The organism is Streptomyces sp. NBC_00154, from assembly GCF_026342835.1.
Lineage (GTDB): Bacteria > Actinomycetota > Actinomycetes > Streptomycetales > Streptomycetaceae > Streptomyces.
Map to the genome: position 1 here is coordinate 4,963,390 of NZ_JAPEMI010000001.1, position 57,123 is coordinate 5,020,512.

At 69.6% G+C, this 57,123-nt stretch carries 56 protein-coding genes and 1 riboswitch (2 of these 57 cut by a window edge); of the genes, 37 read left to right on the forward strand and 19 right to left on the reverse strand.

All coding sequences use genetic code 11. The annotated features are described in order from the left end of the window. Positions 1–92, reverse strand: partial view of a DUF3043 domain-containing protein gene (locus OHA03_RS22225; protein ID WP_030933626.1) — the beginning only. Its footprint begins 508 nt before the window's first position; 92 of the gene's 600 nt are visible here — the first part of the coding sequence; it begins with the start codon at positions 90–92; its stop codon lies off the left edge, out of view. A gap of 295 nt (positions 93–387) precedes the next feature. On the opposite strand from OHA03_RS22225, the gene OHA03_RS22230 reads away from it, so the two are divergent. The 5 genes from OHA03_RS22230 to OHA03_RS22250 all read left to right on the forward strand — a co-directional run bounded on the left by OHA03_RS22230 (position 388) and on the right by OHA03_RS22250 (position 6,930). Next, a complete protein-coding gene (locus tag OHA03_RS22230; protein ID WP_267005550.1) occupies positions 388–1,170 on the forward strand; it encodes a PspA/IM30 family protein in 783 nt (260 codons plus the stop codon). 10 nt (positions 1,171–1,180) lie between these two features. After that, entirely contained in the window at positions 1,181–1,459 is a 279-nt protein-coding gene (locus OHA03_RS22235) for a hypothetical protein (RefSeq protein ID WP_267005551.1), read from the forward strand. 189 nt (positions 1,460–1,648) lie between these two features. Beyond that, positions 1,649–2,881: a sensor histidine kinase gene (locus tag OHA03_RS22240; protein ID WP_267005552.1), complete on the forward strand. Its 1,233-nt coding sequence runs from the start codon at positions 1,649–1,651 to the stop codon at positions 2,879–2,881. Positions 2,882–2,913: 32 nt separating this feature from the next. Next, a complete protein-coding gene (locus OHA03_RS22245) occupies positions 2,914–3,609 on the forward strand; it encodes a response regulator transcription factor (protein ID WP_267005553.1) in 696 nt (231 codons plus the stop codon). Between the two features lie 165 nt (positions 3,610–3,774). After that, the gene (locus OHA03_RS22250; RefSeq protein ID WP_267005554.1) at positions 3,775–6,930 is read left to right on the forward strand and encodes an efflux RND transporter permease subunit; all 3,156 of its coding nucleotides are present in this window, start codon (positions 3,775–3,777) and stop codon (positions 6,928–6,930) included. 112 nt (positions 6,931–7,042) lie between these two features. Here the strand turns inward: OHA03_RS22250 and nadA are convergent, their stop codons facing one another. Beyond that, complete coding sequence (gene nadA, locus OHA03_RS22255) at positions 7,043–8,230, reverse strand: quinolinate synthase NadA (protein WP_267005555.1); 1,188 nt, start codon at positions 8,228–8,230, stop codon at positions 7,043–7,045. Between the two features lie 297 nt (positions 8,231–8,527). On the opposite strand from nadA, the gene OHA03_RS22260 reads away from it, so the two are divergent. After that, positions 8,528–8,884 (forward strand): iron-sulfur cluster assembly accessory protein, encoded by a 357-nt coding sequence (locus OHA03_RS22260; protein ID WP_030933606.1) that lies wholly within the window; start codon positions 8,528–8,530, stop codon positions 8,882–8,884. Positions 8,885–8,966: 82 nt separating this feature from the next. Here OHA03_RS22260 and OHA03_RS22265 read toward each other — a convergent pair whose 3' ends face one another. Next, a complete protein-coding gene (locus OHA03_RS22265) occupies positions 8,967–10,433 on the reverse strand; it encodes a hypothetical protein (RefSeq protein ID WP_267005556.1) in 1,467 nt (488 codons plus the stop codon). 153 nt (positions 10,434–10,586) lie between these two features. Beyond that, a complete protein-coding gene (locus tag OHA03_RS22270; protein WP_267005557.1) occupies positions 10,587–10,784 on the reverse strand; it encodes a hypothetical protein in 198 nt (65 codons plus the stop codon). A gap of 160 nt (positions 10,785–10,944) precedes the next feature. Between OHA03_RS22270 and OHA03_RS22275 the strand changes: the two genes are divergently transcribed. Further along, the gene (locus OHA03_RS22275; protein WP_030933597.1) at positions 10,945–11,919 is read left to right on the forward strand and encodes a carbohydrate kinase family protein; all 975 of its coding nucleotides are present in this window, start codon (positions 10,945–10,947) and stop codon (positions 11,917–11,919) included. Here OHA03_RS22275 and OHA03_RS22280 read toward each other — a convergent pair whose 3' ends face one another. Further along, positions 11,920–13,302: a cysteine desulfurase/sulfurtransferase TusA family protein gene (locus OHA03_RS22280; protein WP_267005558.1), complete on the reverse strand. Its 1,383-nt coding sequence runs from the start codon at positions 13,300–13,302 to the stop codon at positions 11,920–11,922. Between the two features lie 269 nt (positions 13,303–13,571). On the opposite strand from OHA03_RS22280, the gene coxB reads away from it, so the two are divergent. The 4 genes from coxB to OHA03_RS22300 all read left to right on the forward strand — a co-directional run bounded on the left by coxB (position 13,572) and on the right by OHA03_RS22300 (position 18,023). Continuing rightward, entirely contained in the window at positions 13,572–14,534 is a 963-nt protein-coding gene (gene coxB / locus OHA03_RS22285) for a cytochrome c oxidase subunit II (protein ID WP_267005559.1), read from the forward strand. After that, positions 14,531–16,267, forward strand: a complete 1,737-nt coding sequence (gene ctaD, locus OHA03_RS22290; RefSeq protein WP_267005560.1) for a cytochrome c oxidase subunit I — start codon at positions 14,531–14,533, stop codon at positions 16,265–16,267. Before coxB ends, ctaD begins: the two co-directional genes overlap by 4 nt. Further along, a complete protein-coding gene (locus tag OHA03_RS22295) occupies positions 16,264–16,662 on the forward strand; it encodes a cytochrome c oxidase subunit 4 (RefSeq protein WP_030973012.1) in 399 nt (132 codons plus the stop codon). Before ctaD ends, OHA03_RS22295 begins: the two co-directional genes overlap by 4 nt. A 110-nt stretch (positions 16,663–16,772) precedes the next feature. Beyond that, on the forward strand, positions 16,773–18,023 hold the full coding sequence (locus tag OHA03_RS22300; RefSeq protein WP_267005561.1) for an Ig-like domain-containing protein: 1,251 nt from the start codon (positions 16,773–16,775) through the stop codon (positions 18,021–18,023). Between the two features lie 84 nt (positions 18,024–18,107). Here OHA03_RS22300 and OHA03_RS22305 read toward each other — a convergent pair whose 3' ends face one another. Beyond that, positions 18,108–18,509 carry a hypothetical protein gene (locus OHA03_RS22305; RefSeq protein ID WP_267005562.1) on the reverse strand — a complete coding sequence of 134 codons (402 nt, stop codon included), beginning with the start codon at positions 18,507–18,509 and terminating at the stop codon, positions 18,108–18,110. A gap of 187 nt (positions 18,510–18,696) precedes the next feature. Here OHA03_RS22305 and OHA03_RS22310 point away from each other — a divergent pair, with 187 nt between their 5' ends. The 6 genes from OHA03_RS22310 (at position 18,697) to OHA03_RS22335 (ending at position 25,844) form a co-directional block, all read left to right on the forward strand. Beyond that, entirely contained in the window at positions 18,697–19,317 is a 621-nt protein-coding gene (locus OHA03_RS22310; protein ID WP_030933584.1) for a heme-copper oxidase subunit III, read from the forward strand. 62 nt (positions 19,318–19,379) lie between these two features. After that, positions 19,380–20,189: a c-type cytochrome gene (locus OHA03_RS22315; protein WP_267005563.1), complete on the forward strand. Its 810-nt coding sequence runs from the start codon at positions 19,380–19,382 to the stop codon at positions 20,187–20,189. Beyond that, entirely contained in the window at positions 20,186–21,241 is a 1,056-nt protein-coding gene (locus OHA03_RS22320) for a ubiquinol-cytochrome c reductase iron-sulfur subunit (protein ID WP_267005564.1), read from the forward strand. The genes OHA03_RS22315 and OHA03_RS22320 overlap by 4 nt, the downstream gene beginning before the upstream one ends. Continuing rightward, complete coding sequence (locus OHA03_RS22325; protein ID WP_267005565.1) at positions 21,238–22,863, forward strand: ubiquinol-cytochrome c reductase cytochrome b subunit; 1,626 nt, start codon at positions 21,238–21,240, stop codon at positions 22,861–22,863. The genes OHA03_RS22320 and OHA03_RS22325 overlap by 4 nt, the downstream gene beginning before the upstream one ends. A 124-nt stretch (positions 22,864–22,987) precedes the next feature. Further along, entirely contained in the window at positions 22,988–24,052 is a 1,065-nt protein-coding gene (gene trpD, locus OHA03_RS22330; protein WP_267005566.1) for an anthranilate phosphoribosyltransferase, read from the forward strand. A gap of 85 nt (positions 24,053–24,137) precedes the next feature. Then, a riboswitch (SAM riboswitch) is annotated at positions 24,138–24,255 on the forward strand. A 176-nt stretch (positions 24,256–24,431) separates the two neighbouring features. Continuing rightward, complete coding sequence (locus OHA03_RS22335) at positions 24,432–25,844, forward strand: aminotransferase class V-fold PLP-dependent enzyme (protein ID WP_267005567.1); 1,413 nt, start codon at positions 24,432–24,434, stop codon at positions 25,842–25,844. An 88-nt stretch (positions 25,845–25,932) separates the two neighbouring features. On the opposite strand, the gene OHA03_RS22340 is transcribed toward OHA03_RS22335, so the two are convergent. Further along, a complete protein-coding gene (locus tag OHA03_RS22340; protein WP_005318592.1) occupies positions 25,933–26,214 on the reverse strand; it encodes an Lrp/AsnC family transcriptional regulator in 282 nt (93 codons plus the stop codon). Then, positions 26,211–26,960 carry a rhomboid family intramembrane serine protease gene (locus OHA03_RS22345; protein ID WP_267005568.1) on the reverse strand — a complete coding sequence of 250 codons (750 nt, stop codon included), beginning with the start codon at positions 26,958–26,960 and terminating at the stop codon, positions 26,211–26,213. Before OHA03_RS22345 ends, OHA03_RS22340 begins: the two co-directional genes overlap by 4 nt. A 162-nt stretch (positions 26,961–27,122) precedes the next feature. On the opposite strand from OHA03_RS22345, the gene OHA03_RS22350 reads away from it, so the two are divergent. The 5 genes from OHA03_RS22350 (at position 27,123) to OHA03_RS22370 (ending at position 32,607) form a co-directional block, all read left to right on the forward strand. Continuing rightward, positions 27,123–27,365 carry a hypothetical protein gene (locus OHA03_RS22350; RefSeq protein ID WP_030933560.1) on the forward strand — a complete coding sequence of 81 codons (243 nt, stop codon included), beginning with the start codon at positions 27,123–27,125 and terminating at the stop codon, positions 27,363–27,365. Between the two features lie 36 nt (positions 27,366–27,401). Continuing rightward, positions 27,402–28,763, forward strand: coding sequence for an NYN domain-containing protein (locus OHA03_RS22355; protein WP_267005569.1), 1,362 nt, complete (start codon positions 27,402–27,404; stop codon positions 28,761–28,763). Positions 28,764–29,046: 283 nt separating this feature from the next. Next, the gene (locus tag OHA03_RS22360; RefSeq protein ID WP_267005570.1) at positions 29,047–30,072 is read left to right on the forward strand and encodes an NlpC/P60 family protein; all 1,026 of its coding nucleotides are present in this window, start codon (positions 29,047–29,049) and stop codon (positions 30,070–30,072) included. A gap of 238 nt (positions 30,073–30,310) precedes the next feature. Continuing rightward, on the forward strand, positions 30,311–31,336 hold the full coding sequence (locus tag OHA03_RS22365) for a C40 family peptidase (RefSeq protein WP_267005571.1): 1,026 nt from the start codon (positions 30,311–30,313) through the stop codon (positions 31,334–31,336). A gap of 17 nt (positions 31,337–31,353) precedes the next feature. Continuing rightward, positions 31,354–32,607 (forward strand): hypothetical protein, encoded by a 1,254-nt coding sequence (locus OHA03_RS22370; RefSeq protein ID WP_267005572.1) that lies wholly within the window; start codon positions 31,354–31,356, stop codon positions 32,605–32,607. On the opposite strand, the gene OHA03_RS22375 is transcribed toward OHA03_RS22370, so the two are convergent. Next, the gene (locus OHA03_RS22375) at positions 32,564–33,862 is read right to left on the reverse strand and encodes a glycosyltransferase family 87 protein (protein ID WP_267005573.1); all 1,299 of its coding nucleotides are present in this window, start codon (positions 33,860–33,862) and stop codon (positions 32,564–32,566) included. The two genes, OHA03_RS22370 and OHA03_RS22375, sit on opposite strands and share 44 nt — an antisense overlap. 100 nt (positions 33,863–33,962) lie before the next feature. On the opposite strand from OHA03_RS22375, the gene OHA03_RS22380 reads away from it, so the two are divergent. Continuing rightward, positions 33,963–35,105, forward strand: a complete 1,143-nt coding sequence (locus OHA03_RS22380) for a glycosyltransferase family 4 protein (protein WP_267005574.1) — start codon at positions 33,963–33,965, stop codon at positions 35,103–35,105. 48 nt (positions 35,106–35,153) lie between these two features. On the opposite strand, the gene OHA03_RS22385 is transcribed toward OHA03_RS22380, so the two are convergent. Both OHA03_RS22385 and OHA03_RS22390 read right to left on the reverse strand, forming a co-directional pair. Continuing rightward, positions 35,154–35,621, reverse strand: coding sequence for a spore-associated protein (locus OHA03_RS22385; RefSeq protein ID WP_267005575.1), 468 nt, complete (start codon positions 35,619–35,621; stop codon positions 35,154–35,156). Between the two features lie 96 nt (positions 35,622–35,717). Continuing rightward, positions 35,718–37,514 carry a long-chain fatty acid--CoA ligase gene (locus OHA03_RS22390; protein ID WP_267005576.1) on the reverse strand — a complete coding sequence of 599 codons (1,797 nt, stop codon included), beginning with the start codon at positions 37,512–37,514 and terminating at the stop codon, positions 35,718–35,720. 278 nt (positions 37,515–37,792) lie between these two features. Here OHA03_RS22390 and OHA03_RS22395 point away from each other — a divergent pair, with 278 nt between their 5' ends. From OHA03_RS22395 to OHA03_RS22420, 6 genes are all read left to right on the forward strand, one after another. Continuing rightward, the gene (locus OHA03_RS22395; RefSeq protein WP_267005577.1) at positions 37,793–38,599 is read left to right on the forward strand and encodes a metallophosphoesterase; all 807 of its coding nucleotides are present in this window, start codon (positions 37,793–37,795) and stop codon (positions 38,597–38,599) included. Positions 38,600–38,732: 133 nt separating this feature from the next. Then, complete coding sequence (locus OHA03_RS22400) at positions 38,733–39,182, forward strand: SRPBCC family protein (RefSeq protein ID WP_267005578.1); 450 nt, start codon at positions 38,733–38,735, stop codon at positions 39,180–39,182. Positions 39,183–39,186: 4 nt separating this feature from the next. After that, positions 39,187–40,449, forward strand: coding sequence for an ArsA family ATPase (locus OHA03_RS22405; protein ID WP_267005579.1), 1,263 nt, complete (start codon positions 39,187–39,189; stop codon positions 40,447–40,449). 105 nt (positions 40,450–40,554) lie between these two features. Beyond that, positions 40,555–41,013 (forward strand): DUF5304 domain-containing protein, encoded by a 459-nt coding sequence (locus tag OHA03_RS22410; RefSeq protein WP_323181244.1) that lies wholly within the window; start codon positions 40,555–40,557, stop codon positions 41,011–41,013. Positions 41,014–41,088: 75 nt separating this feature from the next. Beyond that, on the forward strand, positions 41,089–42,030 hold the full coding sequence (locus OHA03_RS22415) for an ROK family glucokinase (protein ID WP_267005581.1): 942 nt from the start codon (positions 41,089–41,091) through the stop codon (positions 42,028–42,030). A gap of 78 nt (positions 42,031–42,108) precedes the next feature. Further along, positions 42,109–42,882, forward strand: a complete 774-nt coding sequence (locus OHA03_RS22420) for an endonuclease/exonuclease/phosphatase family protein (RefSeq protein ID WP_267005582.1) — start codon at positions 42,109–42,111, stop codon at positions 42,880–42,882. Positions 42,883–42,921: 39 nt separating this feature from the next. On the opposite strand, the gene OHA03_RS22425 is transcribed toward OHA03_RS22420, so the two are convergent. Continuing rightward, positions 42,922–43,587 carry a hypothetical protein gene (locus OHA03_RS22425; RefSeq protein WP_267005583.1) on the reverse strand — a complete coding sequence of 222 codons (666 nt, stop codon included), beginning with the start codon at positions 43,585–43,587 and terminating at the stop codon, positions 42,922–42,924. Next, positions 43,580–44,359, reverse strand: coding sequence for a carboxylesterase (locus OHA03_RS22430; RefSeq protein ID WP_267005584.1), 780 nt, complete (start codon positions 44,357–44,359; stop codon positions 43,580–43,582). The genes OHA03_RS22425 and OHA03_RS22430 overlap by 8 nt, the downstream gene beginning before the upstream one ends. A 195-nt stretch (positions 44,360–44,554) precedes the next feature. Between OHA03_RS22430 and OHA03_RS22435 the strand changes: the two genes are divergently transcribed. The 5 genes from OHA03_RS22435 (at position 44,555) to OHA03_RS22455 (ending at position 49,613) form a co-directional block, all read left to right on the forward strand. After that, positions 44,555–45,298: a 1-acyl-sn-glycerol-3-phosphate acyltransferase gene (locus tag OHA03_RS22435; RefSeq protein WP_267005585.1), complete on the forward strand. Its 744-nt coding sequence runs from the start codon at positions 44,555–44,557 to the stop codon at positions 45,296–45,298. A 50-nt stretch (positions 45,299–45,348) separates the two neighbouring features. Further along, positions 45,349–46,599, forward strand: a complete 1,251-nt coding sequence (locus tag OHA03_RS22440; RefSeq protein ID WP_267005586.1) for a MacS family sensor histidine kinase — start codon at positions 45,349–45,351, stop codon at positions 46,597–46,599. 98 nt (positions 46,600–46,697) lie between these two features. Further along, positions 46,698–47,342: a response regulator transcription factor gene (locus tag OHA03_RS22445; protein ID WP_267008126.1), complete on the forward strand. Its 645-nt coding sequence runs from the start codon at positions 46,698–46,700 to the stop codon at positions 47,340–47,342. A 152-nt stretch (positions 47,343–47,494) separates the two neighbouring features. Next, complete coding sequence (locus OHA03_RS22450; RefSeq protein ID WP_267005587.1) at positions 47,495–48,523, forward strand: 6-phosphofructokinase; 1,029 nt, start codon at positions 47,495–47,497, stop codon at positions 48,521–48,523. An 85-nt stretch (positions 48,524–48,608) separates the two neighbouring features. Then, positions 48,609–49,613: a 2-hydroxyacid dehydrogenase gene (locus OHA03_RS22455; protein WP_267005588.1), complete on the forward strand. Its 1,005-nt coding sequence runs from the start codon at positions 48,609–48,611 to the stop codon at positions 49,611–49,613. 38 nt (positions 49,614–49,651) lie between these two features. On the opposite strand, the gene OHA03_RS22460 is transcribed toward OHA03_RS22455, so the two are convergent. Both OHA03_RS22460 and OHA03_RS48015 read right to left on the reverse strand, forming a co-directional pair. Further along, positions 49,652–51,538, reverse strand: a complete 1,887-nt coding sequence (locus OHA03_RS22460; RefSeq protein ID WP_267005589.1) for an anthranilate synthase family protein — start codon at positions 51,536–51,538, stop codon at positions 49,652–49,654. A 90-nt stretch (positions 51,539–51,628) separates the two neighbouring features. Next, the gene (locus tag OHA03_RS48015; protein ID WP_107063558.1) at positions 51,629–51,685 is read right to left on the reverse strand and encodes a trp operon leader peptide; all 57 of its coding nucleotides are present in this window, start codon (positions 51,683–51,685) and stop codon (positions 51,629–51,631) included. A gap of 102 nt (positions 51,686–51,787) precedes the next feature. Here OHA03_RS48015 and OHA03_RS22465 point away from each other — a divergent pair, with 102 nt between their 5' ends. Then, complete coding sequence (locus OHA03_RS22465; protein WP_267005590.1) at positions 51,788–53,134, forward strand: class II 3-deoxy-7-phosphoheptulonate synthase; 1,347 nt, start codon at positions 51,788–51,790, stop codon at positions 53,132–53,134. A 170-nt stretch (positions 53,135–53,304) separates the two neighbouring features. Beyond that, entirely contained in the window at positions 53,305–53,619 is a 315-nt protein-coding gene (locus OHA03_RS22470; protein ID WP_267005591.1) for a bacterioferritin-associated ferredoxin, read from the forward strand. Between the two features lie 25 nt (positions 53,620–53,644). On the opposite strand, the gene bfr is transcribed toward OHA03_RS22470, so the two are convergent. Further along, positions 53,645–54,124 (reverse strand): bacterioferritin, encoded by a 480-nt coding sequence (gene bfr / locus OHA03_RS22475; protein WP_267005592.1) that lies wholly within the window; start codon positions 54,122–54,124, stop codon positions 53,645–53,647. 154 nt (positions 54,125–54,278) lie between these two features. Here bfr and OHA03_RS22480 point away from each other — a divergent pair, with 154 nt between their 5' ends. After that, complete coding sequence (locus OHA03_RS22480) at positions 54,279–54,911, forward strand: sulfite oxidase-like oxidoreductase (protein ID WP_267005593.1); 633 nt, start codon at positions 54,279–54,281, stop codon at positions 54,909–54,911. Between the two features lie 31 nt (positions 54,912–54,942). On the opposite strand, the gene OHA03_RS22485 is transcribed toward OHA03_RS22480, so the two are convergent. From OHA03_RS22485 to pknB, 3 genes are all read right to left on the reverse strand, one after another. After that, entirely contained in the window at positions 54,943–55,545 is a 603-nt protein-coding gene (locus OHA03_RS22485; protein ID WP_267005594.1) for a DUF4396 domain-containing protein, read from the reverse strand. A gap of 83 nt (positions 55,546–55,628) precedes the next feature. Next, positions 55,629–56,486, reverse strand: coding sequence for a deoxyribonuclease IV (locus OHA03_RS22490; protein WP_267005595.1), 858 nt, complete (start codon positions 56,484–56,486; stop codon positions 55,629–55,631). A 6-nt stretch (positions 56,487–56,492) separates the two neighbouring features. Then, a protein-coding gene (pknB, locus tag OHA03_RS22495; protein WP_267005596.1) for a Stk1 family PASTA domain-containing Ser/Thr kinase crosses the window boundary here: on the reverse strand, positions 56,493–57,123 show its 3' end. The gene runs 1,313 nt beyond the window's last position; the window shows 631 of its 1,944 coding nt (coding positions 1,314–1,944); the start codon falls outside the window, past its right edge — the gene reads right to left on this strand; the stop codon is at positions 56,493–56,495.

Sequence of the window (57,123 nt, forward strand, 5' to 3'; positions counted from 1 at the left end):
TTGGGTGCCTGCGGGTCGCGGGGCTGCGTGGAGAGGTCCGCCGTCACCTTGGAGGTGGGGGCCTTCTCTTCCTTCGAACGGCTACGGAACACAAAACCCAAGGGTACGGGGTCGGCGGCGGCGACCCCAGCCCGGTCGGGAACGATCCGGCAACGGCCTGCGTCCTCACATGTGTCCCGAGAGGGGCAGAACGGACGTTGCCGCCGGTTTCCCTGAAGCCACCTACTCCCTGGGCCGGAGCGGTGACCGGGAGCAGTCGTCCTTGGGGAGGACCACATCCTTGCTCGAACAGTGCGGTAATAGAGACAGGGCCCGTACTGTGGGTTCTGTTGGAGTGCTGGAGCCCAGTCCGTCAGAAGGGGGCGCGCGAAGCCCATGAGCGGTGTCATGAAGCGTATGGGGATGATCTTCCGCGCGAAGGCAAACAAGGCCCTTGACCGGGCCGAGGATCCGCGCGAGACCCTCGATTACTCGTACCAGAAGCAGCTGGAGCTGCTTCAGAAGGTGCGCCGCGGTGTCGCCGATGTGGCGACCTCGCGCAAGCGCCTGGAGCTGCAGCTGAACCAGTTGCAGGGCCAGACGTCCAAGCTGGAGGACCAGGGCCGCAAGGCGCTCGCGCTCGGTCGTGAGGACCTGGCCCGCGAGGCGCTGTCCCGGCGGGCCGCCCTCCAGCAGCAGGTCACCGACCTGGAGACGCAGCACTCGACGCTGCAGGGCGAGGAGGAGAAGCTCACTCTCGCGGCCCAGCGGCTGCAGGCCAAGGTCGACGCCTTCCGTACCAAGAAGGAGACCATCAAGGCCACCTACACAGCCGCCCAGGCGCAGACCCGGATCGGCGAGGCGTTCTCCGGGATCTCCGAGGAGATGGGCGACGTCGGCCTGGCGATCCAGCGGGCCGAGGACAAGACCCAGCAGCTGCAGGCGCGCGCCGGTGCGATCGACGAGCTGCTCGCCTCCGGCGCACTCGACGACCCGACCGGGACGGCGAAGGACGACATCGCCGCCGAGCTCGACCGGATCTCCGGTGGTACGGATGTGGAGCTGGAGCTGCAGCGCATGAAGGCCGAACTGGCCGGCGGCTCCGCTCCGCAGCAGGCGATCGAGGGCGGCTCGCAGGACGCCACCCAGCAGCAGTCGTCGCAGTCCCCGCACAAGTTCGACAAGCAGTGAGGCAGACGTCATGATCGTTCGGATCATGGGGGAGGGCCAGCTGACCCTGGCCGACAGTCATCTCGCCGAGCTGAACAAGCTCGACGACGAACTGCTCGCCGAGATGGAGAGCGGTGACGGCCCGGGCTTCCGCGCCACGCTCCACGCGCTCCTCGCCAGGGTGCGCGAGCTCGGCACGCCCTTGCCGGACGACTCCCTGGAGCCGTCCGAACTGATCCTGCCGTCGCCCGACGCCACCCTCGAAGAGGTACGCGACATGCTCCGCGACGACGGTCTGATCCCCGGCTGACGTCAGCCGCTCCAGCACCCGCACGCAAGTGCTCTGCCCCGTGTCCGGTCCGCCGGCCGCGGGGCAGTGCGCTCTCCGGGCCGGTACGTCGTGCTGACGGACCGGTTCGTCCTGATCGGTGCGTTCTGCGTCCCGGCGCGGGGGCGGACGGACCGGATCCGTGCGCGACACGCCGTACCGTTGCTTGACGTGACCACCCTCGGAACCGGGTTCCTGCGCGTGCGGCGCTGGCTGCGCGACCATCCCCTCGCGTTCGACGGCGCGCTCGCCGTGGCCGTGCTCGCCTCGATGATCGCCGGGTCGTTCACCGACCCGAACGCCCCGAACGGGCCCAGCTTCGGCACCCGCACGCCCGAGGCGGCCAGCGTGGTCCTGATGGTGCTCGGCGCTGCCGTGCTGGTCCTGCGGCGGCGCAACCCCATGGCGGTGCTCGCCGCCACCGGTGCGCTCACGATCGTCGAGTTCGTGCTGGTGGACCCGCCCGCCCCGGTGGTGATGAGCGCGGTCATCGCGCTGTACACGGTCGCCGCCACCACGGACCGGCCCACCACCTGGCGGGTCGGCCTGCTGACCATGAGCGTTCTGGCGGCGTCCGCGATGCTCTTCGGCGCCTCCCCCTGGTACAGCCAGGAGAACCTCGGGGTCTTCGCCTGGACCGGCATGGCCGGCGCGGCCGGGGACGCCGTCCGCTCCCGGCGGGCCTTCGTCGACGCGATCAGGGAACGGGCCGAGCGGGCCGAGCGCACCCGCGAGGAGGAGGCCCGCCGCCGGGTCGCCGAGGAACGGCTGCGGATCGCCCGCGATCTGCACGACGTCGTCGCCCACCACATCGCTCTGGTCAATGTGCAGGCCGGGGTCGCCGCCCACGTCATGGACAAGCGCCCCGACCAGGCCAAGGAGGCGCTCGCCCACGTCCGGGAGGCCAGCCGCTCCGCACTGGGCGAACTCCGCGCCACCGTCGGGCTGCTGCGCCAGTCCGGCGACCCGGAGGCGCCGACCGAGCCGGCTCCCGGCCTCGCGGTCCTCGGTGAACTGGTGGACAAGGTCCGGCGAGCCGGCCTCCCGGTCGAGGTGGCGTGCGCCGACCGTCTGACCCCGCTGCCCGCAGCCGTCGATCTCGCCGCGTACCGGGTGATCCAGGAGGCGCTGACCAACGTGCAGAAGCACGCGGGCCCCGAGGCGAAGGCCGAGGTGAGTGTCATACGGGTGGGGGAGACGGCCGAGGTGACGGTCCTCGACAACGGCACGGGTCGGAGCGAAGGTGCGGGCACTGCCGCCGACGGCGGCGGCCACGGACTGCTCGGCATGCGCGAACGCGTCACCGCCCTCGGCGGCACCCTCACCGCCGGGCCCCGCTACGGCGGCGGATTTAGGGTTCATGCGATCCTGCCGGTCAAGGCCCGCACGGGAGAGCCGGAGTAGCCGGGCACGGCGGGCCGGACGGGGGAACGCCCATGACAACACCCATCAGGGTCCTGCTCGCCGACGACCAGGCGCTGCTGCGCAGCGCGTTCCGAGTGCTGGTCGACTCCGAGCCCGACATGCAGGTGGTCGGCGAGGCGGCGGACGGCGCCGAGGCCGTGGCGCTGGCCCGCTCGACGCGGGCCGATGTGGTGCTGATGGACATCAGAATGCCCGGTACGGACGGGCTCGCCGCGACCCGGATGATCAGCGCCGACCCGGAACTGACAGCCGTGCGGATCGTCATGCTCACCACCTTCGAGGTCGACGAGTACGTGGTGCAGTCGCTGCGGGCCGGCGCGTCCGGCTTCCTCGGCAAGGGGGCGGAACCGGATGAACTGCTCAATGCCATCCGTATCGCCGCGGGCGGCGAGGCGCTGCTCTCCCCGGCCGCGACCAAAGGACTGATCGCCACCTTCCTTGCGCAGGGCGGCAGTTCGGACGGTCCGGGGCCGAGTGCCGCCGAGTACTCCGAGCGGCTCGACGCGCTCACCGGTCGTGAGCGCGAGGTGCTGGTCCTCGTCGCGGGCGGGCTCTCCAACGACGGGATCGCCGAACGTCTGGCGGTGAGCCCGCTCACCGTCAAGACCCATGTGAACCGGGCGATGGCGAAGCTGGGCGCCCGCGACCGGGCTCAATTGGTGGTAATTGCGTACGAATCGGGCCTGGTGCGCCCCCGGGTGGAGTAGCAGGTGGAGGGGCGGCGTACTCCACCTGCGGTATGCGTCGCATAAGAATGCGACCCTGGGGCCGACGCTTTCGCCCGGGCGGATGAGCGATCGTATAGCTGGGCCGGGTCTGTCCCCGAGTCACCCGCCCACCTGCCGCGTAAGCCACAGAAGAGAGACCCACCCATGTCCTGGCTGTCCAGATTCAGCCTCGCGCAAAGGGCCCTGATCGGGCTGATCTCGATCGTCGCGCTCGTCTTCGGAGCGATCGCGATCCCGCAGCTCAAGCAGCAGTTGCTGCCCACCATCGAACTCCCGATGGTGTCGGTGCTCGCCCCCTACCAGGGCGCGTCTCCCGATGTGGTCGAGAAGCAGGTCGTCGAACCGCTCGAGAACACCATCAAGTCCGTCGACGGAGTCACGGGCGTCACCTCGACCGCCAGCGAGGGCAACGCCGTCATCATGGCGTCCTTCGACTTCGGCGACGAGGGCACGAAGCAGCTGGTCGCCGACATCCAGCAGGCGGTCAACCGCGCCCGCGTCCAGCTGCCCGACGATGTCGACCCGCAGGTCATCGCCGGTTCGACGGACGACATCCCGACCGTCGTCCTCGCCGTCACGTCCGACAAGGACCAGCAGGCGCTCGCCGACCAGCTGGACCGCACCGTCGTCCCCGCCCTGGAGGACATCGACGGCGTCGGCCAGGTCACCGTCAACGGTGTCCAGGATCTCCAGGTCTCCATCACCCCGGACGACAAGAAGCTCGCGGCCGCCGGGCTGAACGCCGGATCTCTCGCCCAGGCCCTCCAGGCGGGCGGCGCCACGGTCCCGGCCGGTTCCTTCTCCGAGCAGGGCAAGAGCCGCACCGTCCAGGTCGGCGGAGCGTTCACCTCGCTGAAGCAGATCGAGGACCTTCGGGTCGCCGGTCAGAACCCGGCCGCCGACAAGCCCGGCAAGCCGGTCCGTGTCGGTGACATCGCCACCGTGAAGCAGGAGCCGGCCACCGCGGTCTCCATCACCCGGACGAACGGCAAGCCGAGCCTCGCCGTGATGGCGACGATGGACAAGGACGGCAGCGCCGTCGCCATCTCGGACGCCGTCAAGGACAAGCTCCCGGACCTTCGCAAGGACCTCGGCGCAGGCGCCGAACTGACCGTCGTCTCCGACCAGGGCCCCGCCGTCTCCAAGGCGATCTCCGGTCTGACCACCGAGGGCGCGCTCGGCCTGCTCTTCGCGGTCATCGTGATCCTGGTCTTCCTCGCGTCGCTCCGCTCGACGCTGGTCACCGCGGTCTCCATCCCGCTCTCCGTGGTCCTCGCCCTGATCGTGCTCTGGACCCGCGACCTGTCGCTCAACATGCTCACGCTCGGCGCGCTGACCATCGCGATCGGCCGCGTCGTCGACGACTCGATCGTCGTCCTGGAGAACATCAAGCGCCACCTCGGCTACGGCGAGGAGCGCCACTCCGCCATCATCACCGCGGTGAAGGAAGTGGCCGGCGCGGTCACCTCCTCGACCCTCACCACGGTCGCGGTCTTCCTGCCGATCGGTCTGGTCGGCGGCATGGTCGGCGAGCTGTTCGGCTCGTTCTCCCTGACCGTCACCGCGGCCCTGCTCGCCTCCCTGCTGGTCTCGCTGACCGTGGTCCCCGTCCTGTCGTACTGGTTCCTGCGCGCCCCCAAGGGCAGCACGGAGAACCCGGACGAGGCCCGTCGCAAGGCCGAGGAGAAGGAGGCCCGCAGCCGGCTCCAGCGGCTGTACGTCCCGGTGCTGCGCTTCGCGACCCGGCGCCGTATCACCAGCATCGTCATCGCCGTCGCCGTGCTCTTCGGTACCTTCGGCATGGCCCCGCTGCTGAAGACCAACTTCTTCGACCAGGGTGAGCAGGAAGTCCTCTCCATCAAGCAGGAGCTGGCCCCCGGCACCAGCCTGACGGCCGCCGACGAGGCGGCCAAGAAGGTCGAGAAGCTCCTCGACGGCGACAAGGGCGTCAAGGACTACCAGGTCACCGTCGGCTCCTCCGGCTTCATGGCGGCCTTCGGTGGCGGTACGGGAGCCAACCAGGCCTCGTACCAGGTCACTCTGAAGGACTCGGCCGACTTCGACGCCACCCAGAAGCGCATCGACGAGGGCCTCGGCAAGCTCGACGGCATCGGTGACACCACCATCGCCGCGGGCGACGGCTTCGGCAGCCAGGACCTGAGCGTCGTGGTGAAGTCCGCCGACGCGGACACCCTGAAGAAGGCCTCCGAAGAGGTGCGGGCGCAGGTGGCCGAGCTCAAGGACGTCACCGACGTCCAGAGCGACCTGGCGCAGTCCGTCCCGCGCATCTCGGTCAAGGCCAACGCCGAGGCTGCGGCCGCCGGCTTCAGCCAGACCACGCTCGGTGCGGCTGTCGCCGGAGCGGTGAGCGGCACCCCGTCCGGCAAGGCGATCATGGACGACACCGAGCGCGACGTCGTCATCAAGTCCGCCCACCCGGCCACCACGATGGACGAGCTGAAGAACCTCTCGCTCGGCCGGGTCAAGCTCGGTCAGATCGCCGAGGTGAAGCTGGTCCCCGGCCCGGTCTCGATGACGAGGATCGACGGCCAGCGCGCTGCCACGATCACCGCCCGCCCCACCGGTGACAACACCGGCGCGGTGAGCGCCTCGCTCCAGTCGAAGATCAATGCCCTGGACCTGCCGGACGGCGCCACCGCCACCATCGGCGGTGTCTCCGAGGACCAGAACGACGCGTTCATGAAGCTCGGTCTGGCCATGCTGGCCGCGATCGCGATCGTCTTCATGCTGCTCGTCGCGACGTTCCGCTCGCTCGTCCAGCCGCTGATCCTGCTGGTCTCGATCCCGTTCGCGGCGACGGGCGCCATCGGTCTCCTGGTCGTCACCGGCACCCCGATGGGCGTTCCGGCAATGATCGGCATGCTGATGCTGATCGGCATCGTGGTGACCAACGCGATCGTGCTGATCGACCTGATCAACCAGTACCGGTCGCAGGGCATGGGCATTGTCGAAGCAGTCATCGAGGGCGGCCGCCACCGCCTCCGCCCGATCCTGATGACCGCACTCGCGACGATCTTCGCCCTGCTCCCGATGGCGCTCGGCGTCACCGGCGAGGGCGGCTTCATCTCGCAGCCCCTCGCGGTCGTGGTGATCGGCGGTCTGGTCACGTCGACGCTGCTGACGCTGCTTCTGGTGCCGACGCTGTACGCGATGGTGGAGCTCCGCAAGGAGCGCCGCGCGAAGAAGAAGGCGATCAAGCGGGCGAAGAAGGCGGGCCTGTCCGCCACGGCCCGGCCGGAGGAGACCACCTCCGAGGAGCCGGAGCCCGCGAAGGCGTAACGCAGGGCACGCAAAAGGCCCCGGCACCGTTTCAACGGTGCCGGGGCCTTTTGCGCGTCTCCAGTACGGGGGAGGGGCGGTAGGGGACAACGCCCGCCCGCAGGCGCAACGCCTACGGCAGCGCCAGCATCCGCTCCAGCGCCAGCTTCGCGTACTTCTCCGTCTCCGGGTCGACCTCGATCCGGTTGACCAGGTTGCCCTCGGCCAGCGACTCCAGAGTCCACACCAGGTGCGGCAGATCGATCCGGTTCATCGTCGAGCAGAAGCAGACCGTCTTGTCGAGGAAGACGACCTCCTTGTCCTCCGCCGCGAACCGGTTGGCCAGGCGCCGCACCAGGTTCAGCTCGGTGCCGATCGCCCACTTCGAGCCGGCCGGCGCCGCCTCCAGGGCCTTGATGATGTACTCCGTCGAGCCGACGTAGTCCGCCGCCGCCACGACCTCGTGCTTGCACTCGGGGTGTACCAGCACATTGACGCCCGGGATGCGCTCGCGCACGTCGTTGACGGACTCCACCGAGAAGCGCCCGTGCACCGAGCAGTGCCCGCGCCACAGGATCATCTTCGCGTTCCGCAGCTCCTCGGCGGTGAGACCGCCGTTCGGCTTGTGCGGGTTGTAGAGGACGCAGTCCTCCAGGGTCATCCCCATGTCCCGGACCGCGGTGTTCCGGCCCAGGTGCTGGTCGGGAAGGAAGAGCACCTTCTCGCCCTGCTCGAAGGCCCACTCCAGGGCCCGCTTCGCATTGGACGAGGTGCAGATCGTGCCGCCGTGCCGGCCGGTGAAGGCCTTGATGTCGGCGGAGGAGTTCATGTACGAGACGGGTACGACCTGCTCGGCGACCCCGGCCTCGGTCAGCACGTCCCAGCACTCGGCGACCTGCTCGGCAGTGGCCATGTCGGCCATCGAGCAGCCCGCGGCCAGGTCCGGCAGCACGACCTTCTGGTCGTCGGTGGTCAGGATGTCCGCGGACTCGGCCATGAAGTGCACGCCGCAGAAGACGATGTACTCGGCCTCGGGCCGGGCGGCCGCGTCGCGGGCGAGCTTGAACGAGTCGCCGGTGACGTCCGCGAACCGGATGACCTCGTCGCGCTGGTAGTGGTGGCCGAGGACGAAGACCTTGTCCCCGAGCTTCTCCTTGGCCGCGCGGGCGCGCTCCACCAGGTCCGGGTCGGACGGGGAGGGCAGATCGCCAGGACACTCCACGCCGCGCTCGCTCCTGGGGTCGGCATCGCGGCCGAGGAGCAGCAGGGCGAGGGGCGTCGGCTGGACATCCAGTGGTTGGGCGGTGGTCACGTCACGCACCCTTTCTGTTCTGCGGTCAGTGCGGCACAGCCGCTCCAGTGGAGTCAGGGCTTGCACCGGGGAGCCTTTTCGTCTATTTGACGCTATCTATCATATCTGCTTCATGTCACTTTGACGACACCGATCGCGTCGATGTGACGCATTCCGTCCCGGGGCCTCGCCGCCCCCGCTCGCGGACTCTTCGCGAGCCGGTGTGCGAGCATGAAAGGAACAGGCAAGCGCTCGGCCCGGAATGAATCCGCGGTCCCGACGGTTGCAACGTCGGCAAGCAGTCCGTACAACCCGGGAGAGAAGCAGATGTCCGTATCGGACGAGACCACCACCGTGAGCGACGGCATCCTCCTGTCCGACGCCGCCGCAGCCAAGGTCAAGGGCCTGCTGGAGCAGGAAGGCCGTGACGACCTGGCGCTGCGCGTCGCCGTCCAGCCCGGCGGTTGCTCGGGCCTGCGCTACCAGCTCTTCTTCGACGAGCGTTCGCTCGACGGCGATGTCGTGAAGGACTTCGACGGCGTCAAGGTCGTCACCGACCGGATGAGCGCTCCGTACCTGGGCGGCGCCTCCATCGACTTCGTCGACACCATCGAGAAGCAGGGCTTCACGATCGACAACCCGAACGCCACGGGCTCCTGCGCCTGCGGCGACTCCTTCAGCTGAGGCGCGAAGGCGGTAGCGGGCAGCAGTGCCCGCAGAAGGCGGCGCCCTCCGGATTCCCGGGGGGCGCCGCCTTCTGTCGTACTTAGCCGCGCGGCACCATGCCGCCCGTCGCGTCGAGCACCTTCCGGTCACCCAGCGGCGCGTCCAGCGTCACCGTTCGCGTCAGCTTCTTGGCGATCATGACGCAGACCTTCTCCGGGTCGGGGTTCGACTCGGTGATCGTCACCCGTACCGCGTCCGCACTCTCGGTCGCGCTCGCCGCGTAGGTACTGCACACCCCGCCCCAGAACGTCACCTCCAGCGTCCGCCCGTCGGCGCTGTACGAGATGAGCGGCCGCTGGGACCGTGCGTCGTCCCCCGAGCCGGGGGTCGGAGTCCTCTCCGGCGTCGGGGTCTTCGAGGGCTTCGCCAGCGAGTCCGGGTCCACCGCGACCTGGGTGACCGTGTTGCCCGTCCCGCCCGCGGCCGGGTGCACCGAGAAGAGCCACGACGGCACGAGCGTCTGCTCGCCGTCCACGTACCGCATCGCGAGGCCGAACACCGCCTTGTCGACCGTCACGGTCGTCGTCCCGCGCTCCGTCCCGGTCCGCGCCCCGCAACTGTTTCCCGGAGACTTCAGGGTGCCGTCCTCCAGTGGTACGGGGGTGGCGCACCCTCCGATGCCGCTGCGCGAAGTGTCCGCCCGGCCCGCCCTGTTCAACTGGTTCAACGCGTCGCCCGCGCTGATCACCGGATACTCGGCGCCCTTCTCCAGACCCTTCAACTGCCCGCTGCCACCGGTCACTTCACCGTCAGGGCCCACCTGGATCCCGGTCGCCCAGCCGTAGGTGGGCAGCCCGTCGACCACCGGGTTCGCGTTCACCACCCGTACCGAGCCCATCAGTTGGCGGGCGTCGAGAGCCGCGTCGTCCTGACCGACCGCCTTCAGCACGGGCGCCGCGGCGGCCTTGGCTGCTTTCTCGCTCACCGGCGACCCCGTGCCGCCAGGCGCCATGTCCTTGCTCGAACACACCGTCGTGCTCTGGCAGTTGTCCGTCCCGCCGGAGCCGTACCTGGCGAAGGTCCAGGTGCCCGGCGCCTGCTTGTTCACCCGCAGCAGCGGACCTGAGCCGTCCCCGTCGGAACCCACCTTCCAGGCCGCACCCTCGGCCTGCGGTGTACCCGCCACGCCCAGCGCCTTCGCCAGCCGTGCCACCTCCGCCGCCGACACCGTGCCCTTCGCGCGGTGGACAGCGGCCGTGTCCGGCCCGTCGGGCAGCTTGCCGGCCGCGCGATAGACCACACCGCCGCCACTCGGATCGGGCTCGCCGACAGCGATGCCCTCGGGGGGCGCCGTCGGGCTGTCCGGGCCGCCCGGCGTCTCGTCGAGCGCGAGCAGGGGAGCGGCGTCGTCACTGCTGCCCGACCGGCTGCCCCCGTCGTCCGCCGCGGTGGCGGCCCAGTACGCGCCGCCGCCCCCGGCCAGCAGGACCGCCGCCACCGAGGCTACGGCCAGCCGGGACCGCTGCCGGGGGCGGATCACGTCGTTGTCGGGTCGCTCGGTGCTCACCGGATCGCTCCTTCGACTGCGTTGCCGTCGCCGTGACCGTCGCACGGTCATCGCCTGTCCCGCGAGTCGGGGACAACGGTGGGACGGAGCGCAGCAGCACCCGGTTCCCGCATGGGGCATTCGGGGGATGTCCGGTGCGAGCGGCCGCCGCTCTCAGTCGCCGTACTCGGCCATCGAGTCGATCAGCCGTGCGGACGCGACCGGCACGGTCACGCCGTGAATCAGGGACGGCGTCACAGGGGTGGGAGCGGCCGTGGCGGGTACCACCCAGTGCGGAGCCATCCGTGCGCAGTCACCGCGCAGCTCGGCCAGGCTGATCTCGGACTCGCGGGGGGCGATGTTCTTCGACATGTCCGCACCGTAGGCACCGCGCGCCTCAGGATAAAAGCCCTACTATCGGGTAGTTTTTCCCCCTTCAAGGCGAGTGCGACGAACGGGTAGCGTGGACTGTCACGCCGTTCCGGGAGCGCAGTCACCCGTTCCCCTCGACCTCCGCAGGAGCAGTCTCCCCGTGCGCATCGCAGTCACCGGCTCCATCGCCACCGATCACCTCATGACCTTCCCGGGCCGCTTCGCCGACCAACTGGTCGCCGACCAGCTGCACACGGTCTCGCTCTCCTTCCTGGTCGACAACCTCGATGTACGCCGGGGCGGTGTGGCCGCCAACATCTGCTTCGGCATGGGCCTCCTCGGCACCGGCCCGATCCTGGTCGGTGCCGCGGGCTCCGACTTCGACGAGTACCGCGCCTGGCTCGACCGGCACGGTGTCGACACCGGATCGGTCCGGATCTCCGAAGTCCTGCACACCGCCCGTTTCGTCTGTACGACGGACGCCGACCACAATCAGATCGGCTCCTTCTACACGGGCGCGATGAGCGAGGCACGGCTGATCGAGCTGAAGGCCGTCGCCGACCGGGTGGGCGGTCTCGACCTCGTCTCGATCGGCGCCGACGACCCCGAGGCGATGCTCCGCCACACCGAGGAGTGCCGCTCGCGCGGCATCGCGTTCGCCGCCGACTTCTCGCAGCAGATCGCCCGGATGGACGGCGAAGAGATCCGGATCCTCCTCGACGGCGCCACGTACCTCTTCTCCAACGAGTACGAGAAGGGACTCATCGAGTCCAAGACCGGCTGGACCGACGAGGAGATCCTCGCCAAGGTCGGCCACCGAGTCACCACGCTCGGCGCCCGCGGCGTCCGGATCGAGCGGGCCGGTCAGGAGACCATCGAGGTCGGCTGCCCGGAGGAGGAGACGAAGGCCGACCCGACCGGCGTCGGTGACGCGTTCCGTGCCGGGTTCCTCTCCGGCCTCGCCTGGGGCGTCGGCCTGGAGCGGGCCGCCCAGGTCGGCTGCATGCTCGCCACGCTGGTCATCGAGACGGTCGGCACGCAGGAGTACACCCTGCGCCGCACCCACTTCATGGACCGCTTCACCAAGGCGTACGGCCACGACGCCGCCGCCGAGGTCCGCGCCCACCTCGCGTAGTCAGGACAGCCGGCGGACCACATAGGCCGAGCCGCGGTCCGCCGGCTCCTCGCCCACGTACTCCTGCTCACGCATCGCGCACCACGCCGGGATGTCCAGCCGCGCCGCCTCGTCGTCGGAGAGCACGGTCACCGTCCCGCCCACCGGTACCTCTCCGATCACCTTTGCGAGTTCGATCACCGGGATCGGGCACCTCTTGCCCAGGGAGTCGACGACCAGGGACGTGGCGGCGGCGGGGGAGGGGGCCACCGAAACGGGCGCGCCCAGCCTCTCCCTTACCTCTGACACCGCTCCCGGCAGCACCCGCAGGAAGCGGTCGACGTCCTCCGCCGTGGTGCCGGCCGGCAGGGACACCCGGACGTTCCCCTCCGACAGCACCCCCATCGCCCTCAGCACATGGCTCGGCGTCAGCGTGCTGCTGGTGCAGGACGAACCGGACGATACGGAGAACTCCGCCCGGTCCAGTTCATGGAGCAGGGTCTCCCCGTCGACATAGAGACAGGAGAAGGTCACCAGATGCGGCAGCCGCCGCACCGGATCACCGACCACCTCCACGTCGGGCACCAGCTCCGGCACCCGCGCCCGGATCAAGTCGACCAGCGCCCGCAGCCGTACGGACTCCGCCGCGGCCTCCGCACGGACCGCGCGCAGCGACGCCGCCGCCGCCACGACCGCAGGAATGTTCTCGAACCCGGCGGCCCGCCCCGACTCCCGTTCGTCCGACGGTCCTTGAGGGGCGAACCGGACCCCCTTGCGCACGGCGAGCAGCCCCACCCCCGAAGGCCCGCCCCACTTGTGGGCGCTCGCCGTCAGCAGCGACCAGCCCGCCGGCACCGGACCCCAGCCCAGCGACTGCGCGGCATCCACCAGCAGGGGTACGCCCGACGCCCGGCAGAGCTCCGCGACCTCGGCCACCGGCTGCTCCGTACCGACCTCGTGGTTGGCGGACTGCAGGCAGGCCAGTGCGGTGTCCTCGCGCAGGGCCTCCCCGTACGCCGCCGCACTCACCGCCCCCGCCCGGTCCACCGGCACCTCGGCGAACGTCCCGCCCTGCGCCTCATGGGTGGCAGCCGCATGGAGCACCGACGAGTGCTCGACCGCCGAGACCACCAGATGACGGCCGACACGCCGACGCCCGGCGAGCGCTCCGGAGATCGCGGAGTGCGCCGCCCGGGTCCCCGAGGAGGTGAAGGTGAGCTCGTCGGGGCGGCACCCCACGGCCTCCGCAGCGGCCTCCCGGGCCGCGTCCAGCAGTAGCCGCGCCCGTCGCCCCTCCCGGTACAGCCGGGCAGGGTCGGCCCAGCCCTCGTCCAGGGCGGCAAGCAGCGCCTGGCGGGCGACCGGGTGCAGGGGGGCGGAGGATGCGGCGTCGAAGTAGGGCACACGTCCACGCTAGCCCGCGCCCGCCACCATGTCGGGACGGGCCGGCCGCGCAGCCAGGAGAGGGCCCGTCAGATGGCGGCCGGAGGCCCGGATTCCACCCCTTCGGGGAGTCGGGCGGCGCGTTGGGCACCCTCCCCGCGCGACCCCAAATAGCGTCCAGTAGGGTTTGGTCCGCATAAACATCCAAACCCCTGCCCGCGTCAGGGCGGCGACCGACCAGCGAGACGGCCGCGCCGAACGCGCGGGCGAGACTCTCGGGAAGGCGCTACGTGAGTCCCAACGGCTCCGACCGCTCGTCGCGGCGCCCGATGCGGCGGAAGCTGCCGCAGGTGCTGACTGCGGGCCTGATCCTGGCGACCGCCACCGGTTGCACATACAAGGACTTTCCCCGCCTTGGTATGCCCACGCCGGTAACGGAAGAGGCACCACGGATCCTTTCCCTCTGGCAGGGCTCGTGGGCGGCAGCGCTCGCCACGGGCGTGCTGGTCTGGGGCCTGATCCTGTGGAGCATCATCTTCCACCGGCGCAGCCGCACCAAGGTGGAGGTTCCTCCGCAGACCCGGTACAACATGCCCATCGAGGCGCTGTACACCGTGGTCCCTCTCATCATCGTCTCGGTGCTGTTCTACTTCACCGCGCGCGATGAAACGAAGCTTCTCTCGCTCTCGGCGAAGCCTGCCCACACCATCAACGTGGTCGGCTACCAGTGGAGCTGGGGCTTCAACTACATCGAGAACGTGGACGGCTCGACCGCCACGGGCAACGAGATCCCCAAGGAGCTCGACGCCATCCCCGACCGGTTCCGTAAGCAGTTCCCCCCGGGTGCGGACGGCGTCTACGACGTCGGCGTCCCGGGCACCCGGAACCCGCAGAACGGCAACCCGGGTCCGACCTTGTGGCTGCCGAAGGGCGAGAAGGTCCGCTTCATTCTGACTTCGCGTGACGTCATCCACTCCTTCTGGGTGGTGCCGTTCCTCATGAAGCAGGACGTCATTCCGGGCCACACCAACTCCTTCGAGGTGACTCCCAACCAGGAGGGCACCTTCATGGGCAAGTGCGCCGAGCTCTGCGGCGTCGACCACTCCCGGATGCTCTTCAACGTCAAGGTCGTCTCCCCGGAGCGCTACCAGGCGCACCTCAAGGAGCTGGCCAAGAAGGGCCAGACGGGCTACGTGCCGGCCGGTATCGAGCAGACGAACCCGGCCAGGAATGCGGAGACGAACAAACTGTGAGCATCCTCAACGAATCTCAGGGTGCCGCGGCAGCAGACGACTCGTACGAGGACGAGCTGCCGGTCCGGCGCAAGCAGCCGGGAAACGTCGTCATCAAGTGGCTGACCACCACTGACCACAAGACGATCGGCACGATGTACCTGGTCACGTCGTTCGCGTTCTTCTGCATCGGCGGCCTGCTGGCGCTCTTCATGCGCGCCGAGCTGGCCCGTCCCGGCACGCAGATCATGTCGAACGAGCAGTTCAACCAGGCGTTCACGATGCACGGCACGATCATGCTGCTGATGTTCGCGACGCCGCTGTTCGCCGGGTTCGCGAACTGGATCATGCCGTTGCAGATCGGTGCGCCCGACGTGGCGTTCCCGCGGCTGAACATGTTCGCGTACTGGCTGTACCTCTTCGGCTCGATCATCGCGGTGGCCGGCTTCCTCACCCCGCAGGGTGCGGCCGACTTCGGCTGGTTCGCCTACTCCCCGCTCTCGGACGCGGTCCGTTCGCCGGGTATCGGCGCCGACATGTGGATCATGGGTCTGGCCTTCTCCGGCTTCGGCACGATCCTCGGTTCGGTCAACTTCATCACCACGATCATCTGCATGCGCGCACCCGGTATGACGATGTTCCGCATGCCGATCTTCGTGTGGAACGTCCTGCTGACCGGTGTGCTGGTCCTGCTGGCCTTCCCGGTGCTCGCCGCCGCGCTCTTCGCGCTGGAGGCGGACCGCAAGTTCGGGGCGCATGTATTCGACGCGGCCAACGGCGGCGCACTGCTCTGGCAACACCTCTTCTGGTTCTTCGGCCATCCAGAGGTGTACATCATCGCGTTGCCGTTCTTCGGAATCATTTCCGAAGTGATTCCGGTGTTCAGCCGGAAGCCGATGTTCGGCTACATCGGCCTGATCAGCGCGACGATCGCCATCGCGGGCCTCTCCGTGACCGTGTGGGCGCACCACATGTACGTCACCGGTGGTGTGCTGCTGCCGTTCTTCTCGTTCATGACGTTCCTCATCGCGGTACCGACCGGTGTGAAGTTCTTCAACTGGATCGGCACGATGTGGAAGGGATCACTGTCCTTCGAGACACCGATGCTGTGGGCCGTCGGCTTCCTGATCACCTTCACCTTCGGTGGTCTGACCGGCGTCATCCTGGCCTCGCCCCCGATGGACTTCCACGTCTCGGACTCGTACTTCGTCGTCGCGCACTTCCACTACGTCATCTTCGGCACCGTGGTCTTCGCGATGTTCTCCGGATTCCACTTCTGGTGGCCGAAGTTCACCGGCAAGATGCTGGACGAGCGGCTCGGCAAGATGACGTTCTGGACGCTGTTCGTGGGCTTCCACGGCACGTTCCTGGTGCAGCACTGGCTCGGTGCCGAGGGCATGCCGCGTCGTTACGCGGACTACCTCGCCGCCGACGGCTTCACGGCGCTGAACACGATCTCGACGATCTCCTCGTTCCTGCTCGGCCTGTCGATGCTGCCGTTCTTCTACAACGTGTGGAAGACCGCCAAGTACGGCAAGAAGGTCGAGGTCGACGACCCGTGGGGGTACGGCCGTTCGCTGGAGTGGGCGACCTCCTGCCCGCCGCCGCGGCACAACTTCCTCACCCTGCCGCGGATCCGTTCCGAATCCCCGGCGTTCGACCTGCACCACCCGGAGATCTCGGCGCTCGAGCAGCTGGAGCATCACTCCGAGGCTGACAAGGCCCTCGCGGGTGGCAAGGAGGCCGGCAAGTGAAGATCCAGGGCAAGATGTTCCTCTGGCTGAGCGTCTTCATCCTCGCCATGGCAGTGACCTATGGCGTGTGGTCGAAGGAGCCGGCCGGTACCACCGCGCTCGTCCTGGCCTTCGGCCTGAGCGTCATGATCGGCTTCTACCTGGCCTTCACGGCGCAGCGGGTCGACGCGATGGCTCAGGACAACAAGGAAGCCGATGTCGCGGACGAGGCCGGCGAGGTGGGGTTCTTCTCCCCGCACAGCTGGCAGCCGCTCTCGCTGGCCGTCGGTGGCGCCCTCGCCTTCATGGGGGTCATCTTCGGATGGTGGCTGCTCTACTTCTCGGCCCCGGTCATCCTGATCGGCCTGTTCGGCTGGGTCTTCGAGTACTACCGCGGTGAGAACCGCACCCAGTGACACCGCTCCACCTGACGGGGGGCCCGCACTTTCTCATGTGAGAGGTGCGGGTCCCCCGTTTGCAGTCACCCGGCGCGCTGAAACTGATGAATCTTCTTAGCGTGGTGACCATGAACACGCCGCGCATTCGCCCCGTAGTGAGCTGCACGCTGCTGGTCATGACCCTGGTTGCAGGGGCGACCGCCTGTGGCGGGCCAGATGGTCATCCGCTCGCCGAACAGCCGTATGACGCGGCGGACGAGATCACCTCCAACGCCCCGGAGGGCAACCAGAAGGCCGATCCCGACAAGCCCCTCGAAGTCACCGCCACGGGTGACGACGGCCGGATCACGGACGTTGCCGCGGTGGACGCCGCCGGGCGCCATCTCGCGGGCGAACTCTCGGCCGACGGGCTGCGCTGGCACTCCACCGTCCCGCTCGCGGCCGGCACCCGCTACACCGTCAGGGTCAGCGTCGAGGACGACGACGGTGCCCCGGGCAGCCGTACGCTCTCCTTCGAGACGGCCCCGGCGAAGAAGCTCCTGAACGTCACTTTCGGCCCGCACGCGGGCACCTACGGCGTCGGACAGCCCATTACGGCGGAACTCAGCGCTCCGGTCAAGGGCAAGGCCGCCAGGGCCGCAGTGGAGCGCGCGCTGAAGGTCCGCTCCACGCCCTCCGTGACGGGCTCCTGGTACTGGGTCGACGACAAGATCCTGCATTACCGCCCGCAGACGTACTGGCCGGCCCGGGCCACGATCGAGGCCAGCAGCAACATGGCCGGCATCAGGGTCACCAAGGGGCTGTACGGAGCCCCCACGAAGCCATTGAAGATCACTACCGGCGACCGTATCGAGGCCATCACCGACGCCGCCGCGCACACCATGACGGTCAAGCGCAACGGAGAGGTGATCAACACCATTCCGGTGACCACCGGACGGCCCGGCTTCGACACCCGCAACGGCGTCAAGGTCGTGCTGAGCAAGGAGTACTCCGTACGCATGCGCGGGGAGACCATCGGCATCTCGGAGAACTCCAGCGACGGGTACGACCTGATGGTCTACTACGCGACCCGCGTCACCTGGAGTGGTGAGTACGTGCACGCCGCCCCCTGGTCCACCGGCTCACAGGGGTACGCGAACGTCAGCCACGGCTGTACGGGCATGAGCAACGCCCAGGCCCAGTGGTTCTTCAACACCGTGCGCGAGGGCGACCTCGTCTCGGTCGTCGGCAGCCTGGGCCCCACGATGACGCCGTTCGACAACGGCTACGGCGACTGGAACCTGTCCTGGGCGAAATGGCAGCAGGGCAGCGCCCTGCAGAACAAAGCCGCCCCGGACGGGTCGACGGTGCAGGCGGCGCGCCTGCGCCCCGAGGTCTGACCGGCCAGGGGAGTGCGCCGCCTTTCCAAGGGACATGAAGCAGCCCGGTCCGCGGCGGAACCGCGGGCCGGGCCGCAGCAGGACTCAGGACTGTACGCAGAGCCTGCTGCGCAGCAGGGCGGCCAGGGCGTCCGCGAACTCGACGGGCTCGACCGGAAGGGTCACCGCGGCGTCCGCGCGGCTCCACGTGGCCAGCCAGGCGTCCTGCGGGCGCCCCATCAGCAGCAGCACCGGCGGGCAGTGGAAGATCTCGTCCTTGATCTGCCGGCAGACGCCCATGCCGCCCGCCGGGGCCGTCTCGCCGTCCAGCACGCACACGTCGATGCCGCCGTTGTCCAGCGCGGTCAGGACGGCGGGCAGCGTGGCGCACTCCACGAACTCCACCGGTGGCACGTCCGCTGCAGGCCTGCGACCGGCGGCCAGCCTCACCTGCTCACGGGTGTTGGCGTCGTCGCTGTAGACCAGGACCGTGGCGGTCGGCTGCATTGTTCCTCCGTGACATCTGTGTCTTCGGGGCTCTCGGGGCATGAACCGATGCGCGGATCGTACTCCGATCGACAGCCTGTCAGCACCGGTAATGACACCGATTCGATGGGCCGTTCGGGCAGGACACACCCTGCTGACACACCGAACGGCACCCCCCGGAGTGAGGGCGGGATAAGCGACCGACATAATGTCGGTCGTGGCGACAGCAACGACAGTAGAAACCGGGCACGCGCACCCGTCGGTCAATCGACCGAACCTCACCAGCGTCGGAACCATCATCTGGTTGAGTTCCGAGCTGATGTTCTTCGCGGCCCTCTTCGCGATGTACTTCACCCTCCGATCGGTGATGGGACCCGACCACTGGAAGGAAATGGCTTCGGCCCTGAACTTCCCGTTCTCGGCGACGAACACCACGATCCTGGTGCTCTCCTCCCTCACCTGCCAGCTCGGCGTCTTCGCCGCGGAGCGGGGCGATGTGAAGAAGCTCCGTGCGTGGTTCGTGATCACGTTCGTGATGGGTGCGATCTTCATCGGAGGCCAGGTCTTCGAGTACACCGAGCTGGTGAAGAAGGACGGCCTCTCGCTGTCCTCCGACCCGTACGGCTCGGTGTTCTACCTGACCACCGGCTTCCACGGTCTGCATGTGACAGGCGGTCTCATCGCCTTCCTGCTCGTACTGGGCAGGACATACGCGGCCAAGAGGTTCACCCATGAACAGGCGACCGCTGCCATCGTCGTGTCCTATTACTGGCACTTCGTCGATGTCGTGTGGATCGGCCTCTTCGCCACGATCTACATGATCAAGTAATCGGGCTCGAACCCGAACCACATCCAGCATCGACGCAGAAGATCCTGACACCGGGGTAATCCGTGAAAAAGCTCTCCGCACGACGACGCCATCCGTTGGCGGCGGTCGTCGTACTACTCCTCGCGCTGGCGGCTACTGGGGGGCTGTACGCCGCGTTTGCGCCCGCGAGTAAGGCGCAGGCCGACGACACCGCCCAGTCCCTCGCCATCGATGAGGGCAAGAAGCTGTACTCCGTCGGTTGCGCCAGCTGCCACGGAGCCGGCGGTCAGGGCTCGTCCGACGGGCCGAGCCTGGTCGGCGTGGGCTCCGCCGCCGTCGACTTCCAGGTCGGCACGGGCCGTATGCCGGCCCAGCAGCCGGGTGCCCAGGTACCGAAGAAGAAGGTCATCTACACCCAGGCCGAGATCGACCAGCTCGCGGCGTACGTCGCGTCGCTCGGCGCCGGCCCGATCGTGCCGACCGAGGACCAGGTCAGCCCTGAGGGTGCGGACATCGCCAAGGGTGGCGACCTGTTCCGTACCAACTGCGCGCAGTGCCACAACTTCACCGGCGAGGGCGGTGCCCTGACGAAGGGCAAGTACGCGCCCAGCCTTGAGGGCGTGGACCCGAAGCACATCTACGAGGCCATGCAGACCGGCCCGCAGAGCATGCCGTCCTTCCCCGACTCGACGATGCCCGAGCAGCAGAAGCGGGACATCATCGCGTACGTCAAGACCGTGAACAGCGCCGAGTCCGAGACCCCTGGTGGCCTCAAGCTGGGCGGGCTCGGTCCGGTCAGCGAGGGTCTGTTCGCCTGGATCTTCGGTCTGGGCGCACTCGTCGCAGTTGCCGTTTGGGTCGCGGCCCACACCGCTAAGGCCAAGAAGTCATGAGTAGCCAAGAGAAGATTCCAGAAGAGAACCTGCCCGCTGAGCAGGAAGCCGCGCACGGCGCGGTAGAGGGCGCGGACGACCCGTTCGCCGACCCGGGGCTGCCGGCCCACCGGCCGCGCATCCAGGACATCGACGAACAGGCCGCGAAGCGCTCCGAGCGCACGGTCGCGTTCCTGTTCGTGCTGTCCATGCTGGCGACCGTCGGCTTCATCGCCTCGTACGTCATCTTCCCGGTGGACAAGATCGTGTTCATCTGGCCGTTCGGCCATGTGAGCGCGCTCAACTTCTCCCTCGGGCTGACCCTGGGCGTGGCTCTCTTCGCGATCGGCGCGGGCGCCGTCCACTGGGCGCGCACCCTGATGTCCGACGTAGAGGTCGCCGACGACCGGCACGCCATCGAGGCGGAGCCCGAGGTCAAGGCGAAGGTTCTCGCCGACTTCGCGGCCGGTGCCGAGGAGTCCGCGTTCGGCCGGCGCAAGCTGATCCGCAACACCCTGTTCGGTGCGCTGGCCCTGGTGCCGCTCTCCGGCGTGATGCTGCTGCGCGACCTCGGCCCGCTGCCGGAGAAGAAGCTCCGTCAGACCCTGTGGTCCAAGGGCAAGCAGCTCATCAACATGAACACGATGGAGCCGCTGCGTCCCGAGGACGTCGCCGTCGGTTCGCTGACCTTCGCCATGCCCGAGGGCCTGACGGAGGACGCTCACGACTTCCAGACGCAGATCGCCAAGGCTGCGCTGATGATCATCCGTATCCAGCCGGAGAACATCAAGGACAAGCGCGAGCGCGAGTGGGCCCACGAGGGCATCGTGGCCTTCTCGAAGATCTGCACCCACGTCGGCTGCCCGATCAGCCTGTACGAGCAGCAGACGCACCACGTGCTCTGCCCGTGCCACCAGTCCACCTTCGACCTCTCCGACGGCGCCCGCGTCATCTTCGGTCCGGCCGGTCACTCCCTTCCGCAGCTGCGGATCGGTGTGAACAGCGAGGGCAACCTCGAGGCGCTCGGTGACTTCGAAGAGCCCGTCGGTCCTGCATTCTGGGAGCGCGGATGAGTACTGCGACCGACACGAAGCGCAAGGCGCCCGCCGGCGAGCGGGTGGCCGACTGGGCGGACGGCCGGCTCGGGATCTACTCCCTGGCCAAGGCCAACATGCGCAAGATCTTCCCGGACCACTGGTCCTTCATGCTCGGTGAAGTCGCCCTCTACAGCTTCATCATCATCATTCTCACGGGTGTGTATCTGACGCTGTTCTTCCACCCGAGCATGAACGAGGTCGTGTATCACGGCTCCTACGAGCCGATGCAGGGCATCCGGATGTCCGAGGCCTACGCCTCGACGCTGGACATCAGCTTCGACATCCGCGGTGGTCTGCTGGTCCGCCAGATCCACCACTGGGCCGCGCTGATCTTCCTCGCGGCCATGTTCGTGCACATGATGCGCGTCTTCTTCACGGGTGCGTTCCGCAAGCCGCGTGAGATCAACTGGCTGTTCGGCTTCCTGCTGTTCGTGCTGGGTATGTTCACCGGCTTCACGGGCTACTCGCTCCCGGACGACCTGCTCTCGGGTACGGGTGTCCGCTTCACCCAGGGCGCGATCCTGTCCACGCCGATCGTCGGCACGTACATCTCCATGTTCCTGTTCGGCGGAGAGTTCCCCGGCGGCGACTTCGTCGCCCGGTTCTACTCGATCCACATCCTGCTGCTGCCGGGCATCATGCTCGGCCTCGTGGTCGGCCACCTGATCCTGGTGTTCTTCCACAAGCACACGCAGTTCGCGGGTCCCGGCCGCACCAACAAGAACGTCGTCGGTATGCCGCTGCTGCCGATCTACATGGCGAAGGCCGGAGGCTTCTTCTTCCTGGTCTTCGGTGTCATCGCGGTCATCGCGGCGATCGCCTCGATCAACCCGATCTGGGCCATCGGTCCGTACCGTCCGGACCAGGTGTCCACCGGCGCCCAGCCCGACTGGTACATGGGCTTCGCCGAGGGTCTGATCCGAGTGATGCCGGGCTGGGAGATCAACCTCTGGGGCCACACGCTCGTCCTGGGTGTGTTCATCCCGCTGATGGCCTTCGGCCTGGTGCTGGCCGTGATCGCGGTCTACCCGTTCATCGAGTCCTGGATCATCGGGGACAAGCGCGAGCACCACATCCTGGACCGCCCGCGCAACGCCCCGACCCGGACGGCCTTCGGCGTCGCCTGGATCACGGAGTACATCATCGTCTTCATCGGCGGTGGTAACGACCTCTGGGCCACGCACTTCGATCTCTCGCTGAACTCCATCTCGTGGTTCGTCCGGATCTTCATCTTCGTGGGACCGGTCCTGGCGTTCCTCGTCACGAAGCGGATCTGCCTCGGCCTTCAGCGCCGCGACAGGGAGAAGGTGCTGCACGGACGCGAGTCCGGTCTCATCAAGCGCCTGCCGCACGGTGAGTTCGTCGAGGTCCACGAGCCGCTCGGCCCCGCGCAGCTGCACACGCTCACCGCGCACGAGCAGTACAAGCCGGTCGAGATCGGCCCGACGGTCGACGAGAACGGTGTCGAGCGCAAGGTGCCGGCGCTGCAGAGGATGCGGGCCAAGCTCAGTAAGGGCTACTTCGGCGAGCACAACCAGATCGCCAAGCCCACTGCAGAGGAGTACAAGGAGATCACCAGCGGCCACGGCCACCACTGATCGCCTTAACTGATCGCCACAGCGGGAGCCCCGTCCATTCGATGGACGGGGCTCTTTGCTGTCCCGGGCGCTCGATAGGGTGGGGTCCATACCCTTATCGGCTGTGGACCCCCAGGAGCGGACCATGAACGTTGTGACCCCGGTCGGCGGCGACAGCGTGGCGGCTCGTTCCTGGCCCGGCGTACTGAACGCTCTGCTGCGCGGCCAGGACCTGACCGCCGACGACACCGCGTGGGCGATGGACAACATCATGAGCGGCGAGGCGACCGACGTGCAGATCGCCGGTTTCGCCGTCGCCCTGCGCGCCAAGGGCGAGACCGTCGACGAGGTCACCGGACTCGTCCGCGCCATGTACGAGCACGCCACCACGATCCAGGTGCCGGGCCGCACGGTCGACATCGTCGGAACCGGCGGCGACCTCGCCAAGACGGTCAACATCTCCACGATGTCCGCGATCGTCGTCGCGGGCACCGGAGCCAAGGTCGTCAAGCACGGCAACCGCGCCTCCTCCTCGGCCAGTGGCGCCTCCGACGTCCTGGAGAAGCTCGGCGTCAATCTGGAGCTGGCCCCGCAGCGCGTCGTCGAGGTGGCCGAGGAGGCGGGTATCACCTTCTGCTTCGCGGTGAAGTTCCACCCCGCTCTGCGGTACGCGGCGCGGGCTCGCAAGGAGCTCGGCGCGCAGACCACGTTCAACATCCTCGGTCCGCTCACCAATCCGGCCCAGGTGCGCTCCCAGGCCATCGGTGTCGCCGATCTGAAGATGGCCCCCATCGTTGCGGGCGTGCTCGCGGCGCGTGGAAACTCGGCGCTGGTCTTCCGCGGCGACGACGGTCTGGACGAGCTGACGACCACGGCGACCTCCCGGATCTGGGTGGTCAGGGACGGCGAGGTGCGCGAGGAGGCCTTCGACCCGCGCGACGTCGGCCTCCAACTGGTCCCCGTCGAGGCGCTGCGCGGCGCCGACGCCTCGTACAACGCCGATGTGGCCCGCCGGCTGCTGGCCGGTGAGACCGGCCCGGTACGTGAAGCGGTGCTGCTCAACTCGGCGGCGGCGCTGGTGGCGCTGGACCCGGGTGAGGGCACGCTGAACGAGCAGCTCGCCGCCGGGATCGCCAAGGCCGCCGAGTCCGTCGACTCGGGTGCGGCCCGGGCGGCGCTGGAGCGCTGGGTGACGGTCAGCAACGCCTGACCGAACGGGAAACGCGGACCGGGGCGCAGTCCAGATCTTGGACTGCGCCTTGCGCGTCGACGCACGTATGGCAAGATTCTGGGCAGGTCATGAGTGACAGCGACTACGGCCCCGGCCCGCTGTCCGGCAACCCTCCGTCCGTGGCGGGGTGCCCCGGGTGAAGACCAGGCCGTAGGCAGCGAGGTCTACGGCAAGCGCGGACCCCTCGACATCTGTGAATGTCACATCCCTGGGGTCCTGGTCCTCAAGGAGCCTCTTGTGAGCAAGCGAATGCGATAGGGCCCGGTCCGGCCCCTCTCCGCACCCCCTTTTCCTTCCTCCTGCGCTGCCGCGTACCTGCCGGCGCAGTGAATTCGCCTGCCTTGTACGGGAGTTCGCCATGTCTGTTGTCACCGCTGCCGCCGACCGATCTATTTGTTCCCCGCTGCCTGTTCTCGGCAAGGATGTGACCGTTCCGCTCGTTACCGGCGGAGAAGTCACCTATGCCGCCCTGGACTACGCGGCCAGTGCCCCGGCCCTGCAGCGGGTGTGGGACGACGTCGCCGCGTACGCCCCGTACTACGGCAGTGTCCACCGCGGCGCCGGCTACCTCTCGCAGCTCTCCACGGACCTCTTCGAGAACAGCCGCAAGGCAGTTGCGGAGTTCCTCGGCTGCCGCGCCGACGACCAGGTGATCTTCACCCGGTCGACGACGGACTCGCTGAACCTGCTGGCCGCGGCGGTCCCCGCCGACTGTCAGGTCTTCGTGTACGAGACCGAGCACCATGCCTCGCTGCTGCCGTGGCGCGACGCCCGTGTCACGTACCTCAACGCTCCCCGCACCCCGGCCCAGGCCGTCGAGACGCTGGAGCGGGCGCTCGCCGACCGTGACCCCTACGGCCCCGCGCTGGTCTGCGTCACCGGCGCATCGAACGTCACCGGTGAGCTGTGGCCGGTGAAGGAGCTGGCCGCCGCCGCCCACGCGCACGGCGCCCGGATCGTGCTGGACGCCGCACAGCTCGCGCCGCACCACCCGGTCGACATCGACGAGCTCGACGTCGACTGGGTCGCCTTCTCCGGACACAAGCTGTACGCGCCGTTCGGCTCCGGTGTCCTCGCGGGCCGCGCCGACTGGCTGCAGGACGCCGAGCCGTACCTGGCCGGCGGCGGCGCCTCCCGTAAGGTCGCCCGGCGTACCGACGGCGGTGTGGACGTGGAGTGGCACTCCACCGCCGCCCGGCACGAGGCCGGTTCGCCCAACGTCATCGGCGTCTACTCCATCGCCTCCGCCTGCAAGGCGCTCACCGAGGCCGGCTTCGACCGCCTCGGCGCCCGTGAGCAGCAGCTCGTCACCCGGGTCCGCGAAGGCCTGGCCGGGGTCCCCCAGGTCAAGGTGCTGTCGCTGTTCGGCGACGACGCCCCCCGGGTCGGCGTCATCTCCTTCGTGGTGGAGGGCTGGAACAGCTCGCACTTCGCCGCGGCGCTCTCCGCCGAGTACGGCATCGGGGTACGCGACGGACTGTTCTGCGCCCACCCGCTGGTGCGCACCCTGCTCGGCAGCGACCCGCAGGACCCGGGCGAGTGCGGTGCGCCGGAGGCCGAACCGGGCGAGCTCCCCCAGTCTCGAACGGACTCGACCGGGGGGACCCCCTTGCTGAACGCGATCCGGGTCAGCTTCGGCGCCGGTACGCCGGACGAGCACATCGAGCGCTTCGTCCGCGCGGTCAAGGAGCTGGTGAGCGAGGGGGCCCAGTGGAAGTACCGCACCGAGGACGGCCGCTGCGTCCCGGACCGGGGTACGGCGCAGGTCTGACCGGCCAGGAACCGAGGCCGTAATACTTCGGCCGGGGACGGGCAGCTGCCCGTCCCCGGCCGAAGTATTACGCCGTGATGAGGCGTATCTACGCGTCGAGACCGATGGCGAAGGCGGCTTCCAGGTCGTGCTGCGAGTACGTACGGAACGCGACATGAGTGTCGGTGCCCTCGACGCCCGGGATCTTGCTGATGCGGCCGGGGATGACGTCCGCCAGATCGTCGTGCTTGGCCACCCGGACCATGGCGATCAGGTCGTACGTACCGGTGACCGAGAAGACCTCGCTGACGCTGTCCAGCGCCGCGATGGACTCGGCGATCTCGGGAATCCGGTCCACGCTGGTTTTGATGAGCACGATCGCGGTGATCACGGCTGGCTTTCTCCCTCGGTGGCCGTGGCTGGAGTCTTCACTCTAGCCCCACGGCGGTATCGCCCCCAGGCGTAGAGGAAGCCGGTGGCGAAGCCGACCACATGGGCGAGATAGGCCACCCCCGGACCGCTGCCCGCACCCTGCGCCGCCATCCACTGCAGGACGAACCAGAAGATCAGCACGATCCAGGCGGGAAAGCGCAGTGGCAGGAAGAGCAGGAACGGGAAGAGGCTGGTGACCCGGGCCCGGGGGAACAGGTACAGGAACGCCCCGAGCACCGCAGAGATCGCCCCCGAGGCGCCGACGAGGGTCTGGTCGGAGTCGGCGTGCGCCGCCGCGTACGCCAGCAGGGCTAGGTAGCCGCAGCCGAGATAGAAGAAGGCGAACTCGGTACGGCCCATCCGTTCCTCGGCCATCGCCCCGAAGACGTACAGGAAGAGCATGTTGCCGAGCAGATGCAGCCAGCTGCCGTGCACGAAGAGTGCGGTCAGCGGGGTGAGCAGGGCGTGTGCGGAGCCGCCCCACAGTTCGGTGGGGATCACCCCCCAGCGCTCGAAATACCCGGCCTGGGCGGCGAGCAGGGTGTCGGCGGTGCCGTACGTGGGGTTGAAGCCGGAGAGCGGGCTGATCAGGAAGATGGCACAGCACAGGCCGATGAGGGCATACGTCACCGGGGCACCGCCCGCGGTGGCGGCGCGCAGGAGCCTGCCGGTCAGTCCGCCCGTCCCAGCCCGCCGTTCGATCATGAACAGAGCATGACGCAGGTGATGGAACGGGGCAGACCGCCTCGCCGTGCCGATGGGTATGCGCAAGGCCGTAGGGTTACAGCAGGACATCCGCAGTTCGACGGCGCACCGCGAGATCCTTGGCAGGCAGCAGCACGACGCTCGACGAAAGAGGACGCAACGATGACGACGGTTCCCCAGCCGACCGACGGGACCCGCTGGCGCTGCACGCTCTGCGGGAATCTCACGCGCTTCGATGTCACGCGCTCGTCCAAGGTTGTCGAATACGTGCATCTCGACCTCGCAGGAGAGGCGACCGTCGAAGAGCGCGAGGTGGTCAGTGAGACCATCGAGTCGGTCCGGTGTCGTTGGTGCAACGCGGTGGACCAGATCGAACTAGTCGACAGGCCGGGTGCCGACTCCTGACGGGGCCGTGCGGACAGACATTTGGGGTGACGGATCGTGGAGCAGCCCGATAGCGGCGCCGAGCCGGCCGATGGAGCCGGCGACGCCGTCGAGGCGCTCGACCGCCCGCTGCCCGAAGGCGTACGGCGGCGGGTCGTCGCGCTGGTCTCGGACGCGTTCGGTGGCCTCACGGTCACCGAACTCCCGGCCCAGCTGAGGCAGTACGCCCGCTTCACCCCGACCCGGCGCGCCAAGTTCGCCGGGAACGCGATGGCGGCCGCCCTGGAGAGCGACACTCTGTTCCGTCAGCGCATCGGCGAACGGCTCCGGGAGTCTCAGCCCGAGCTGGCCGCGGCCGTGGAGGCCGGGTCGCCGCCCGCCGCCGCCGACCCCGTCGATGTGGCCGCCGCAGCGTATGTGCTGCGCCCGGTCGGCTGGGTGAAGCTGGTCGCCGCGGCCGGCGAGGAGGTCCAGCGGGCCGACGCGGAACGGGCCGACGAGGAAGGCCGGCGCGAACTGGAACGGCTGCGCGAGGAACTCGCCCAGGCCCGGACCCAGACCAAGAGCGAGACCGAACGGCTCCGCGGTGAGCTGGAGGCGGCCCGCAAGGAAGCCGACGGGCTGCAGCGCAAACTGCGCTCCGCCCTGAACGAGGTCAAGCGCGGTGAGGCCGCGGTCCGCCGGGGCAAGGCCGAGACCGAGACCGTACGGACCGAGGCGGCCGCCCGGATCTCCGCGGCCGAGAGCGAGACCCGGCGGCTGCGGGCCCGGCTCGGAGAGGCGGAGGCGTCCGTCGAGGCGAGCCGCAGGGCTGCCAGGGAGGGCCGCTCGGTCGAGGACATGCGGCTGCGGCTGCTGCTCGACACGGTGCTCGACGCGGCCCGCGGGCTGCGCCGCGAACTGGCCCTGCCGCCCTCCTCGATCCGTCCCGCAGACAGCGTCGACGCGGTCGAACCCGGTGCGATGTCGCCCAAGGACATTGCCGCCAGGGCGCTTTCGGACACCGATCCGGCCCTGCTCGACCAGCTGCTCGCACTGCCGCAGGCGCATCTGATCGTGGACGGCTACAACGTCACCAAGACCGGCTATCCGCAACTGCCGCTGGAGAAGCAGCGGCTGCGGCTGCTGGGCGGTCTCGCGGTGCTCGCGGCGCAGTCCGGCGCCGAGATGACCTGTGTCTTCGACGGGGCCGAACTGGCCGCTCCGGTACTGCTCGCACCGCCGCGCGGGGTGCGGGTGCTCTTCAGCAAGCCGGGTGTCACCGCCGACGAGCTCATCCGTCAACTGGCCCGCGCCGAACCGCCGGGCAGGCCCGTCGTCGTGGTCTCCACCGACCGCGAGGTAGCGGACGGCGTGGCGAAGGCGGGGGCCAGGCCCGTTGCGTCCGTCTTGCTCCTGAAGCGGCTTTCGCGCGTCTAGTGAGAGTTGTGGCGACTTGCCGGAATTTTTGGAACGGACCGTCAAGCCGCCGCTACACGCGGTGTGATGTGAGTAAAGAAGTGACTGCTGGGGCGAGATTTTTCTTGTGAGGATTTGAACTGATCACAAGATGGTCACTAAGGTCGGGCTTCGAACCTTCGCACGGTTGATCACCCATCCGGGGTGGCAGCGAAGGAACCGCCGAGTCCGTGACGTGCACGGAGCCGGGGATCCGCTCCCCCACAACCCGGTAGGCGGCTCGAGGAAGAAGGAGCTCGCCTTCGTGGCGTCCCACCGTCGTCCCAAGCAGCCGAGCCGCACCCGCGTGACCGTGCTCACCGCGACCGCCGCCGCGGCCGTTGCCCTGACCTCCCAGGCCGCCCACGCCGACCCCAAGCCGACCAAGAGCGAGGTCAAGGCGAAGGTCGACAAGCTCTACCACGAGGCGGAGACGGCCACCGAGAAGTACAGCGGGGCCAAGGAGCAGCAGGAGAAGCTCGAGAAGCAGATCGGCGCTCTGCAGGACAAGGTGGCCCGCGGTCAGCAGGAGCTGAACACGCTCCGCAGCGGCCTCGGTTCGCTCGCCGCCGCGCAGTACCGCTCCGGTGGCATCGACCCGTCCGTGCAGCTCTTCCTCGCCTCCGACCCGGACAGCTTCCTCGACGAGGCCTCGGCCCTCGACCAGTTGACGGCCAAGCAGGCCGAGTCCCTGGAGAAGATCCAGGAGAAGCAGCGCTCCCTCGCGCAGCAGCGCAAGGAGGCCCAGGACAAGCTGGCCGACCTCGCGGACGTCCGCAAGACGCTCGGTGAGAACAAGAAGAAGTTCCAGGGCAAGCTCGCCGAGGCGCGGAGTCTGCTCAACACCCTGACCGCCGCCGAGCGCGAGAAGATGCGCCAGGACGACCTGCGCGCCAGCCGCGACGCGGGCAGCCGGGTCGATCTGGGCAACGAGGTCCCCGCCTCCGCCCTCGGCGCCGCCGCCCTCCGGGCCGCCGCCACCCAGCTCAACAAGCCGTACGTCTCCGGCGGTACCGGCCCCAGCTCCTACGACTGCTCGGGCCTCACCCAGTGGGCCTATGCCCAGGCCGGCGCTGCGATCACCCGCACCACGTACACCCAGATCAACCAGGGAACCCAGATAGGACGCAGCGCCCTCAAGCCGGGCGACCTGGTCTTCTTCAACAACACGGCGCACGTGGGCCTGTACGCGGGCAACAACACCGTCCTGCACGCCCCGAAGCCGGGCGCGGTGGTCCGCTACGAGTCGATGAACACCATCGGCAGCTTCCAGGTCGGCGTGCGCATCTGACGACGCCCGAACGGGCGAATTCCCACGCCCCGACCGACTGCCCGCCCCGCCGGAGACCACAGGTCACCGGCGGGGCGGCGGCTTTCGTACCCCTCACCCGATCGGCCAGGACGTTGGGCGCTCCGTAGTCGCGCGGCTACTGTCTGCCTGCTGTGCAGCTCCCGTCCGTCGGTCCGCCCGCCCCGGGCGGCAGGGGGCTGTGCACCTCTGCGTACAGCGGAAGGGAGTGCGGCGTCCTGTGGTGTCCCATCGCCGTTCCACACAGCCCGGCGTCAACCGGAGCGTCCGGATCACAGTCCTGTCGGCGGCGACCGCTGCCGCCGCACTCGGGGCGGCCACCGCGAACGCCGAACCCCAGGACACGCCCCGGGCCGCGAAGGCCGAGGTCGACCGGTTGTACGGCGAGGCCGAGCGGGCCACCGAGCAGTTCAACAAGGCCGGGGAGGACGCCGAGCGGCTGCGCGGCGAGGTGATCAGGGCCCAGGAGCGGGCGGCCCGCGACCAGGAACAGATCAACCGGCTTCGCACCGCGGTCGGTTCGGCCGCCGCCGCGCAGTACCGCGCAGGCTCCATCGACCCCTCGCTCGCCCTGCTGCTCTCTTCGGACCCGGACAGCTACCTCGACCGGGCGGCCACCCTCGACCGGCTGAACGTCCGGCGGGCCGGCACTCTGCAGAAGCTTCAGAGAGCCCGGCGCGGGCTCGCACAGGCCCGGGCGGAGGCCGCTCGCTCGCTGGCCGGTCTGGAGCGCAACCGGGCCGCCGCCGCCCGCCACAAACGGACCGTCGAGCAGAAGCTCGAGCGGGCCCGGCAGTTGCTGAGCTCACTGCCGGGCGCGGACCGGGCGGCCTTCGAAAGGGCCTCTCGCACCGGCCGCGACGACGTGTTCCCGGGCATGATCGATCTGCCGCCGGGTTCGTCCCGGGCGGCGGCCGCCGTGCTGGCGGCCCGGCACGCCGTCGGACGCCCGTACATCTGGGGTGCCAACGGGCCTGCGGGGTTCGACTGCTCCGGGCTGATGCAGTGGGCGTACGCCCAGGCCGGTGTCAGCCTGCCGCGCACCTCCCAGGCCCAGCGATACGCCGGACGCATGGTGCCGCTCTCCATGGCCCGCCCGGGCGACCTGGTCGCCTACCGGGCGGACGCCAGTCACATCGGGATGTACGTCGGCAACGGCCAGGTGATCCATGCCCCGTACCCGGGCGCCCCGGTCCGCTACGACCCGGTCGGCATGATGCCCGTCTCGTCGGTCACCCGCATCTGACCCGTACCCTCGACCGGGTGGCTGATCAGGGGCGTACGGCAGGCCGGGGACGTGACGGACGGTGGCGCGCGGCAGGCGCGGCACTCGCCGTCCTGCTGCTCGCGGCCGCCTGCACGGCCCCCGCCGCAACCTCCCCCGACACCACGGTCCGCGACGTCCGCGCCACCCTGGACCGCCGAGCCGCCGCCGTCCTGGACCACGACCCGGACGCCTATGCGGCCACGGTCGCTCCCGGGGCCACCGGGCTGCGGACGGCCCAGCGCCGCGAACTGGCCAACCTCGCCGACGTGCCGCTGAGCTCGTGGACGTACTCAGTGACCGACGTGCGCGAGCACGGCACCGACAAGGCCACCGCCGACATCGAACTGCGGTACCGGATCGCGGGCTACGACAGCGCTCCGGTCACCGCCGACCGCGTCCTGGACCTGGAACGGCACGGGGCGGACGGCCGCTGGTACATAGCGGCTGACCGGGCCGGGAAGGACAGCGGCCGGCAGCTCTGGCAGCAGGGTGACGTGCGGGTCGTACGCGGCGCGCACAGCCTCGTTCTCGGCGTCGGCCGCACGCAGGAGGAGCTGCGCCGGATCGCGGACACCGAGGACCGCGCGGTGCCCGCCGTCTCTGCCGCCTGGCCGGAGCACTGGGCCGCCCGCGTGGTGGTGATCGTGCCGAGGACGGTCGACGACATGGCCGGGCTGCTCGGGGACCCGGTGGCGAACTACCGGGGCATCGCCGCCGTCACCACCGGGGAGACCGGCGGCCCGGGCCGGACGCCCGCGGACCGGGTGATCATCAACCCGCAGGCGTACGCGATGCTCGGCACGTTCGGGCAGCGGGTCGTCCTCACCCACGAGACCGCCCATGTCGCCACCCGCGCCCGTACCTCCGCCGCGACCCCGACCTGGCTCTCCGAGGGCGTCGCCGACTGGGCGGCCTACCGCGCCGAGGACCGGACCCCCGCACAGGCCGCGCCGGAACTGGCGGAAGCCGTCCGGCGCGGCGAGCTGCCCGCCGCACTCCCCACGGACGAGGATTTCCGCTTCGGTGGCGACTCCGGGCGCCTCGCGAGGGCGTACGAGGGCGGCTGGCTGGCCTGCGCGCTGATCGCCGACCACTGGGGCGAGAAGAAGCTGTTCGCCTTCTACCGGGCCGTCGGGGGGCACTCAGGGCGGGACGGAGCGGTGGAGCAGGCCCTGCACGAGGTGCTCGGCACGACCGAGCAGGACTTCACGGCGCGCTGGCGGGAGTTTCTGCGGTCCCGTCTCGGCTGATGTCCCCGGCCGGTGCGGACCCGCGGTAGAGGACCGGCCGGACCGGCGCCGGCTGCTCCGGCCTCCCCGGCTCGGTCACCGTCCGCTGCCACAGCCGCCTCGCGGCGACCAGGGTCGCCGCGACCAGCAGACCGTTGCGTACGAACATCAGCGTCACGCCCGTTGCGTCACTGGTCACCACGTGGATGAACCCGAGCGGGAACTCCAGCTGCGTGACGCCCGTCGCTGCCAGTACCAGTCCGGCAGGCAATCCCATCCGGCCGGACCGGAAGACCAGGCAGACCGCCGCAAGGCCGACCAGCCACAGCATGTACTGGGGGCTGATCACCCGGCTGGTGGTCGTGAACAGCAGGACCGCAGTGAACGCCGCGTCGGCCGTGGTGCTCGCCCCGAACGTGCGGGCCCGCAGCCGCCACACCAGCAGCCAGCCGCAGGCGATCAGGCTCAGACCGAGCGCCAGCGTGCTCACCAGCGGTACATGCGGACCGAGGAACTCCAGCGATCCGTAGTTCAGCTCCACCCGGCCCTGCCAGCCGAACTGACGGGCCACATGGAAGACCAGCGCGCCCAGCGACTCGACCTCGGTGCCCCGGTCGCGCTGGAAGCCGAGAAAGGCCAGCGCACCCGGCATCGCCGCCGCACACACCACCAGCAGACCGGCCGCCGTCACCGCGGCCGCCGTCCACGAGCGGCGGGTGCGCTCCCCGCGCGCCGTGCCGACGAGCAGCAGCACCGGCCACACCTTCAGCAGTGCACCGAAGGCGGCCAGCGCCCCCAGCACCCGCGGATGCCGCGCTCCCGCCAGCAGCGCCGCCACCGCGACCGCCGTCACCATCACGTCGTAGCGCGCGTATGCGGTCGTGCCGAGCAGCGGCACCCCCGCCACCCAGACCCAGCCGCCCGCCGTCCGCCTGCCGGTCCGCCGGCCCGCGTACAGCAGCAGGCCCAGCACCAGCGCGTCGCACAGGCACACGAGGACGAAGAAGGCCGAGGTGTAGTCGAGGAACGGCAGCAGGGCGGGGGAGAGGATGGCGAGCGCCGCGACGGGCGGGTACTGCCAGGTGACATCGGACTGCGGATACGTGCCGCTCTGCAGCACCTCGGACCAGCCGTGGTAGATCACCGAGACGTCACTCGTCACGTCCGGGCCCGGCAGCGTGATCACCTTCAGGACGCAGAGCAGCAACGCGGCCCTGGTGAGGGCCCACACCGCCACGGGTGCGAGAAATCTGCCGGTGCCGCCTGCTGCCGTCATGGCCGCACTCATCCCCTTCGCCGGTGGCTCGATGAGCCATGATGCACGGCGTCTCTGTGCGGGAGCCATCAGGCCCAGCTGTTCGGTACTGTCAGCGGCGATGGACAAGACCCTGATCGTGACCAATGACTTCCCGCCCCGACCCGGCGGTATCCAGGCATTTCTGCACAATATGGCGCTGCGCCTGGACCCCGGAAAAATCGTCGTCTACGCCTCCACCTGGAAGCGGAGCCCCGAGGGCATCGAGGCCACCGCCGCGTTCGATGCCGAGCAGCCGTTCACCGTCGTCCGCGACCGTACGACGATGCTGCTGCCGACCCCCCGGGTGACCCGGCGGGCGGTCCAGCTGCTGCGCGCACACGACTGCACGTCCGTCTGGTTCGGTGCCGCCGCCCCGCTGGGGCTGATGGCACCGGCGCTACGGAAGGCCGGTGCCCGGCGCCTGGTGGCGACCGCTCACGGGCACGAGGCGGGCTGGGCCCAACTGCCCGCGTCCCGGCAGCTGTTGCGCCGGATCGGCGAGGGCACGGACACCATCACGTACCTCGGCGAGTACACCCGCTCCCGGATCGCGGCCGCGCTCACCCCCGAAGCCGCGGGCCGCATGGTCCAACTGCCGCCCGGCGTCGACGAGAAGACCTTCCATCCGGACTCCGGCGGGGATCGGGTCCGGGCCCGGCTCGGGCTCACCGACCGGCCCGTCGTCGTCTGCGTGTCGCGGCTGGTGCCCCGCAAGGGGCAGGACACCCTGATCCTCGCTATGCCCGCGATCCTGGCACGGGAGCCGGACGCCGTACTGCTGATAGTCGGCGGCGGACCGTACGCCAAGGACCTGAAGAAGCTCGCCGAGGAGACGGGCGTCAGCGACTCCGTACGCTTCACCGGTCCGGTGCCGTGGGAGGAGCTGCCCGCCCACTACGGCGCGGGCGACGTCTTCGCCATGCCGTGCCGCACCCGCCGCGGCGGCCTCGACGTCGAAGGCCTCGGCATCGTCTACCTGGAGGCGTCCGCGACCGGACTGCCGGTGGTGGCGGGCGACTCGGGCGGCGCCCCCGACGCCGTACTGGACGGCGAGACCGGTTGGGTGGTGCGGGGCGGCTCCGTGGAGGAGTCCGCCGACCGGATCGCCACCCTGCTCGGCGACCCGGAGCTGCGGCAGCGGATGGGGGAGCGGGGCCGGGCCTGGGTCGAGGAGAAGTGGCGCTGGGACCTGCTTGCGGAGCGGCTCAGAACGCTGCTGTGAGACAGAATGCGCTGCCCGGCGCGTCCTGCGCCGGGCAGCGCACTGTTCTCAGCCGCAGTTGCCCCAGCTCATGCGACCGCCGCTGGCGTTGGCCCCGGCCTGTCCGTCCGGCCCGGTGTTGATCGAGCCCCAGTACTTCACGCACTTGCCCGCGGCGCTGCCCCGGACCGGTCCGGCGTAGCTGGTGTAGTTGCCCTGGTCGACGTACGTGTTGCCGTTCTGGATGATGAGCTGGGCCGTGGTGAAGGTGGCCGTGCCCGTGTACGAGGTCTTGACCGTCACGACGCAGTTCTTGCCGTTCCCGCTGCTGTACATCAGGTAGACGGTGCCGGCGACCGTGCCGCTGCTGAACTTCACGGGGGACGAGGCGACGACGGAGTAGCTGTAACCGTCGGCCCCGCAGACCGCGGTCGGACTGGCCGCGGCCGCTGCCGCATCGGCCGTGGCGGGCACCGCCACGAGGGCGGAGGCTGCCACGGCCACGACCAGACCGGCCCGCTGGAAGGCGGTACGCACAGGGGTCTCCCTAGGGAAGTGGATCGGTTCGAGTGATCCAGACCCTTGCACCGGCCCTGCACGGGGGACAAGGCCAGGTTTCGGCCAACGGCCCTCTCAGCGCTGGTAGATGGACTCGACCTCGTCCGCGAAGTCCTTCGCCACCACATTCCGCTTCAGCTTCAGCGACGGTGTGATGTGCCCCGCCTCCTCGGTGAACTGCGAGGCAAGGATGCGGAATTTACGCACGGACTCCGCCTTGGACACCGCCGCGTTGCCGTCGTCCACCGCCCGCTGCACCTCGGCCAGCAGCTCCGGGTCCTCGCGCAGCGACACCGCCGTCGAGCCGGCCGGCTTGCCGTGCTCCTGGGCCCAGTGGCCGAGGAACTCCTCGTCCAGGGTGATCAGCGCACCGACGAACGGCCGCCCGTCGCCGACCACCATGCACTCGGCGACCAGGGCGTGGCTGCGGATCCGGTCCTCGATCACCGCGGGTGCGACGTTCTTGCCGCCCGCCGTGACGATGATCTCCTTCTTGCGGCCGGTGATCGCGAGATAGCCGTCCTCGTCGAGGGTGCCGATGTCGCCCGTGTGGAACCAGCCGTCGGCCAGCGCCTCGGCCGTCGCCGCCTCGTTGTTCCAGTAGCCCGCGAAGAGGTGCTCGCCGTGCAGCAGCACCTCGCCGTCGTCGGCGATCCGGACGACCGATCCGGGCAGCGGCTGGCCGACCGTACCGATCTTCTGCCGGTCCCACGGGTTGAACGCGGTGGCCGCGCACGTCTCGGTGAGGCCGTAGCCCTCCAGCACCGTGAAACCGATGCCGCGGTAGAAGTGCCCGAGCCGCTCGCCCAGCGGTGCGCCGCCGGAGATCGCGTACTCGCCGCGCCCGCCGAGTACGGCCCGCAGCTTGCTGAAGACGAGCCGGTCGAACACCTTGTGCTTGAACTTCAGGCCGATGGACGGACCCTCGGGGGTGCCCAGCGCGCGGCTGTACGCGATCGCCGTGTTCGCGGCCTTGTCGAAGATCTTGCCCTTGCCGTCGGCCTGCGCCTTGGCGCGCGCCGAGTTGTAGACCTTCTCGAAGACCCGCGGCACACCGAGGATCAGCGTCGGCCGGAACGAAGCCAGTTCATCGGTGAGGTTCTTGATGTCCGGGACGCAGCCGAGCTTGATGGGTGCCATCACGGACGCCACCTCGACCAGCCGTCCGAAGACATGGGCCGCGGGCAGGAAGAGCAGAACGGAGCACTCGCCGGTGCGGAAGAGGGGCCTGAGCCGCTCCACCACATTGCCGCACTCCGCGAAGAAGCTGCGGTGCGTGAGCACACAGCCCTTGGGGCGGCCGGTGGTGCCCGAGGTGTAGACGATGGTCGCCGGGTCGTCGGCCCTGGCGCTCGTGCTGCGCAGGTCGACGGTCTCCTCCGAGACCTGGGTGCCCGCCGCGGTCAGCTCGTCGACCGCGCCCTTGTCGATCTGCCAGACGTTGCGCAGGCCTGGCAGCCGGTCGCGCACGGAGGTGACGGAGTCGGCGTGCGCGTCGCTCTCGACGAGGGCCGCGACCGCGCCCGAGTCGCCGAGGATCCACTGGACCTGCTCGGCGGAACTGGTCTCGTACACCGGGACGGTGACTGCCCCGGCGGTCCAGATCGCGAAGTCGAGCAGCACCCATTCGAAACGGGTACGGGACATGAGTGCGACCCGGTCACCGGGCTCGATGCCCGCGGCGATCAGGCCTTTGGCGGCGGCTCTGACCTCGGCCAGGAACTGGGTGGCGGTCACATCGGTCCAGACGCCTGCCACTTTGCGGCTCATCACCGCCACGTCGGGATGCTGCGCGGCATTGCGGCGGATGAGATCCGTCAGGTTGCCGTCCGAAGGGACCTCGTACAGGGCCGGAAGGCTGAACTCGCGCAAGACTGCTGCTCCTCATCGGGCTCCGGTGCCACGGCTCTGTGTGACGCACCGGCGCGGTCCAAGATTGGCGGGTGCTCAGTGGGGTGAGCACGACTGGACTGCCCGGACGTTACCCATCAGTACTGGGTTCCGGATAGGGGGTTCCGGCCAGATGTTTTATGCGTCACACATATTGGTGGCCCTTGCGCGCACAGTAGTGCACCCGAGTTACGACCAGGAAGTAACCGCAGGTCCGGCGGCTCTACCCATGCTGCGGGCGTCGTCCTAGGGTGATCGTCATGCGAGCCGGACCGAACAGCCGTGATGCCGCCACCGCACGCCGTACCCGCATCCACGTGGTCAGTGACGTGCATGGGAACACCGAAGCGCTGGCCCGTGCAGGGGATGGTGCGGACGCGCTCATCTGTCTCGGTGACCTGGTCCTCTTCCTCGACTACGCCGACCACTCGCGCGGCATTTTCCCCGACCTCTTCGGCGTCGAGAACGCCGACCGGATCGTCGAACTGCGCACCGCCCGCCGCTTCGAGGAGGCCCGGGACTTCGGTCGCGGTCTCTGGGCGGGCCTGGACCGCAATGCCGCCATCGTCGGCGCGGTGCGCAAGCAGTACGCCGAGTTGTTCGATGCGCTCCCCACCCCCACGTACGCCACCTACGGCAATGTCGACATCCCCGATCTCTGGCCCGAGTACGCCCGCCCCGGCACCACCGTCCTGGACGGTGAACGCATTGAGATCGGAGGCCGGGTCTTCGGCTTCGTCGGCGGCGGACTGCAGACCCCGATGCGCACCCCGTACGAGATCAGCGACGAGGAGTACGCCGCCAAGGTCGAGGCGATCGGCGAGGTGGACGTCCTGTGCACGCACATCCCGCCCGACGTCCCGGAACTGACGTACGACACCGTGGCGCGCCGCTTCGAGCGCGGCAGCCGGGCGCTGCTCGACGCGATCCGCCGGACCCGTCCCCGATACGCAATTTTCGGCCATGTCCATCAGCCGCTGGTCCGCCGGATGCGGATCGGCGCCACCGAATGCGTGAACGTCGGACACTTCGCGTCGACCGGCCGGCCGTGGGCTCTGGAGTGGTGACCAGGACCGGCGACCCGGACCGATGGGGCCGTGCCGACCGGACCCTGGGACGATGCGCCCCGCGCACGCGATAGCCTTCTGGCGGCAGGCCTCTGCCGACCGACCGGTACCCCGCACTGGAGGAGCCACAGCGATGGCTGAACACACCAGCTCGAGCATCACGATCGAGGCGGCACCGGCCGACGTCATGGGCGTGATCGCCGACTTCGACCGCTACCCGGAATGGACCGGCGAGGTCAAGGAGGCCGAGATCCTCGCCAAGGACGACAGCGGCCGCGCCGAGAAGGTCCGCCTCGTCCTCGACGCCGGTGCGATCAAGGACGACCACACCCTCGCGTACACCTGGACCGGCGACCACGAGGTCAGCTGGACCCTGGTCAAGTCCCAGATGCTGCGTGCCATCGACGGCTCCTACGCGCTGGCCCCGATCGGTGACGGCAGCCGCACCGAGGTCACCTACCGGCTGACCGTCGATGTCAAGATCCCGATGCTCGGCATGATCAAGCGCAAGGCCGAGAAGGTCATCATCGACCGCGCACTGGCCGGCCTGAAGAAGCGCGTCGAGTCCGTCCCGCAGGGCTGACCCGGTGCGTACGGTCCTCGTCACCGGCCCCGGCGGCGCCGGCCGTACCACCGTCGCGGCGGCGACCGCACTGGCCGCCGCCCGCCGGGGCCACCGCACGCTGCTGCTCTCCCCCGACGCCATACCCGGCTTCCCCGACGCCACGGAACCCACCGAGGTCACCGAAGGACTCCGGTTCGCCCGCGTCGACTCCGGCGAGCACTTCCGCACCGAACTCCTCGCCCTCCAGGACCAGGCGTCCCCGGTGCTCGACCTGCTCGGTGGCAACCGGCTCGATGCCGAGGAGCTGACCGAACTCCCCGGCAGCGGCCAACTCGCCCTGCTGCACACCCTGCGCCGCGCTGCCGAGGGCGACTGGTCGCACGACGGCCACGAGCTTCTCGTCGTCGACCTGCCGCCGCTGCGCGAGGCCCTCGCCGTCCTCGCCCTGCCCGAGCAGCTGCGCCGCTATCTGCGCCGTCTGCTGCCCCCGGAACGCCAGGCCGCCCGCGCCCTGCGCCCGATGCTCGCCCAGCTCGCCGGCGTCCCGATGCCTGCCCAGTGGCTGTACGAGACCGCCGCCCGCCGCGACGCCGAGCTGGCCGCCGTCCAGAGGCTGGTCGAGGACCGGGGCACCACGGTCCGCCTCGTCGCCGAACCCGGACCCGCCGCCGAGGATGCCCTGCGCACCGCCCGCACCGGGCTCGCCCTGCACGGCCTGCGCGTCGACACCCTCACGGTCAACCGGGTGCTGCCCCGTCACTCGTCCGACCCGTGGTTCGCCGCGCTCGCCGCACAGCAGGAGAAGTGCGTCGACCACTGGTACGAGGAGTGGGCGCCGGCCGCCTCCCTGTGCGAGGTGCCGCACCTCGGCCGGGACCCGCAGGGGCTGGACGACCTCACCCTTCTCGACGCAAGGGCGAACCGCACCACCGCCGAGGCGGCGGGCAGCGGGGGAGGCCGCCTCGAGGGCGACGGGCTCGCCGTCGAACCGGCCGACCGGCCGGGCGGGCGCGCCGACAACCCCTGGTGGATCGAGGGCCCGAGCGTCCCGGACGGCCCGGATGGGGTCCTGGTCTGGTGCCTGCCGCTGCCCGGAGCCGTCAAGGAGCACCTCCAGCTGGTGCGGCGTGGCGACGAATTGCTCCTGAGCGTCGGCCCGTTCCGCCGGATCGTGGAACTGGAGTCCGGGCTGCGCCGCTGCACCGTCTCCGGCGCGGCGCTCACCGACGGTGTGCTGCGGGTCCGGTTCACGCCGGACCCGGGCCTGTGGCCGCGGACCTCCTGAACGGCGTACCACCGTTCGGGTAACGTCGGTAGTACGTGTCCCGTATGCGCCACCGTACGTGTCCCGTACGTGTCACCGTCCGCAACCATGTCGCAGGAGTCCGCCATGAGCGAAGCCACCGATCGTCCCGTCGACGACGATGCGTGGGCGAAGGCCTGCGCCGAGGATCTCGAAGCGGAGAAGGCCCGCCGCCGCGCCCAGCACGGCCCGCCGCCCGGCTCCGCCGCCGAAGAACTGCGCAAACTGGTCGATGCCGTGGCCGACAAGGCCGCCTCCCTCCAGTCCCCGCTGTTCGGCGTGGCCGCCCAGGGGGCCGTACAGCAGGTGATCAAGCAGGCGAAGTCCGTCGTCGAGCCGGTCATCGAACGCAACCCTGATGTCTTCGACCACATCGCCGCGGCCGGCAGCGAACTCCTCGCCGCCTACCGCTCCGCCGTCGAGAGCCAGGAGCGTCGCTGGACCCAGGGCGCCACCGACCCCGGCGGCCCCTCGAAGAAGGCCGACGACCCCACCGACCCGCGCGACGGCGGCACCGGCGCGGGCGAACACATCGACCTGGACTGACCGGCACCGATAGGGCGGGGACCGGCGCTCGGGTACGGTTGCCCATAGCGGGGCTCGACCGAAACTGAGGGATTCATGGGACTCACCATCGGCGTCGATATCGGCGGCACGAAGATCGCGGCTGGAGTGGTCGACGAAGAGGGCCGGATCCTCTCGATGTTCAAGGTGCCGACCCCGCCGACGGCTGAAGGCATCGTGGACGCGATCGCGGCGGCGGTATCCGGCGCGAGCGAGGGACACGAGGTCGAAGCAGTCGGCATCGGCGCTGCCGGATACGTCGACGACAAGCGCGCCACGGTGCTGTTCGCGCCGAACATCAACTGGCGGCACGAGCCGCTGAAGGACAAGGTCGAGCAGCGCGTCGGCCTCCCGGTCGTCGTCGAGAACGACGCCAACGCCGCTGCCTGGGGCGAGTACCGCTTCGGCGCCGGCCAGGGCCACGACGACGTCATCTGCATCACGCTCGGCACCGGCCTGGGCGGCGGCATCATCATCGGCAACAAGCTGCGCCGCGGACGCTTCGGTGTGGCCGCCGAATTCGGCCACATCCGGGTCGTCCCGGACGGGCTGCTCTGCGGCTGCGGCAGCCAGGGATGCTGGGAGCAGTACGCCTCCGGGCGTGCCCTCGTCCGGTACGCGAAGCAGCGTGCCAACGCCACCCCGGAGAACGCCACGATCCTGCTCAGCCTCGGCGACGGCACGGTGGACGGTATCGAGGGCAAGCACATCAGCCAGGCCGCCCGGCAGGGCGACCCGGTGGCGATCGACTCGTTCCGCGAGCTGGCCCGCTGGGCCGGCGCCGGACTCGCCGACCTCGCCTCGCTCTTCGACCCGTCCGCGTTCATCGTCGGCGGTGGCGTCTCCGACGAGGGCGAGCTCGTGCTCGGCCCGATCCGCAAGTCGTTCCGGCGCTGGCTGATCGGCGGCGAGTGGCGCCCGCACGCCCAGGTGCTCGCGGCCCAACTGGGCGGCAAGGCCGGACTGGTGGGTGCGGCGGACCTGGCCCGGCAGGGCTGAGCCACCCGGTCACGGACATCGACGGACGCCCGTCGCGCCCCTGTGGGAGCGGCGGGCGTCCGTCGTATCGTGAGCGCCATGGTCCTGACGCCGCTGCCCGACTCCCGTACCGAGCCGGATGGTTCGGCCGTCATCAGAGTGCTCAGCTACAACATCCGGTCGATGCGTGACGACCGCGAGGCACTGGCTCGCGTCATCCGCGCCTGCGCACCGGATCTGGTCTTCATCCAGGAAGCGCCGCGGTTCTTCCGCTGGCGCAAGCGCGCCGCCTGGCTGGCGGCCCACACCGACCTGGTGCTTCTTTCCGGCGGCGCCACCGCGGCCGGCCCCCTGCTGCTCTGTTCGCTGCGTGCCACCGTGGAACGAACGGAGGATCTGCTGCTGCCGCGCACCCCTGGGCTGCACCGCAGGGGGTTCGCCACGGCGGTGGTACGGATCGCGGGCACCCGGATCGGTCTGCTGAGCTGCCATCTGAGCCTGCGGCACGACGAACGCCTGGCCCAGGCGGATCTGCTGCTCGACCGGCTCGACGACATGCAGGTCGAGCACGCCATTGCGGCCGGCGACCTCAACGACGGCCCGGAAGGCAAGGCCTTCCAGCTGCTGGCCGGGCGGCTCCAGGACTGCCGGGCGGTCCGGCCGTGGGGCGCCGACCGGACCTTCCCCGCGCACGATCCACGTCTGCGCATCGACGCGATCTTCGCGACCGCCAGGATCGAGGTCCTCGGCTGCGGAGTCCCGTCGGGGCTGCCCGGCATCACCGAGCCGGACCTGCGGGCGGCCACGGACCATCTGCCGGTACTGGCAGCACTCCGGGTGCCCGCCCTCGCCTCCCTCGCCGAACCGACCTGATCCCGGGGAGCGGCTCGCAGCACTGTCCCGGGGGCCGTGTCAGACGACCGCGCCGCGCCCCGGATCGTCGTCATCCTCGTCTGCGTCCTGCATCCGCGCGACCAGGGTGACGAAGCCGCCCAGGAAGCCGCCGACGCAGAGCGTGGTCAGCCACCACGTCATGTCCCACTGCAGCAGCACCGCGATGAGCAGCAGCACCGGCCCGCCGACGACCGCGAGCCAGGCGAACTTCGCCGGGACATCGGCCTCCGGCAGCGGCGGCGGCTCCGGCGGGACGAAATGCCCCTCCTCGTGGTCGTCCGTGTCGTCCCCGTCGGCCGGCTCCGTCACCTCGTAGTCACGCGGACCGGTGACACCCGGCGCGAAGACGACCGAGCTGCCGAGCGGCTTCTCCGGCGGTTTCGGGGGCCCCTGCTTCCCGGCACCCTTGTCGGGGTCCAGGACATTGCGCTGACCGTCCTCCAGCTGCGCGAGGTCATCGATCGACTTGAACGGCTTGGCACCCGGCGGGTCCGGCGGCTCCTCGCCGTACCCGGCGACGATCGCCTCCCAGACGGCCTCCTCGTCGATCGGGTCGCCCTCGCCCCTGGGCCTTGCGAGGGCGTCCTGCGCACCCGCGCCCCCGTCGGGCACGGCCGCTCCCTCGGTGGGGCGCGGTTCGCGCTCCTCCTCGCTGCCCGCGCGCTCCGCGTCGTGCTCAGCCACCGGATGTGCTCCCCTTCTTCCCGACGCTCGGAGCGAGGCGGCCGATGAACGAATAGCTCTCGTCGAAGATCCGCTCCGCATCATGGTCCAACGTCGCCACGTGGTAGCTCTGTTCCAGCAGGATCTCCTCGACATCCGTCGACGACACCCGGCTGAGGATCCGCGCCGAGTCGGCCGGCGGCACCACATGGTCCTGCGGGCTGTGCAGCAGCAGGACCGGCTGGGTGACCTGCGGCAGATCGGTGTCGACCAGCCGGAAGAAATTCCGCAGCGAATGCGCCGCGTGCAGCGGCACCCGGTCGTAGCCGATCTCCACGGAGCCCTCGCGCGCGATGTCGTTGGCCACGCCCTTCGTCGACGGCAGCAGATGACGGACGACAGGCAGTGCGTACGCCGCCAGGCCGTGCACCTTGTTCCCCGGATTGACGAGCACCAGACCGCTGATCGCGTCCCCGTGCTTCGCCGCCAGCCGCAGCGCCAGCGCGCCGCCCATCGACAGCCCGAAGACGAAGACCTGACTGCACCGCTCCGACAGGGCCCGCAGCTCCCGGTCCACCTCCGCGTACCAGTCCTGCCAGCCCGTGACCTGCATGTCCTGCCAGCGCGTGCCGTGCCCGGGCAGCAGCGGCAGCGAGACCGTGAGTCCGCGCTCCGCCAGATGGTCGGCCCAGGGACGCAGCGACTGCGGTGAACCGGTGAATCCGTGGCAGAGGAGGACGCCGACCTCTCCGCCCTCGTGGCGGAACGGCTCGGCTCCAGGAAGGACCGGCACCTGGGTCTCCTGTTCGTGAGGCTCGAAAGGGAGCGAAAGGGGGCGTGCAAGAAGGATTACTTCACCGTACGCGACCGGACTGACACCGACCAGGGTCGTCACCGGTCACAGCCGTGCTTCGGCTCCGTGCCGGGCAGGAACGGCAGCTGCACCACGGGTTAAGGTCAGTGCGACAGCACACAGGAGGCACCCGAGTTGATCTACGGCGCAATGAAGTTCTCCATCGGCGGGTCATTGAAGCTCGCCTTCAGGCCGTGGGTGGAGGGCCTGGAGAACATCCCTGCTCAGGGGCCGGCGATCCTCGCGAGCAACCATCTCTCGTTCTCCGACTCCTTCTTCCTGCCGGCCGTCCTGGACCGCAAGGTCACCTTCATCGCCAAGTCCGAGTACTTCACCGCACCCGGGGTGAAGGGCAGGCTCACCGCCGCCTTCTTCAAGGGCGTCGGCCAGCTCCCGGTGGACCGCTCCGGCGGCCGAGGTGCCGGTGAGGCGGCCATCAAGGCGGGCATCGAGGTCATCGAGAGCGGCGGACTCTTCGGTATCTACCCGGAGGGCACCCGGTCGCCCGACGGCCGGCTCTACCGCGGCAAGCCCGGCGGCCTGGCCCGCGTGGCCCTGGCCACCGGAGCCCCCGTCATCCCCGTTGCGATGATCGACACGGAGAAGATCCAGCCGCCCGGTCAGTTGATTCCCAAGCTGATGCGCCCCGGCATCAGGATCGGCAAGCCGCTCGACTTCAGCCGGTACCACGGCATGGAGGGCGACCGCTTCATTCTGCGCTCGGTCACCGACGAGGTGATGTACGAGATCATGAAACTCTCCGGCCAGGAGTACGTCGACATCTACGCGACCGCGGCAAAGCGGCAGATCGCGGACGAGGCGAAGCGCCGCGCCGAGGAAGAGAAGAACGCGGGCAGAAAGCCCGGAACGCAAGGGTGACGGATCGGTCCGGCGCGTCACCGCGCCGGCGTCCGTCGGGGGGTGGGGGCATGGCCAAACGCGAACGGGTCGTACGCATGTCGGTCGAGCAGCCGTTGTGGCGTGCGCTGACCGCGTACCGGATCCTGACGATGCTCTATGCGAGTCTGCTCGCCGTCTTCGGCCGGGACGAGTACGAGCGGCCGTGGGTGGCCTTCGCCTACCTGGTCGTCATGGCCGCCTGGACCCTCGCCACGCTCCCCAAGGTCGCGGGCGCGGTGAGCTGCACCAAGCGCTTCCTCGGCGCCGACCTCGTGATCGCTCTGGTCGGCATTCTGCTGACCCCGCTCGCCGACTTCGACGCCCAGCACATGGACGGCTCGACCCTGCCGTCCATCTGGACCGCGGGTTCCGTCCTGGCGTTCGCGATCAAGGGCGGCTGGCGCTGGGCGGCCTTCGCCTCCACCTTCGTCGCCGCAGCCAACATCATCGAGCGCGGCGAACCCAGCCGGGACACCTTCCACAACGTCCTGCTGGTCTGGGTCGCCTCCATCGCCATCGGTTACGTCGTCGAGGTGGCCAGGGCCAGTGAGCGCACCCTGGCCCGCGCCCTGGAGATCGAGGCGGCCACCCGGGAACGGGAACGGCTGGCCCGCGACATCCACGACAGCGTGCTCCAGGTCCTCGCGATGGTGCAGCGCCGTGGCACGGCGCTGGGCGGCGAGGCGGCCGAGCTGGGCCGGATGGCCGGGGAACAGGAGGTCGCCCTGCGCACGCTGGTCTCCAGCGGACTGGTGCCCACCACCCGGGTCTCCGAGGACGCCACCGAGGGCGCGGTGGTCCGTACCGTCGAGGTCGACGACGAGGAGGACGGCCCGGCCGGCGGGGCCGTATGCGATCTGCGCTCCCTGCTCGCCCCGCACGCCGGCTCCCGGGTCAGCTTCGCGGAGCCCGGCGCCCCGGTACTGCTCGCTCCGGCGGCGGCGAAGGAACTTGCGGCCGCTGTCAGTGCTGCTCTGGACAATGTGCGGGTGCACGCCGGGCAGGACGCCCAGGCCTGGATCCTCGTCGAGGACTGGCCGGACGAGGTGATCGTGACGGTCCGGGACGACGGCCCGGGTATTGCGGAGGGGCGGCTGGCGCAGGCGGAGGGGGAGGGGCGGATGGGGGTCGCCCTGTCGATCCGGGGGCGGCTGCGTGACCTGGGCGGCACGGCAGAGCTGATCTCGGTGCCCGGCCAGGGCACCGAGGTCGAGTTGAAGGTTCCAAAGGTTTCGAGGACTCCGGACGATTCACGGGGGAAGGCAGGTTCCGGCCGATGAGCACGGACAACGTGACGAACGCGACCGGCGCGACGAGCGCGGCAGGCGGGCAGGGCGAGGCAGGTGGGCAGGACGCCACGCAGCGGGCGGTCAGGGTGATGGTGGTCGACGACCACCCGATGTGGCGCGACGCCGTCGCCCGCGATCTCGCCGAGTCGGGCTTCGACGTGGTGGCGACCGCCGGTGACGGTCCGCAGGCCGTGCGCCGGGCGAGGGCCGTCACCCCTGACGTCCTGGTGCTCGACCTCAATCTGCCGGGGATGCCCGGCGTCCAGGTCTGCAAGGAGCTCGTCGGCTCGCACCCCGGCCTGCGGGTCCTGGTGCTCTCCGCGAGCGGCGAGCACGCCGACGTGCTGGAGGCGGTGAAGTCCGGCGCCACCGGCTATCTGCTCAAGTCGGCCAGTACGCAGGAGCTGACCGAGGCCGTGCGGAGCACCGCGGTCGGCGATCCGGTCTTCACCCCGGGCCTCGCCGGACTGGTGCTCGGCGAGTACCGCAGGCTGGCCTCCGAGCCGGTGCCCGTCGCGTCCGACGAGCCGAAGGCCCCGCAGCTGACCGACCGGGAGACCGAGGTGCTGCGGCTGGTCGCCAAGGGGCTCTCGTACAAGCAGATCGCCGAGCGGCTCGTCATCTCGCACCGCACCGTCCAGAACCACGTCCAGAACACCCTGGGCAAGCTCCAGCTGCACAACCGGGTGGAGCTCGTGCGGTACGCGATCGAACGCGGCCTCGACGACGCCTGAGACCAGGAACGCCGAGAGCGACTCCGTCTTGGCGAAGCTCGTGATCAACTCCGGCTTATTGCGCGGGAATTGACCTTCCGACCCATCCCTGAGTGACCTGGATCACCATTAGCGTGGTCGTAGCGAGCTCACTTCGGCGAAGGGATGCTTCCATGCGGGTCGGAGTACTGACCGGGGGCGGCGACTGCCCCGGGCTCAACGCGGTCATCCGCGCCATCGTCCGCAAAGGCGTGCAGGAGTACGGCTACGACTTCATCGGCTTCCGGGACGGCTGGCGCGGCCCGCTGGAGGGGGAGACCGTCCCGCTCTCCATCCCGGCGGTGCGCGGCATCCTGCCGCGCGGCGGCACCATCCTCGGTTCCTCGCGCACCAACCCCCTCAATGCTGAACACGGCGTCCGCCGGATCAGGGACAACCTCGCCAAGTACGAGGTCGACGCGCTCGTCACCATCGGCGGCGAGGACACGCTCGGCGTGGCCGCGACCCTGTCCGACGAGTACGGCATCCCGTGCGTCGGTGTTCCCAAGACCATCGACAACGACCTCTCGGCCACCGACTACACCTTCGGCTTCGACACGGCGGTCGGCATCGCGACCGAGGCCATCGACCGTCTGCACACCACCGCCGAGTCCCATATGCGGGTCCTCGTCGTCGAGGTGATGGGCCGCCACGCGGGCTGGATCGCGCTCCACTCCGGGCTGGCAGGCGGCGCCAACGTCATTCTCATTCCCGAGCAGCGCTTCGACATCGAACAGGTCTGCGCCTGGGTCACCTCCCGCTTCCGGGCGAGTTACGCCCCGATCGTCGTCGTCGCCGAGGGCGCCATGCCCGCCGAGGGGGCAATGATCCTCAAGGACGAATCCCACGACTCCTTCGGTCATGTCCGGTTGTCCGGCGTCGGCGAATGGCTGGCCAAGGAGATCGAGCGGCGCACCGGGAAGGAGGCCAGGACCACGGTGCTCGGCCATGTCCAGCGCGGCGGCACCCCCAGCGCCTTCGACCGCTGGCTGGCCACCCGCTTCGGGCTGCACGCCATCGAAGCCGTGCGGGACGGCGACTTCGGCGTGATGGTCGCCCTGCGTGGCACGGACATCGTGCGGGTGCCGATCGCGGAGGCGACCGCCCGGCTCAAGACGGTCGACCCGGCGCTCTACGCGGAGGTCGGCGTCTTCTTCGGCTGAGCGCGCTTCTTCGGCTGAGCACGGCAGGGGTACGGGCCGTATATTCGCGGCTATCCGGCCCGTACCCTGCCTATCGGGAGAAATTGTGGAAATCCTGGCATTCGGTGTGCAGTCCGATGAGAAGCCGCTGATCGAGAAGGCCTTCGCCGGACAGCACGAGGTCCGTTGCCTGGACGTCTTCCTCAACAAGGACACCGCGCCCATCGCGGCGGGCTACGAGATCATCTCCACCAGCGTCAACGCCGATCTGGGCAGCAGCGTGCTGCAGACCCTCGCCGCGGGCGGCACGCAGATGATCGCCCAGCGTTCCACCGGCTTCAACAACATCGACCTGGACGTCGCCGAACGCCTCGCGCTGCGGGTCGCCCGGGTCTCCTTCTACTCGCCGTACGCGGTCGCCGAATTCGCCTGGACGCTCGCCATGGCGGTCAACCGACGGATCCTCCGCGCCGCGAGCCGCACCCGCGACTTCGACTTCCGCCTCGACGGCCTCCTCGGCCGGGACATGCACGGCCGTACGGTCGGCGTGGTCGGCACGGGCAAGATCGGCGAGGCCTTCACCCGTATCGCTCATGGCTTCGGAATGAAACTGCTCGGCTGGGACGTGGTCGAGAACCCGGCCTGCGTCGAGCTCGGCATGACGTACGTCGAGAAGGAACAGCTCCTCGCCGAGTGCGATCTGATCAGCCTCCATGTCCCGCTGCTGCCCGCGACCCACCACATCATCGGCAAGGACGCCCTGTCCCTGATGAAGGACGACGCGATCCTGATCAACTCCAGCCGCGGCGGACTGGTCGACAGCACCGCTCTGGTCGCCGAACTGCGGGCGGGCCGCTTCACCGGCGTCGGACTCGATGTGTACGAGGCGGAGGCCGGGCTCTTCTTCCTCGACAAGTCCCTGGAGGGCATCGACGACGACACCCTGGCCCGGCTCGTCACCTTTCCGAACGTCATCGTCACCTCGCACCAGGCCTACTACACCGAGGACGCCGTGGCACAGATCATCGAAGCCACCGTGCAGAACGTCGCCGACTACCTGGCGCGCCGCCGCAGCGACAACGTCCTCGTTCCCGCGCTCCGCGAGGACTGAGCCCCGGATCTCCTCCGGAGCTCCGCCCGCGTCCGCCGTCAGCTGTGCACGGGCAGCCCCGTCAGCAGCTCGGCGACGATCGACGCCCCGCGCAGCGTCAGCACCGACTCCGGGTGGAACTGCACCGACGCGAACCCGTCCCCGCGCAGCGCGTGCAGCTCCCCGGTGGCCGTGTCCCGGCTCACCTCGATGGAGTGCGCAGCCAGCTCGGTGACCGTCTCGTCGTCGCAGCGAGCGGTGAAGCTGTTGTAGAAACCGACCGTCTCCGGGCGTCCGAACAGTTCGATCCGGGTCTGCGCGCCCTGGTACGGCACGGTCTTGCGGACGATCTCCAGACCCAGCTCCGCCGCGATCAGCTCATGGCCCAGGCAGACCCCGAGCAGCCCGTGCCGGTGGTCCCGGACCAGCTCCGCGGCGAACTCGCGCAGCAGCCGCATCTTCGGATCGCCGGTGTCGGCCGGATTCCCGGGCCCGGGGCCCAGCACGACCGGACCCAGGTGTGCCCGGACGGCCTCGCGCAGCCCCGGCTCGTCGTAGCGCCGCACCGACACCTCCAGGCCCGAGGCGCGCAGCAGATGCGCCAGCATGGCGGTGAAGGTGTCCTCGCCATCGATCACCAGCGCATGGCCGGACAGCTCCTGCGTACGCTCCTGCATCCGCAGCCAGAACGGTGCGAGCCCGTCCCGCCGGGCGTCCAGCGCGGCCCGCACCCGCGGATCGCCGGCCAGCCGCGGACGTGTCCTCTCGGCCCGTGGCCGACCGGGCCGCACCCCCAGCGCGGCCAGCACCCCGGCCGCCTTCGCATGGGTCTCGGCTACCTCGCTCGCCGGATCGGAGTGGCGTACGAGCGTCGCCCCGACCGGCACCCGCAGCCGCCCGTCGGCCGCGATGTCGGCGGTACGGATGAGGATCGGCGAGTCGAGGGTCTGCGCCCCGCCCGGCTCCTGACGCAGCAGGGCCAGCGCGCCCGCGTAGTATCCGCGCCCGCCGGGCTCGTACCGCTCGATGACCCGGCAGGCGTTCTGCACGGGTGAGCCGGTGACCGTCGCCGCGAACATGGTCTCCTTCAGCACCTCCCGTACGTCCAGCGAGGAGCGCCCGCGCAGCTCGTACTCGGTGTGCGCGAGATGGGCCATCTCCTTGAGCCGTGGCCCGATCACCACCCCGCCCATGTCACCGACGGTGCACATCATCTTCAGTTCCTCGTCGACCACCATGGAGAGCTCCTCGGTCTCCTTGCGGTCACCGAGAAAGGACAGCAGGCTCTCGGCGGTCGGCCCCTCGGCGGGGTAGCGGTACGTCCCGCTGATCGGGTTCATCACGACCGTCCCGCCGGACATCCGCACATGCACCTCGGGGCTGGCGCCGACCAGCGTCCTGTCGCCCGTGTGCACGACGAAGGTCCAGTACGCGCCCCGCTCACCGGCCAGCAGCCGCCGGAAGAGCGCCAGCGCGTCGGCCCGCCCGAATCCGGGGATCCCGCCCTGGAAGGTACGCCGGATGACGAAGTTCGCGCCCTCGCCCTGTCCGATCTCGTCCTCGATGACCCGCCGGACGATCCCGGCGTACTCCTCGTCGGGCACGTCGAAGGCACCGCCCTCGACCTGCACGTCATGGGTGGGCAGCACGTCGAGCACGGTGGCGAGCGGAAGCTCGTACGTCTCGTCCGCGGCCAGCACGGACAGCGGTGTCCCGTCGTCGCGCACGTCGAAACCGCGCTCGGCGATCTGCCGGAACGGCACCAGGGCGAGCGACGGCTGCGGACCGACGGGCAGATCGGCGAGCCGGTGCACCTCCCGCACCCGGCCGATCAGGACCTCGACCGTGTCGTGATCACGGCCGGGGGTGCGCCTGCGCAGCAGCGCGAACGGTGGGCAGTCGTCCGTCAGGAGCCGCTGGACGACGAGCTCGGTGGGGTCGGGCATGAGGTGTTCCTTCCTGATGGAGGAACGGCTCCCGAAACGCAGAGAAGGCCGCCCCTCGGGCGGCCTTCGCGTGGTCTGTCGCGCGATGAATCAGTGGGCCGCCGGATGAGCGGTCCACCACCAGTTCTGATGCGTCTGCGCGAACATGTTCCGCACCCTACCGGACGTCCACCGGTCCAGACGCGCGTCTCATCTGTTGAGCCTACGGATGAGCGCCCCACGAGACCCCGTAATGTTGTGGATGTGACCGTGAACGCCAATACCTCCGTCGCCGGTGGCAACACCTGGCGAGACCTTCCCGCGGCGCAGCAGCCCGAGTACCCCGATGCCGAGGCTCTGCGCGATGTACTCGCGGACCTCGCGTCGTATCCGCCGCTCGTCTTCGCGGGCGAGTGCGACCAGCTGCGCGCCCGCATGGGAGCCGTCGCCAAGGGCGAGGCGTTCCTGCTGCAGGGCGGCGACTGCGCCGAGGCCTTCGACGCCGTGTCCGCCGACCACATCCGGGCCAAGCTGAAGACGCTGCTCCAGATGAGCGCCGTCCTGACCTACGCGGCCTCCGTGCCCGTCGTCAAGGTGGGCCGGATCGCCGGCCAGTACTCCAAGCCGCGCTCCAAGTCGACCGAGATCCGCGACGGCGTCACCCTGCCGACCTACCGCGGCGACTCGGTCAACGGCTTCGCCTTCACCGAGGAAGCCCGGATCCCGGACCCTGAGCGGCTGAAGCAGATGTACCACGCATCCGCTTCCACGCTGAACCTGGTCCGCGCCTTCACCACGGGCGGTTACGCCGACCTGCGCCAGGTGCACGCCTGGAACCAGGACTTCGTGAAGTCGTCCCCGTCCGGTCAGCGCTACGAGGCGCTGGCCCGCGAGATCGACAACGCGCTGAACTTCATGAAGGCGTGCGGCACGGACCCGGCCGAGTTCAAGGCGGTCGAGTTCTACTCGTCGCACGAGGGACTCCTGCTGGACTACGAGTCGGCGCTGACCCGCACCGACTCGCGCACCGGCCGGCTGTACGACACCTCCGGCCACATGGTCTGGATCGGTGAGCGCACCCGTCAGATGGACGGCGCGCACATCGAGTTCGCCTCGAAGATCCGCAACCCCATCGGCATCAAGCTCGGCCCGACGACCACCGTCGACGAGGCGCTCGGCTACGTCGAACGCCTCGACCCGGAGCGTGAGCCCGGCCGGCTGACCTTCATCGTCCGCATGGGGGCCGACAAGGTCCGCGACAAGCTCCCCGCGCTCGTCGAGAAGGTCACCGCCTCCGGGGCGGTCGTCGCCTGGGTCACCGACCCGATGCACGGCAACACCTTCGAGGCGGCCTCCGGCCACAAGACCCGTCGCTTCGACGACGTCCTGGACGAGGTCAAGGGCTTCTTCGAGGTGCACAAGGGCCTCGGTACGCACCCGGGCGGCATCCACGTCGAGCTCACCGGTGACGACGTCACCGAGTGCGTCGGCGGCGGCCACGAGATCTTCGTGGACGACCTGCACCAGCGTTACGAGACGGCCTGCGACCCGCGCCTCAACCGCAGCCAGTCGCTGGACCTGGCCTTCCTGGTCGCCGAGATGTACCGGGACCAGTAGGGCAGTCACCGCAGGTACCGCCCGTACGACTGTGGGGCACGGATCGATGTGATCCGTGCCCCACAGTCGTACCAGGGCTTTACGGGAGTGGAGCGCCGGGTAAGGTTAGGTTAGCCTCACCGATCAATCGGGACGGCGCCAACGATCGATCCCGTCGGGAGGTGAACCGCATGTACGTCTGCTCGTGCTTCGGCATTACGGAGCAGCAGGTCAAGGAACATGCGGACGCCGGGGCGTGCACCCCCCGCCAGATAGCCTCCGCCTGCAAGGCGGGTACGGACTGCGGCGGCTGTGTCCGAAGGATCCAGGCGATCCTGGGCCGCGGCGAGTGCGCTCGTCGCGAGCTGCTCGAGCAGAAGCTGACCCCCGGTGGCGTCCCCGAGCAGCCGCTCGCGCCCGGCGTGCCCTCCGATGCCGACCCGGGCAGGGCTCCGGGCATCGCCCCCGGCAGAGCCCCGGGCATCCGGCTCCCCGACGCGGCCTGAACTCAGGGCTCGGGGGCTCAAGGCCTCAGCTGTCCGGCTGCTCGATCTGCTGCGCGAGGTAGTGCGGCTCGCCGAGCTTCTCGATCAGCTGCAGCTGGGTGTCGAGGTAGTCGATGTGGTGCTCCTCGTCCTCAAGGATCGACTCAAAGACATTTGCGGACGTGATGTCGCCCTTGCCGCGCATCAACTCGACGCCGCGCCTGAGCCGGTCGATCGCCTCCACCTCGATCTGGCGGTCGGCCTGGAACATCTCGGTGACGGTCTGGCCGACCCGCACATGGAAGAGCCGCTGGTAGTTGGGGAGTCCGTCGAGAAGGAGAATGCGGTCCGTCAGCATCTCGGCGTGCTTCATCTCGTCGAACGACTCGGAGCGCGTGTACTTCGCCAGCTTCGTCCAGCCGAAGTTCTCCTGCATCTTTGCATGCAGGAAGTACTGGTTGATGGCAGTCAATTCGGCGGTCAGCTGTTCGTTCAGGAACTCGAGGACCTCGGGGTCGCCCTGCATCGCAGAGGCTCCTTCCAACCGTGAACCGGGCAAGTTGGCGGCATCCTCGCACCGCACCCAGCCACCGTCCAGTAAGTACATGCTTAGTAGGGGTTGTCCTGAATCGCCTCTGCCCTGGTCATGACCACCCCTGCCTGTCTGTCACCATGGAGTCATGGGTCAGCCGGAAAGCCGGGAATACCGCGAATCAGAGCAGTCCGAGCTTCCGCCGGGACAGCGCCTGCAGCGCGGCTGGCCGGTTACCCACTACGGGCCCGTTCCCAAGTTCAAGCCCGACCGCTGGGAGTTCCGGGTCTTCGGAGCCACGGCGGACGGCGAGAAGCACTGCTGGAACCATGAGGAGTTCTCGGCCCTGCCGTTCTCCTCGGTCGTCGCCGATCTGCACTGCGTCACCAAATTCAGCATGCTCGGCGCCGAATGGGGCGGGGTCCTCGCCCGTACGATCCTCGAACTCGCGCCGCCCTCGCCCCAGGTCACTCATGTGATGGTCTGGGCCGAGTACGGATTCAGCTCGAACCTGCGGCTTGACGACTTCGCCTCGGATCGAACGCTTTTCGCCACTCACCAGGGCGGCGAACTGCTCACCGCCGAGCACGGCTTCCCGCTGCGCCTGGTCGTACCGCATCTGTACGCCTGGAAAGGGCCCAAGTGGGTCCGGGGCATCGAGTACATGACCGCCGATCGCCGGGGCTTCTGGGAGGAGCGCGGGTATCACAACATCGGCGACCCGTGGAAGGAACAGCGCTACTCCTACCAGGAGGAGCCCGGGGACGGCCCCGAGCTCTGACCTGTCGGGCCCGGTCGCCGCGGGCCCGCCCTCAGTGGTGGTACCGGTGCACCACCGCGTGCCCCTTGCCACGGCCGATCATCCACTTGTTGACCGGTGTGGTGACGGCGAAGGCGACGGCCAGCGACAGCGCGAGGGCCCCCCAGAACAGCGCGTCGGCGAGCTGCGCGTCCATGGCGCCCGGCCACAGCGCGATCACACCGTTGTCGATCAGTTCCATCACCGCGATGGAGAGGGTGTCGGCGGCGAGGGCGACCCGGAACGCCGTACGGAAGTCGACGCCGGCCTTGAGGATGGAGCGCAGCGTCAGCGTGTAGCCGAATGCGAAGGCCAGGATGATGGCGAGGACCATCGTCTCCGCGTTGCCCCAGCCGAGCGCCGTGCCGATCACCATGCCGAGGATCTCGCCGATGGCGCATCCGGTGAGGCAGTGGAGCGTGGCGCGGGCCGCCATGGACCAGCCGGCCTTGCCGGGGGCGTGCGCCGCGTGTCCGGCGTGAGCTGACTGGTCTGCGTGACCCGTGTGGTCTGCCTGCCGGCTGTCGTCGCCTCGGTACTCGTGGTGCTCGTGCCAGCCTTGCTGCTCGTGCTGCTCGTGCTGCTCGTGCTGTTCGTCGCGCGTGTCGTGGTGCATGGCGATCCCCCAATGCCGGTAGCGGTTCCCTTCGATCACAGAACCGTATACCCCCTGGGGGTATTCCCCATGCCTCCGCGGATTCAGCTCCGGTCGCGCAGCTCCTTGAGGCGCGCCACATCCGCCGCGTGGCCTTCCTTGCCCCCCGGCGTCTCGATGACCAGCGGCACTCCGGCCGTCGCCGGATGCGAGAACAGCTCCTGGAACGGCTCCTCGCCGATGTGCCCGGCGCCGATGTTCTCGTGCCGGTCCTTGTGGGCTCCCACCACGTCCTTGGAGTCATTGGCGTGGATCAGCTTGAGCCGGCTCTCACCGACCGTCTCCACCAGCAGGTCCAGGGTCTGCTTCATGCCCGCCGGGCCCGCCAGGTCGTGGCCCGCCGCGTAGATGTGGCAGGTGTCGAGGCAGATGCCGAGCTTGGGGTGGGCGTCCAGCGCCTCGAAGTACGGGCCGAAGTCCCAGGTCCGCGAGCAGAGTGAGAACCCCTGCCCGGCGGTCGACTCCAGCAGCAGGAACGGGTCGTCGTCGTGGGTCAGCTCGCCGAGGAGCGGCCGCATGTGCGTACGTACCTGGGCCAGGGCCTCCGTGCGCGGCCGGCCGCCGGTCGCGGAGCCCGTGTGCACCACGACGCCCAGGGCGCCGATCTCGCGGGCCCGGCGCAGGGAGTGGCGCAGCGACTCCACGGACCTCTCGACAGTGGCCTCGGTGTGCGAGCCGAAGTTGATCAGATACGGGGCGTGGACGTACGCCGGTATCGACTCGGCGGCGCACTCGGCGCGGAACTGTTCGTCCTGCGCCGGGTTCCCGGCCGGTGTCGCCCAGCCGCGCGGATTGGCGACGAAGACCTGGACGGCCTCCGCCCCCATCTCGCGGGCGTAGGGCAGGCCGACCTTGGCGAGGCCGCCGGCCACGGGGACATGGCCGCCGACTGGGTTGCGCATACGGATCTAGAGTCCCTTGGTCGTGATGGTGATGGTGCTGCCCTCGGGAGCCCGGTCGCCGCCGTCGACGGACTGGCTCGCGATCGTGTCGCTGAAGGAGAGGAACGGGCGGTCGACCTTGGCCTCGAAGCCCGCGGCCTTCAGCAGGCGCGTGGCCTCGTCGATGTCCTTGCCGGTGACATCCGGGACATCGATCATCCGCGGGCCCTTGGAGACGGTGAGCGTGATGGTGTCGCCCTCGGCTGCCCGGGTGCCTCCGTCCGGTGACTGTCGCGCGATGTCGCCCGCGGCCTCGGGCGAATTGACCCGGCCCGGCAGCACCTCGGCCTTCAGGCCTTCCCCCTCCAGCGCGTCGGTGGCCTCCCGGACCGACAGCCCGGTCAGGTCGGGGACATCGACCGGACTGCCCTTGCTGACGACCAGGGCGACCGCGGAGTCGGGGTGGCGTTCCGCGCCCGCTCCGGGATCCGTACGGATCACCTGGCCCTGCCCGATGTCCTCGCTGAACTCCTTGGTGACCATGCCGGGCACCAGGCCCACCTTCTTCAGCGCGCGCCTGGCCTCGGCGAGCCCGGTGCCCCGGACGTCGGGGACCTTCACGATCTCGGGGCCGCGCGAGAGGACGATCTTCACCGAT

Coding starts and splice junctions, on each gene's coding strand:
- OHA03_RS22310 (WP_030933584.1), top strand. CDS start 18,697: ATGTCGGTCGTGGCGACAGCAACGACAGTAGAAACCGGGCACGCGCAC.
- OHA03_RS22415 (WP_267005581.1), top strand. CDS start 41,089: ATGGGACTCACCATCGGCGTCGATATCGGCGGCACGAAGATCGCGGCT.
- OHA03_RS22450 (WP_267005587.1), top strand. CDS start 47,495: ATGCGGGTCGGAGTACTGACCGGGGGCGGCGACTGCCCCGGGCTCAAC.
- OHA03_RS22245 (WP_267005553.1), top strand. CDS start 2,914: ATGACAACACCCATCAGGGTCCTGCTCGCCGACGACCAGGCGCTGCTG.
- OHA03_RS22410 (WP_323181244.1), top strand. CDS start 40,555: ATGAGCGAAGCCACCGATCGTCCCGTCGACGACGATGCGTGGGCGAAG.
- OHA03_RS22460 (WP_267005589.1), bottom strand. CDS start 51,538: ATGCCCGACCCCACCGAGCTCGTCGTCCAGCGGCTCCTGACGGACGAC.
- OHA03_RS22235 (WP_267005551.1), top strand. CDS start 1,181: ATGATCGTTCGGATCATGGGGGAGGGCCAGCTGACCCTGGCCGACAGT.
- OHA03_RS22485 (WP_267005594.1), bottom strand. CDS start 55,545: ATGCACCACGACACGCGCGACGAACAGCACGAGCAGCACGAGCAGCAC.
- OHA03_RS22445 (WP_267008126.1), top strand. CDS start 46,698: ATGGTGGTCGACGACCACCCGATGTGGCGCGACGCCGTCGCCCGCGAT.
- OHA03_RS22380 (WP_267005574.1), top strand. CDS start 33,963: ATGGACAAGACCCTGATCGTGACCAATGACTTCCCGCCCCGACCCGGC.
- OHA03_RS22395 (WP_267005577.1), top strand. CDS start 37,793: ATGCGAGCCGGACCGAACAGCCGTGATGCCGCCACCGCACGCCGTACC.
- OHA03_RS22250 (WP_267005554.1), top strand. CDS start 3,775: ATGTCCTGGCTGTCCAGATTCAGCCTCGCGCAAAGGGCCCTGATCGGG.
- OHA03_RS22420 (WP_267005582.1), top strand. CDS start 42,109: ATGGTCCTGACGCCGCTGCCCGACTCCCGTACCGAGCCGGATGGTTCG.
- OHA03_RS22325 (WP_267005565.1), top strand. CDS start 21,238: ATGAGTACTGCGACCGACACGAAGCGCAAGGCGCCCGCCGGCGAGCGG.
- OHA03_RS22320 (WP_267005564.1), top strand. CDS start 20,186: ATGAGTAGCCAAGAGAAGATTCCAGAAGAGAACCTGCCCGCTGAGCAG.
- OHA03_RS22230 (WP_267005550.1), top strand. CDS start 388: ATGAAGCGTATGGGGATGATCTTCCGCGCGAAGGCAAACAAGGCCCTT.
- OHA03_RS22300 (WP_267005561.1), top strand. CDS start 16,773: ATGAACACGCCGCGCATTCGCCCCGTAGTGAGCTGCACGCTGCTGGTC.
- bfr (WP_267005592.1), bottom strand. CDS start 54,124: ATGCAGGGCGACCCCGAGGTCCTCGAGTTCCTGAACGAACAGCTGACC.
- OHA03_RS22470 (WP_267005591.1), top strand. CDS start 53,305: ATGTACGTCTGCTCGTGCTTCGGCATTACGGAGCAGCAGGTCAAGGAA.
- OHA03_RS22305 (WP_267005562.1), bottom strand. CDS start 18,509: ATGCAGCCGACCGCCACGGTCCTGGTCTACAGCGACGACGCCAACACC.
- trpD (WP_267005566.1), top strand. CDS start 22,988: ATGAACGTTGTGACCCCGGTCGGCGGCGACAGCGTGGCGGCTCGTTCC.
- OHA03_RS22400 (WP_267005578.1), top strand. CDS start 38,733: ATGGCTGAACACACCAGCTCGAGCATCACGATCGAGGCGGCACCGGCC.
- OHA03_RS22480 (WP_267005593.1), top strand. CDS start 54,279: ATGGGTCAGCCGGAAAGCCGGGAATACCGCGAATCAGAGCAGTCCGAG.
- OHA03_RS22270 (WP_267005557.1), bottom strand. CDS start 10,784: ATGTCGAAGAACATCGCCCCCCGCGAGTCCGAGATCAGCCTGGCCGAG.
- OHA03_RS22260 (WP_030933606.1), top strand. CDS start 8,528: ATGTCCGTATCGGACGAGACCACCACCGTGAGCGACGGCATCCTCCTG.
- OHA03_RS22440 (WP_267005586.1), top strand. CDS start 45,349: ATGGCCAAACGCGAACGGGTCGTACGCATGTCGGTCGAGCAGCCGTTG.
- OHA03_RS22490 (WP_267005595.1), bottom strand. CDS start 56,486: ATGCGCAACCCAGTCGGCGGCCATGTCCCCGTGGCCGGCGGCCTCGCC.
- OHA03_RS22345 (WP_267005568.1), bottom strand. CDS start 26,960: ATGATCGAACGGCGGGCTGGGACGGGCGGACTGACCGGCAGGCTCCTG.
- OHA03_RS22335 (WP_267005567.1), top strand. CDS start 24,432: ATGTCTGTTGTCACCGCTGCCGCCGACCGATCTATTTGTTCCCCGCTG.
- OHA03_RS22350 (WP_030933560.1), top strand. CDS start 27,123: ATGACGACGGTTCCCCAGCCGACCGACGGGACCCGCTGGCGCTGCACG.
- OHA03_RS22375 (WP_267005573.1), bottom strand. CDS start 33,862: ATGACGGCAGCAGGCGGCACCGGCAGATTTCTCGCACCCGTGGCGGTG.